Below are 57,671 nucleotides of genomic sequence, written 5' to 3' on the forward strand. Positions count from 1 at the left end.
CCGTCACCCGTACGACCGCCGGTCTTGCACCCAACCCCAGAATTCCTTTCGATTCGTTTTCGATAATCTCAATCTCTACCTGATCTATCGTTTCGTTCAACAGATTCAATGCCAGCTTCACGGCTTCTTTGACTGTCTTCCCCTTGGAAATGATACTTTTTCCCTGCGGTGCCATGAAAACTCACCTCCTGACTCATGGTCATGCAGTTAGACACCCCGTTGATCGCCATCCGCTTTCAGGATCACCATCGTAATGTCATCCTTTTGGGGTAAACCTTTCGTAAATTCATTCACTTTTTCGACCACCGCGTTTTGGATGGCCTCTGCCGTTTGACGGCTTTGTTCTACAAGAATTCCAGAAAGCCGGTCCAATTTGAACATCTCTCCCTGGGCATTTTGCGCTTCCACGATGCCGTCGGTATACAAGAACACGAGATCGTCCCTTTGAATGTGCGAGGTTTTTTCCTTGTAAATTTGTCCCGGCAATCCCCCGATCATGACACCCTTCAAAACCGGAAGCGTGACGGTGCCCACGTCGGAGCGGACCACAATCGGCATACTGTGGCCGGCGTTGGCATACACGAAAGTACCGGTCGCCGGCTCCCAATCCGCGCAAAAAATCGTCACGAAAGATCCCAGCTTTCGAAGATCCTTATAGATTGCGTCATTCATCATCGTGAGCGTTTGACCCGGACCTTGGGCCGCTCCCGCCGCGCTGCGGAATGCCCCCCTGGTCAGAATCATCAGCATCGCCGCCGGAATTCCTTTGCCCATGACATCCCCGATGAGGATGCGAATCCGGCCGTCCCCGAGCGGATAAAAATCGAAATAGTCTCCGCCGATCAGCCGGGCGGGGATGGAGATGCCCGATACTTCGCCGGTTGGCAGTTCGGGCTTTTCGCCGTTCAAGAGCTTCATTTGAATATTGCGTGCCAATTGAATCTCGCGCTGCAGCGCTTTATGCATGGGCGCAGACTGGGATTCGTCAAACGATTGGGATTTGGTTTCCGGCATGCATTTAGCGCCCCCTCTTGCGAAGGGACTCCAGAATTCGAAAAACGCCCACCGTGTCGAATAATTCTTTGATGTTATCGTCGAGACCTGTAAATTTAACGGCAGCATCTTGTTCATGAGCGCTGTGGATGATGAGCAAAATGGCTCCAATTCCGGTGGAGTCAATGAAATCCAGCGCCGAAAAATCAACCACAACTTCGCCGGTTTTCTCCGGTATACTGGGCTCGAATCCGTCAATGGTGGAATAATCCATGACACCGGCCAGCTTAAGAACCAAAGTGTGACCCTTCTGTTGTTCTTCGATATGCAAGGGCATCCGTTCATCCCTCCTGTCTATTTCTCTTTGTTTTACAGTTTGAATTTCGCAAGTTTCTCCAGCAGATCGCCCGATATGTCGGACAACTCAGTAGATTGGGCATGCAAGGACTTAAACAAGTCGGACAACGTAATCGTGATGTCTGTCGTGCTATTCGATCTCTCTTTCGCGATATCGCGTATCTGTTCTACCTTCTCCAGCAGTTCCCGAGATTTCGCGTGATCTTGTGCTTCGAGATGTTCCTTTATTTGATCCAGGAAATAATAAACTTCCTCGACGGATCCCCTCACTTTGGAGGTGTTTTCCATAGATAACGTAAAGGCCTTTTCCACCGATTGATTGGATTCCGTTTCAAGCATGAAGGCAAGCCTTTGGGCCCGGGTCGCTGTGTCATATGTATCCGTCAAAACATGGTTTAGGCTGTCGACCATCTTATTCGCACTTTCCGACAGGCTTCCCAATTCGCCTTTATCCTTCAGTTCACTCTTTGCGGTAATGTCCCCGGCCTCGAGACGAGCAATTTGTTTCATGATCTTCTGTATGTTCGAATAGATCCGGCTAAAAAAGCTGGCGGTCAACATGAAAAGCGCGATCAGCGAGACGAATCCGGAAATCGCAATGATGATGGCATGCCGGTAAATCGGCCAAGCCATTTTGTCATAGTCCAGCGCAATGTATAGCACACGATCTTCCTTGATCGGTGAAAAAACTTTATACGTCCCTTTATCACGATAAGCCTTCGCCGTCGGACTCTTCATCATGTCAACCAAAATTTGGGTGTCACGACTGTTTTCGAATGTATATTTGCCGTTCACCACTTTCGTTAGCGGCGGATACATGTTTTCGGCAAGAGACGGATCGGCAAAAACCCTTGGGTCCAAAACGGCAATTTCCATGGCATACGGATGACGTTCAAGCACTTGCTTAATCCAGGAGTCAGGTCCGACATCCTGCATAAACTTGTACACTTCGTCCGCTTCGATGTACGGATCAATCAAATAATCCAAATCCTCGGAACGATAATAGCCATATTTAAAAAATGCAGGCTCGACTCCATGGGATCCCGATTGAGAGATGTAGAGCGTTAGCATGTTATTGGACAAAAAACTGATCTTATTGGCCGCTTCGTCCGGCAGCTTTTGTCCGCTCATAAAGAGATCAAACATCTGATAGGCATATGGATTTAACCCTTTGATCGAAAAACCGATTTCTTTCGGATCGGTTGCCCTGGCACCCACAATATCCTCTTTTGTCCGGACAAACAGCGTAATGCCGGCCACACCGACTTCATCTCGGATGCTCGATAATTGGTCATTCGTGATTTGGTCGATCGATTTTCCCCGAAGCTTATCGGCAATGCGTTTGGCGTAGGACTCTAATTTCAAATCAATTTGATGTTCGATGGACAGAGAAGCCGTATCCGTCTCTTTGATGCCTTGCCGGATCGATTCCGAAATCATTGCCGCTTGTTGGTCGATGTCCTTCTGAACGTTGTTCGACATAACCCAAACCTGTATACCGCCCGTGATCGCAGCAATGGTCACCATGACGGCCAATATCCGTATAAAAAACTGACGCCGCAGCGTTGATTTTTTCCTCACTTGATCCCCTTCTTCATCGATGATCTTGTTCTGCGTAGAGTTGTCTTAACGCGACTTTATCTGTTTTTCCGGAAATGAGAGGCAGACTCTCTATGATTTCGATATGATCGGGCACTTTATATCTCGCAATTCTCGTCTTGCAATGCTCATAGAGTTCCGCGTGTTCGAACGGACTGTCCGCGACGACGAACGCCACCACCATCTCTCCAAATACCGGGTGGGGCACCCCGACGACAGCCGCTTGAACAATGCAGGGATGATCAGTCAGCACTTTTTCTACTTCACCTGGTACAACCTGAGCTCCGCCTTTTTTGATCAAATCCTTCTTTCGTCCGATGAGGACGATTTTGCCGCCTTCGCTTGGCTCCGCCAAATCTCCGGTTTTTAACCAACCGTCCTCCGTTACCGCGTCCCGGGTCATGCCCGGCTGATTGTAATAATTTTTGAATAATGTAGGGGTTTTCACCAATAGCTCACTCATTCCATTTTCTTTCAAAAACTTGACTTGTACCGAAGAATCGGGCTTCCATTCCAGTTTGCCTCGGAGATCTGCGGTCATGACTCCGCCGGCCTCGGATAAGGCGAGCACCCCGATAAATCGGGCATGCTTTAATAATGCAAACTCGTTAACTGCACCTTCAGACACCATTTCCCCGACCAGATAACATTCATCCAAATTTTGAAACACGCCCGGCTCCAGGTGCTGTGTCATCGTGTACAAAGCTTTCAAGATCGACGGGGTAGACAAAATTTTATTGCAGCCGGTTCGTTTCATCGTTTGGGCTATTTGCGGCAGATCGAATTTGCCGGGAACGACAAATCGGAACCCCGTGTGAATGGCGGATAATAATCCGCAAAACCCAGCAACCAGCGTTAACGGGGGAACGTTAAACAAACGGTCGGTAGATTTCATATTAAGCATCCGCGGATAAACTTCCAGATAAGGAATCAGATTTTCCTGACCGACCACAACCCCTTTGGGAATACCGGTACTGCCCGAAGTGAAAAAAATAAAATCCCGGTATAAATCGTCTTTTACCGCGGGTACGCCGGGAAAGTCCGTCCTTTGCCATTCATATTCGTTATTGGCTTCGTAAATCGTGCACTGAACTCCGCTTTGCCGCTGCCAATCCCGGATCAATCTCGAAAACGACACACCCGGGAGTTCGGAAATTGTGAATATGTAATGAGGTTTGACGGCATCCAAAACCGCGGATAAATCCCCCGCTCTATACTGCAACGACAACGGCACGAGGACCCCGCCCCGTTCATTCACGGCAAAAATGACGGAGGCATAATGAAACACGTCTGGAATGAGCAGCACGACTCGTTGTCCGCTCAAATCGACACCGGGACCCAGCATTTCCAGCACCCGGTTTTTGCCCTCGATGAAATCACGGGCCGTATAATCGCGGTCCGGAGTGCTGAGCACCGTGGTGTTCAAGTGTTGCGGATTCACACAAGCGTCCAATAAAGCTTTCATTTGTCCTCATCCCTTGTAAGTACTTGATATAATTTACCGACGGTCGCCATATCTTCCGAGCCCGCCAGGACATCCATCCCCAGCCGCATCTCCTGCGTGAGCCCGACGATCAAATTCACCATCTGCAAGGAATCGATGCCCAGGTCATCCCGAAAAGACGCGTTTTCTTTGATCTCTTGCAGAGGGGTGTGGGTATAGTCGGAAATAAACCGGCAAAAAGCTTCAAACGTCATTTTTCATCCTCCAAAAACCAATGCGCCGACAATTGACGGATTTCATGCAATTTAAAATTGCAGCAGTGGCCTTCATCTTCATACTCGACCAATCGTTTTCCCTGCGGGAGCTTGTCGTACAGCGCGTGAAGCTGCTCATCTTTAACCATCACATCCCGGTTGCCGTGAAACAAGAACACGGGGCTCGATTGTCCGACATCCCGCATATCGGGTAAAGGTCTCTTATACGGTTCCTCGAGAAGATAAGACAACCGTTCCGTGAAATAATCCGGCATTGGAACGTCGCTTTCCAATGCGGGACTGACCGACACCGCCTTGCTCACCTTCGGATGGCGGCTTCCCCATATCGCCCATGCCGCCCCCGAGCTGGTCCCGAATAAATATATCCCAAGCCCGGGAAATTCCGCGGCGGCAAACTCGATCACGCGGTTCACAAACCGTTCCCCTGTTTGACGCGACATCTTCAGTTGACTCTGCAGATAAGTCTCGCCCTGTCCCGGACCGTCAAAGCTGACCGCAGCGAATCCCAATCTCGCAAAATCCGTTTCATAGCTGAACAGCTCTTCTTTGGACGAATCCATCGGCGTCAGGATGACGACACAACCTCGGGGACGTTCAGGCTTCCGAATTCTGCCGATGCATAACTTGTCGTCTAAGCGGAAGACGACTTTGCGGATCGTATCTTCGGCCTTGCGATCGGCGTTGTCGAAAGCTTCCGTGCAGCTGGAAAACCAGTGTTTCTTTTGCACCCCGGCCTCTGGATAGATCCACTGTGCCAAGTTATAATGCAATCCCGCCATCCGAAAGGCATGCTCAGCATGCAGCTCGTCCTGCGCCGCTTCGGCCTGAGATTCATAAGACCGCGCCCGTTCGGCCAAGTATTCGACCCAATCTTCCACGCCTTTCACTTTCCGCCGAAGCCCGGCAACCGTCTCTTTTTCCATTCCGTGTGCGATCCAGCGATCCCAGAAACCTTCGAAAAGCAGACTCGTCATGAGCGTTTTTTGTATCGTCAGGTGAACCGCCGGATTAAACGGCAGATGATCTTTCATAGCTCAGTTCGCCTTCTTTCCGGTGAAATACGAGTATCAAGGTGGAGCCTTCGTCCGGAATCGTGGATAGCAGCACCTGCTCCGTCATTTTCATCATCAGGGTAAAGCCTTGTCCCAGCGACTTCTTGGTGGAATATCCCGCCAACAGCGTCGTTTTCGGAAGCAGCTTGAGTGGAAATCCAGGGCCTTTATCCTCAACCAGTACATGAATGCCGGATTCGGTTTCGACAACAAGCATGCGTCCTTCCCGGGCGTGTTTGAGAATATTCGTGATCGCTTCGGAGATGACGAGAAGATGGCTCATGACAGCCGTCGACGGCACACCGATGTCGAGCAGGCACTGTTTGGCCATGTCCCGGGCTTTCGGAATATCCGCGCGTTCGACAATGGGGGCCGAGCAGAGCAGTTTTCCTTCTTTAAATCGCTCTACTTCATCTTGCCGGATCAGCAAAAACTTTCGCTGCGTGACCGCATAAATGACATCACGGTACACCTGCCAAACTTCCTCGTCTGCGGAATGTTGTTGAACCGTCGAGGATTTCGAGAGGGAAGGAAGATACAGAACGACGTCGTGCTTAATTTCCTCGTATGTTTCCAATAGACACCGATGTACCTTATCGGAAAGCTGCAACTCTTTCGCTTTGAGGTATACATCTTCTTCCTGAGCTATCCAGGCCAACAAACAAGCAGCAAGATTCGTCGGATGCTCGGCATTCGTTACGTCCGTTCGTAGCTTGAACGCCAAATAATTCTCAATCCACGTGATCAAGGCGCGGTTCTGGTTTTCGTGGATGGTCTGGAAAGGTTTCACCGCCGGCTCAAGCGTTTGCGAAACCGGCGGCTTATCCTCTTTGTCGGCCGTGAATATTTTGTTGAAAATGGATTTCACAAGTGACACACGCCCCTTACAAAATACCTAATGGAGGCATAATCAAGATTTCATCGATGCTGGAGCCCTCTGGCTGGCATAAAATATATACAATGTGTCTGGCTAACGATTGAACGGGAATCATGTTCGACAGATCCGGCTTTTGTGTCATCCCGTCCCAGAATGGAGTGGCCACCGCTCCGGGCAATACAGCCGACACCTGAATTCCTTTGTGCCGCAATTCGGCTTGCATCACCCGTGTCAGCCCGAGTACCCCGAACTTGGAGGCGGAATAACCGGCGCAGCCGGCAAGAGCAGTCGTACCTGCCACGGAGACGACGTTGACGATGCGTCCCGCTTCCTGTTGCAGCATATGTTGTCCGAAATATTTGCAAGTGAGAAACGTGCCTCTCAGATTCACGGTGATCATTCGATCGAAATCTTCCGACGATAATTCCAGCGCAGCTTCGAAGACACCGGTTCCCGCGCAGTTGATTAACGCGTCTACTCGGCCGAACTTCGCCACGGACGCTTCCACAAAACGAACGACAGATGATTCACTGGTCACATCCAAATCAAGAGCCAGCGTGTTCGCCCCCAGTTCGGTGGCCACCTGATGCAATTCGTCGGTATTTCGGGCTCCGAGAACAAGGTTCGCTCCCAAACCCGCCAATAACGCCGCCGTTTCTTTGCCAATGCCCCGTGATGCGCCGGTAATGGCCACTGTTTTGCCCTTAAGCTGCTGGAAGTCAATCATGAAGCCTCACCTTGACCGGCGTATTCGAAGTAGTTTTTCTCGGTCTCCCATAGTCCGATCTTGTGCAGCTTAGGAAGATGCGGGCGCAGCATGTCATAAATGACCATCGCCACCACTTCCGATGTCGGATTCAATTCCTTGAACTCCGCCGTATCGAGGTTCAAATGCTTATGATCGAATTTGTCGAGCACGACCCTCTCCACGACTTCGTCCAATTGGGCGAGATTGATGATCATGCCTGTTACCGGATCAGGTTCTCCTGCAACCGTCACATCCAAATAATAGTTGTGGCCGTGGCCGTGCGGATTGTTGCATTTGCCGAACAGCTTCCGGTTTTCCTCCGGTGACAAATGATCGCTATGAAGGCGATGCGCGGCGCAAAAATGATATTGGCGAGTCAGACGAGTCAATGAACCTGCCTCCTTTTCCGCGGATAAGTAGTGATTTTCATGCAATCGAATGCGGTGCAGTTGACACCCTTCGAACCGACCTTCCAGTGATTCCCAAATATATTCCACCAAGTTTTCCGTTGTCGGAATATGTTGTTTGAAATGAGGGTGTTCCCGGTCCAAAAATTTACCGTCGAGCTCGTCCGACACGAACGATTGTACAAGATGCTTGATATCCGTTGTGTTCACGACAATGCCGGATAGTTCGTTCAATTCTCCTTTGACGACAACTTCCATCTTGTAGTCGTGGCCGTGCCCGCTTGGATTGCTGCAGCGTCCGAATTCCCGGACATTGTCCGCTTCGCTCCAACTTGGTACCCGATAGACGTGGGTGGCCGAAAAATCGATTCTTCTGGATAAATAAAGCATCTTTACCGGCCTCCTTCGACCTTATGCGTTTCTGGAGATGGAGCGGTCAAACTCCTCACACAAGGCGGTATCTTCAGCAAAAACTCCCTTTTTCAGCGTTGTCACCGTGGAAGTGCCCGGCTTTTTCACGCCTCGTGCACACATGCACAAATGAGTCCCATCGACCGTCACCATCACACCCTTGGGTTTCAATACATTCATCACGGCGGCTGCGATCTGATGGGTCATCCTCTCCTGCACTTGCGGCCGCCCGGCGACCAGTTCAACCAGCCTCGCAAATTTACTCAATCCGACAATTCTTCCGTCCGGTATATAGCCGATATGTACTTTTCCGTAAAAAGGGATCAGGTGGTGCTCGCAAAATGTGTAGTAGGCAATATCTTTCACGGTGATCATGCCGTCATAATCTTCTGCAAAGGTTGTGGTGAGCGCCGTCTCCGGATTCACTCCTACACCGGCAAAAACCTCGCGGTACATTTTCGCCACCCGCCTTGGCGTATCCAAAAGACCTTCCCGCCCGGGATCCTCGCCGATTTGTTCCAAAATCGTTCGGATGCTGTTCTCGAGAATGTCCTGTTTTGCAAATTTGTTTTGGACCAACTGGTGTTTCATATCCAAGATGCCTCCTGCCTCAAATAAAAATCCAGTCCGGGAATAGGACTGGATTTGGATGTTCGGATCCGTTCCTAATTCGGTGACCCGGCTGTCTGGCGTTTCCGCTTAAGACCCGTGGTTTTGCGTCCCCACCTTTCGATGGGTTTGCCTTTGTCGTTAGAGTTATGAATGGTGGTCAACGCTCCATGCATTGTCCCGTTTCAAGCTGGGGTAGCGGTATCGCACGACCTAAAAGATAACCTTGCACGATGTGGGCACCGAGAGATGCCGCAAGCATGAAGTCTCCGGTTTGTTCAATCCCTTCCAGGATAATCTCGGTATCGGTGTCCTTACAAAGGTCAACGAAAAGTTCCACGACTTTCTGTTTTTTCTCGGATGAAGCCAAATCCACCGAAAAATATCGATCCAGCTTTATAAATTCGGGTTCAATTTCAATGATATGCCGCAGAGAAGCCGCACCCTGTCCGACGTCGTCCAAAGCGATCCGAAATCCCAAATCGCGCAGCAAATCAATGGTATTTTGTAAAGACTTCAGTTCTGTGATGGGCTCGGATTCTACGATCTCGAATACAATTCTTTGACTCGAAAAGGAAGGGATCTCGGTCATCATGTTTTCTAAGAAGCCAGGAAATGAAGGATGTAACAGCGTGGATGGGAAAGTATTGATGAACAGTAACCTATTCAACGCGAAAGCCATGCCCTCTTCGGACCGAAAATAGGAAGAAACGGCATGAAAGATCGAGACAGTATCCAATTCAAAAAGTTTTTTGCAATTTTGGGCTAACCGGAACACCTCTTCCGGGTTTGAAGATAAATGAGAGCGAAAAAAAGCTTCATGCCCAAACCATGTGGAATTCTTCAGATGATACATGGCTTGATAGGAGTGATGAAACAGTTCTTTTTGAATCAATAAATCAATGGCGTATTTATTGAGCCTGCTCAATAATGTCAGACACCCCCATGCATTAGAACATGCCTTGACGGCTTTCGCCCATATTACAGTGCTTGTCACATATTAGATAATTCAAAGATAACGCTTACATATTCATTTATCTCCATATTTCTATGTTTATCTGTGCTTAGCTGCGGTTTATAAAGAACACTCTACATTCGTCGAATATCGACAAATTTCTCTGTAATTTTACATTTGACGAATTTTGATAAATGTAAAAAAATCCCGATCAACAGGGGGTTAGAGCACCAACACAAGCTAATTTTCCGTCTCGTTCCATATCTCGGTAGCATCGACATTGAGGGCATCGGCAACAGCGCGTGCGGTAAAACTATGAGGCTTTGCGATCTTGCCGTTTCTCAAATTCGAGATGGTGGCTCGGGATAATCCCGTTTGTTCCGCCAATTCCGATACGCCGATCCCCCTTTCCGCCATAATTAATCGTAAATTAACGCCGGGATCGCTTTTATCCCGGAACAGTGGTCTGCTTGTTTCTGTTACTTCACGGGCTTCTATCAAAATGAGCTTTTTTCCTTTCCACTCAAACGTTCGCTGGTTTCTTTCCGCGTGAATTACGTGTCCGGTTTTTGTTTTGTATTCCACGCGTGCCGAGAAATTGGGTTTTCCAGACGTGTAAACAGGACCTTTAAGAACAATGTCATTTACAGATTTTAAGCGAAACTCATCATTTGTATATCCTAATTTTTGCTGCGCTGCCTTGTTAGCTTCTATACAATGGATACTCCCATCCGATGTTTCTTCCATTAAAAACATCATATTCGCTGCATTATGGAAAGCTTGCTCAAATTTGAATCTGCTTTCTTTTAAGGAATGCTCAATCCTTTTACGGTCGGTAATGTCCCGATTGATCCCGATAATGCCGGCAATTTTGTGATCAACAAAATAGGAAATAGCCGTAGTATCAAGATACAACAGCTGTCCATGAACACTGCGGGACGCGATCTCACCGTTGAAAGGAATCCCTTTTAAACAGTCACTAAAAATATGTAATGTCTTTTCTTGATCTTCAGGATCAATAAATTGCAGAAACGATTTTCCTATGACCTCGCTTCGGGTAACGCCGTAAAGTTCTTCTGCTGCCTTATTAACCGACATGATTTTCCCATCGGTTCCGATAAAAAAAATAGCATCCGGCATTTGTTCATAAACTGACATGAAATTGAACTGATCCTGTTTCACTTTTTGCAACTCCTGATTTTGACTGAAATTTTTATCTGCCAGTATTCCGGTACCAAATGCAACCAAAAACGTGACAATAGCCAGTTCCACAATATGATAAAAATGCCAAACCGGGTGTCTGCTCCATATGATTTCCGCCGATTCCCACAGTGCATAAGTTCCGGTCAACCCCCCCCATACGACGATTCCTTTACGAACGCCGCCGTAATAAGAGGATAAGAACGAGGGAACAACATATATAATCCATATAAAATCTATAAAAAGGTAATGATGTAGAGCCGGAATTCCCGAGATAAATGGCAAAAGGTACGAGATGATCATGATCAGCCATATGTTCGGGGGAATTTTAGAGTGCATACCTTTTCTCCTCAAGTTGTTATGACTAATCATAAAAGCCCTAGTACATATGTAACCGATAAGGTTTGCATTAAACTGCTTGCTCGCTGTCGGCAAGCTCTCACAAAGATATGATATAATTTCAGGATCGAGCGTTAAGGAGTATCCGGCTAAAGCAAACGAAATCGGGTATACTTGGAAAATCTTATTGTCTTTGAAGGAGCAGGAGTACAACATGAGCAAACCACAACTTTGGACTGCGAATTTCATCAGCATTGCCATTGCAAATTTTCTCGCGTTTACATCGTTTTATTACTTACTGGTCACCTTGCCGGTATTCGCGATACAAGATATGCATGAAGACGAAGCGGCGGTCGGTCTCATTACGACCGTTTTTTTGATCTCCGCCATCGTCGTGCGGCCAATGGCCGGCAAATGGATTGAGCGGACGGGGAAAACGGTTGTCTTACTGATCGCTTTCGCAATCCTTTGCGGGGCTTCGGCGTTTTACTTTTTCGCTTATTCCATGCCGGCGTTGCTGGTGCTTCGTTTTTGTCATGGCATAGGTTTCGGAATGGCGACAACTGCTGCGGGCGCCATCGTGGCCGACCTCATCCCGGAAAGCCGCAAGGGCGAAGGCATGGGATATTACGGGCTTACGATGAACCTGGCGATGGTCGTCGGACCGTTCCTCGGGTTAACCGTCATGCAGCAAGGCGGCGCCACCTTGATGTTTATCGTGAACGCCGCTTTCTGCGTTCTCGCGTTTATCGGAGGTCTGCTGGTCAGGCTGCCGAAAAAGGAGGCGTCGCAAGTAGTTGGCGTGAAAGACGCGTCGTCCTCAGGGCTCCGCGGGTTCATTGAATATTCGGCGATTCCGGTGTCCTTGGTTGCGGCATTTTTCGCGCTCGCGTATTCGGCCATTATTTCCTTTGTCTCCGTGTATGCCAGGGAGATCGGGGTAACGGAAGCGGCGAGTTACTTCTTTGTCGTGTATGCAGTGGTTTTGTTCGTGTCACGACCTTTTACGGGCAGGTGGTTCGACGCATACGGAGCTCACGTCATCATCTATCCGGCGATCCTGTTGTTTGCCGTCGGAACGTATCTCCTAAGTGTATCCGCCAGCGCGCCCTTGTTCCTGTTGTCGGCCGCATTGATCGGTCTCGGTTGGGGAACCGTGTTTCCTAGCCTGCAAACGATCGCTATCCAAAGAGCCGGCCCCGAGAAAGGCGCAGCCGCCACCGCAACGTACTTATCCATATTCGATTTCGGCTTCGGTGTCGGCTCGATGTTGTTCCCCTTCATCGCGGTAAGTATCGGCTACGGAACGTTGTACTTCTATACATCGTTCCTTGTGCTGGTAGGGTTGGCAGTATACTACGCGCTTTACGGACGCTCCTCGGCTCGCGCAGATGAGACGCAGTAATCCTTTTGACGCTATCCCCTTTGCTCAGGAGAGCATAGCGTATGTGGATTTGCGCTGGCCTTTTGTTGTTATCCCCTTTGCTCAGGTCGTGAATTTGCCCCTATCTAGATTCTGAGCGAATGGGATAACGGTAAAAGGTAACAACGAGGAAGAACCTACATGACGCCGCCTGAGCGAATGGGATAACGGTAAAAGGTCGCGAGGTGAGATACTGATCCGCGAGCAGGCGATCTTCCGCAAAATTCTAAGATAGTCTGGCTGGCTTACAGTCGGCGTGGTGGCGAGAGTGCGCAATCCTTAGATAGTCTGGCTGGCTTACGGTTGGTGTGGTGGCGAGAGTGCGCAATCCTTAGATAGTCTGGCTGGCTTACAGTTGGCGTGGTGGCGAGAGTGCGCAATCCTTAGATAGTCTGGCTGGCTTACAGTTGGTGTGGTGGCGAGAGTGCGCGATCCTTAGATAGTCTGGCTGGCTTACAGTCGGCGTGGTGGCGAGAGTGCGCAATCCTTAGATAGTCTGGCTGGCTTACAGTTGGCGTGGTGGCGAGAGTGCGCAATCCTTAGATAGTCTGGCTGACTTACAGTCGGCGTGGTGGCGAGAGTGCGCAATCCTTAGATAGTCTGGCTGGCTTACAGTTGGCGTGGTGGCGAGAGTGCGCGATCCTTAGATAGTCTGGCTGACTTACAGTCGGCCTGTTGGCGAAAGTGCGCAATCCTTAGATAGTCTGGCGGGCTTACAGTCGGCGTGGTGGCGAGGATGATGCGGAATAAGGCGGGGTAAGGTGCGGCGTGGACGGAATTGAACCCCCGGCGATCTCACGATCACCGGGGGTTCTTGTTCCATCACTTAAACAAATTTTTGAGCACGAACCACACGTTCGCCGGGCGTTCGGCCAGACGGCGCATGAAGTAGCCGAACCAGTCGACGCCGTAGGGAACATAGATCCGCACCCGGTAACCTTCATTCACGAGCTGCCGCTGCAGGTCTTCCGAGATGCCAAACAGCATCTGGAATTCGTAGGCGTCTCGCGGGAGGCCCCGCTCTTGAATGAAAGCCTTAATGTCCGCGATAATCGCCGCGTCATGGCTGGCGATGGCGGTATAGTTCCCGTAGGTCAAATTCAGTTTAATGATTTTTTTGAAATTCTCGTCGACCTTCGACTTCTCAGGAAACGCGATTTGGGGAGATTCCTTGTAGGCGCCCTTCACGAGCCGAAGGTTCGGCTTTAGGCGGTTCAGGTCATGGATATCCTGCTCGCTGCGGTACAGGTAAGCCTGAATGACCGTCCCCACATTATCGTACTCTGCACGCAGCTGCTGCAAAATGTCCAGCGTCACCTGGCAATGCGCGAAATCTTCCATATCAATGCGCACGAAATTGCCGTACCGCCGCGCGGTGTCGAGAATGTTCCGCATGTTGCGCAGGCACAGTTCCTTGCTGATGTCGAGGCCGAGGGACGTCATTTTCAAGGAGAGGTTGGAATTGACACCCGAACTTGCGATGGCCTCCAAGGTACGAACGCACATGGCGGCGGATTCGACGGCTTCTTCTTCCGTGCCGACGAACTCTCCCAAATGGTCCAGCGTCGCCATCATGCCTTCTTCGTTCAATTTGCGTACCGTCCGAATCGCCTGCTCGATCGTTTCACCGGCAACGAACCGGCTTGCGCCGAACTTCAGCCCGTAACGTCTGGCCATCCTCTGCACTGTGCGGTTTTTGCCGAGAAACTGAAAGGTGTTGCGCAGAATCGTCTCCATGGCCCATCCATCTCTCCAGGTCTACAAAATTTTCTTCCCCAGCAAGGAGGCGATCAAGCCCGCGATCAGCTTGCTCGTCCGCCTCTTCTCATCCAGATACGGATTCACTTCCGTCACGTCCATCGAAGTAATCCGTCCCGACTCCGACAGAAGCTCGAAAGCGAAATGCGCTTCCCGGAAAAACAGTCCCCCGGGTACCGGCCAATCCACGCCCGGCGCCTCAAGCGGATCGAGCACGTCCGCATCCAGGCTGACGTGAATACCGTCCGTGCCGTTGCCGGCGACGCCGAGCGCGGCTTCGATCACCTTCTCCACGCCCAGCCGGTCGATCTCATGCATCGTGAAGCAGGTTAACCCTTCCGAGCGGATCCATTCTCTCTCGCCTGGCTGTACGTCCCGCAGCCCGACAAGCACCACGTTTTCCTTGCGGACATGTCCTTCGCTCAGAATCGACGATAGCGCCATCCCGTTCGCGAATCCCGTCGTGCTCGTCTCCGCTGTCAGCAGCGAAGGATGCGCATCGAACCAGATCAAGCCGGTGTTCCCGGCTCCCCGGGTCACGCCTGCAACCGCCCCGGCGGAGACGCTGCGGTCTCCGCCCAGCACGAGCGGAAACGCCCCCTCCACCACAGAGGAAGCGGCTCGATCGGCCAGCAGGCTGCTGACCTTCTCGACGTCCGACGCAACAGGAAAATTCTCTTCCGTCATTTCCAATCCTAAATTGCGGATCATCCGGCCAAGGCCGGCTTCGATCAAGCTGTCCGCTCCGTGCTCGGTTCCCGGACGGCTCGTTCCCGAGGCGAAAGGGACTTTGAACAGCTTGATCTTACGGGTTTGTGCCGTCATAGGTGAGCCCTCCTCAGCGTTTCAGATCTTCCGCGAAGTCGCTTTCGCTTGCGTGAACAGCAGCAAATAATCGTAACCGCCGGCCTTGGAGTCCGTGCCGGACATATTGAAACCGCCGAACGGATGCACGCCTACGAGCGCGCCGGTACATTTGCGGTTCACGTACAAGTTACCGCAGTGCATTTCTTCGAACGCATAAGCGATGTGGTCTTCGTCCCGGGAGAAGAACGAGCCGGTCAAGCCGAATTCGGTATCGTTATAAAGGGCAATCGCTTCTTTGTAATCCTTCGCTTTGCCGATCGCGAGCACCGGCCCGAAAATTTCTTCCTGCATGATGCGTGCCTTGCCGTCGACATCGGCGAACACCGTCGGCTGAATGTAGTAGCCGTTGCCTTCGGCATTCCCTCCGCCAACCACAAGCCGGCCTTCCTTCTTGCCGACTTCGATATACTCCAAAATTTTCTCATAAGCGCCTTTGTCCGACACCGGTCCGGCAGGATAGTTCTGCTCCGGCAGCCCAACCGTCCATTTCTCGGTCAATGCCCGGACGCGTTCCACAACTTCATCGTATACGGACTCGACAACGAACGCGCGGGAGCCTGCGGAGCACTTCTGGCCCTGGAAGCCGAAGGCGGATACCACGATCGCTTGTGCCGCCGCCTCAAGGTCGGCCGTTTCGTCGACCACGATACCGTCTTTTCCGCCCATTTCGGCAATCAACCGCTTGATCCAAATTTGCCCCGGCGCTGTACGGGCCGCCAATTCGCTGATGTGCAGACCGACTTCTTTGGAGCCGGTAAAGCTGACGAACCGCGTCTTCGGGTGCGACGTCAAATAATCGCCGATTTCCCCGCCGCTGCCCGGCACGAAGTTGATAACCCCTGCCGGCAGTCCGACTTCTTCCATCAGCTCGACGAATTTATGGGCGATGACCGGCGTAACCGATGCCGGCTTGAGCAGTACCGTGTTGCCGCTGACGATCGCCGCCGTCGTCATGCCGACACAGATCGCAAGAGGGAAGTTCCACGGCGGAATGACGATACCGACGCCAAGCGGAATATACGCAATTTTGTTGTCCTCGCTCGGGATTTTCGGCAGCGGACGATGGAGGTTCGTCTCGCTCAGGCGAATCATTTCGCGGCCGTAGAACTCCATGAAATCGATCGCTTCCGCCGTGTCGGCATCCGCTTCGACCCAGTTTTTGCCCGCTTCGAACACCATCCACGCGGAGAACTCGTGCTTGCGCTCCCGCATGAGCTGCGCCGCCTTGAACAAATATTCGGCACGCTTCTCGGCGGGAACCTTTTTCCACGTTTCGAAGGTGGCCAGCGCGGCGTTCATTGCCTTTTCGGCATGTTCCTTCGTCGCCTTGCTCACGCGCCCGACCACTTGGTCCACGTCGCCGGGGTTGATCGAAACGGTTTTGCCGTCGGTCATGACCTTGTCCGCGCCGATCCAAAGCGGATAATCCCGGCCCAGCTCCGATTTCACTTTGCGAAGGGCGGCTTCCATATCGGCCTTGTTCGCCGGTACGGAAAAATCGGTAAACGGTTCGTTCTTGAACGGAGTCAGTTCGGTCGTTTTCATGGCCATGATTCGGTCCTCTCCCTTACCCTTGAAATATGGATTTAATGCGGTTAACCGCCCAGTCCAGCTGCTCTTTCTCAATGACGAGCGGAGGCGCGAAACGGATCGTCGTCTCGTGCGTTTCCTTGCACAGCACACCCATATCCATCAACTTCTCGCAGTACGGTCTGGCCGGTTCGTGCAGCTCCATGCCGATGAACAAGCCGCGTCCGCGGATTTCCTTGATGGCCGGATGGCGGATTTCTTTCAGCCGCTCTTGAAAATAATCGCCAAGCTCCGCAGATCTGGCGACAAGCTTCTCTTCCTGCAGCACGTCCATCGCGGCGATCGCCACGGCACAGCCGAGCGGATTGCCTCCGAAGGTGGAGCCGTGCGAGCCCGGTTCGAATACCCCGAGAATTTCCTCATCCGCCGCCACCGCCGAAATCGGGAAAACGCCTCCGCCTAATGCTTTACCCAAAATATACAAGTCCGGCTTCACGCCTTCCCAGTCGCAAGCGAACAGCTTGCCGGTGCGGCCGAATCCGGTCTGGATTTCGTCCGCCGCAAACAACACGCGATTCTCGCGGCACAGTTCGTACGCCGCCTTCAGGAAACCTTCGGGCGGAACCAATATGCCCGCTTCCCCTTGAATCGGCTCGACCAGAAACGCGGCTGTGTTTGGCGTAATCGCCCGGCGCAGAGCTTCCAGATCGCCGTAAGGGATGATGCGGAACCCCGGCGTGAACGGACCGAAGTCTTCCCGATATTCCTCCGATGAGGAGAAGGACGTGACGGTGATCGTCCGACCATGGAAGTTGCCTTCGCAGACGATGATTTCCGCCTGATTGGCCGGCACCTTCTTGACCCGGTACGCCCATCGGCGGATCGCTTTCACCGCCGTCTCGACCGCTTCCGCGCCCGTATTCATCGGGAGGATGCGGTTTTTGCCCGTCAAAGCCGCCGCTTTCTCATAAAACGTGCCCAGGTTGTCGCTGTGGAAAGCGCGTGAGGTGAGCGTTACTTTGTCCGCCTGGTCTTTCAGCGCCTGAATGATTTTCGGATGCCGGTGACCATGGTTCAATGCCGAATAAGCGCTCAGCATATCCAAATACCGCTTGCCGTCCGGATCCTCTACCCACACGCCTTCCGCTCTCTCGATCACGATCGGCAGCGGATGATAGTTTCGGGCGCCGAATCTTTCGGTTTGTTCGATAATGCCCATCGTTGCGTTCACAGCGTACCGTCCCCCTTCAACGTCTTTTTACAAAATCCGTTCCCCGAATACCGAGCCTACCAATTCCACAGCGGCTTTTGCCGTCATGTTGTTCTGGTCCAGAATCGGATTCACTTCCACCACTTCCGCCGATACGAGCATGCCGCTCTCATGAAGCATCTCCATTGCAAAATGGCTCTCCCGGTACGACATGCCGCCCCTCACAGGCGTGCCGACGCCCGGCGCTTCCATTGGATCCATGCCGTCCAAGTCCAAACTAAGATGCACGCCGTCCGTGCCGGCCGTAACCCGCTCCATTGCTTCTTCCATTACGGCTTTCATACCGTACTTGTCGATGTCGTACATCGTAAACACGCGAATGCCTTGTTCCTTCAAAAAGATCCGCTCACCCGGATCCACCGATCTTGCGCCGATTATGACGACATTGCGGGGGTTCACTCTCGTATGCTCCCCGGCGATCGACACGAGGCTCGGATGCCCGTAGCCGAGCAGCACCGCGAGCGACATGCCGTGAATGTTCCCCGAACCGGTCGTCTCTGCGGTATTCACGTCGGTGTGCGCATCGAACCAGATAACCCCGAGCCGGCTTTTATGCTGGAGCACGCCCTTGATCGTGCCGATCGCGATGCTGTGATCCCCGCCGATGACAAGGGGCAGTTGTCCGTTGCCCATCTCCTGCGAGACGACTTGCGCCAGCTCCTCGTTTACCCGGGCGATCTCGGCCAAATATTTGAGCTTGGCGACCGGACCGTAGCCGTCCTGTACCCGGTTCACGTGAATGTCGCCGAGATCGTTGACGCGATACCCCAAAGCTTCCAATCTCGTCTGTATATTCGAACTGCGGATCGCGGTCGGCCCCATCTCCACGCCGGCACGGTCCGCGCCGAATTGCATCGGCACACCGATCAAGGAAATGTTGCTGTTTTTCGTCGCCAGCATTTTCAAAACGCCTCCTCAGCCCATGTTCGCCCATATCCGTTGCACAATGTCGGAAAATATCCGGATGTTCTTCTCTTCAGCCCTGCTCTTCAGCACGACCATCGAGGTTTCGATCTGCTCGGGGAACCGGTGCAATTCGACCAGCGTTCCCTTGTTCAGCTCTTCTTCCACCAGTGCGGAGCCGAGCAAGGCGACGCCGGTATGATGGAGTACCGTCCGCTTGATCGTCTCGTCGCTGATGCATTCGATGAAGCTGCTCGGCTGAAACCCGAACGAACCGAGACACTCGTTCACCATGAGCTGCAAATTCGAGCCCGATTTATAAGTGATGAAAGGATATTTGGTAATCAGTTCTTCCAGCGTGTGGCCCTCGAACAATTCCTTGGTTGTAACGAGCACGAAATCTTCTTTGCCCAGCGGCTGCGATTCCATCAGCGGCGATAAGCACGGCCCCGCAATGATCGCCAGATCCGCCTCGTTGGCCGCCACTCTCTTCATCGCTTCATTGCTGTCGCAAGAGAACAACTGAAGCTTGACCTGCGGGTTCTCCGCGATGAACGAATGAATGCCCATCGATAGAAACTGGTTGCAATAAAGCTCAGGAGCGGCGATCGTGAGCAGGCCGTACGGCTCCTTCATTTTGTTGATTTCCCGCTCCATCTCGTCCAGAATCCCGAAGGCTTGATCGATATAGCTTTTGACGACCTTGCCGGAATTGGTCAAATACGTTTTTTTGCCGACCCGCGTAATCAGGGAGACCCCCAGCTCGCTTTCCAGCGACTGAAGCTGGAGTGTGATGGTTGGCTGCGTATAGCCCAAATGTTCGGCCGCTTTCGTCAGGTTGAGCGTATCGGCGACCACTTGGAACGTTTTCAACTTGCGAAAGTCCATTCGGATCTCCCCTTCTGCTTACCTCAAAGTCAGCCGTAAATTCTGTGGATCTGGAGGAGAGCCTCGTAAAAGAGATCCACGCAGCGCCAAGCGTAATCCGCCGCCACCTCTTCCATTCCTTGCGCATGAAATCCGGAGCGGGTAATATAGGCAATCATGTCATGGAACGCTGAGATTTGGATAAAGCCGGCTTTCAGTTCAACCGCATCTACTTGTGAAAGAGTAGGCTCGAGCCGCGCCATGCACATTTTGAACGTAGACGCCGTTTTATCGTAAACGGTTTCAAAATGTTCGGTCGACGATCCTCCGGGCTGCAAGGGGAATCCAGTTACCTCCGCGAGTTTCTTCACGAACTTGGCGTCGAAATGTTCGCCGTTCATGACGCTTAACCGGTCTTTCAACGCGACCAGCAGCGGCATCACGCCTTGTGCGCGGGAAGTCACTTCGAACCGTGCGTTCTGCAAGTTTTGCATGATCGCCTGCACATAACCTAATACCGCAAGCTGGAACGCGGCGGTATAGAACCGGTTCGGATGCAGCGGAAGTTCGGGATGCCAATCCGGATGCAAAATTTCGTAATTGCCGCGGTCTTCTCCGCACAGCTCAATCGCCCGGTTGGCCAGCACCTCGTTCATGTTGCGGGTTAGTCTTTCCCCGCTGCCGCAGCGTCCCGGTTCGAATACAAACTGTTCATGCCATCTGCCCGCGATGATCTCTTCCGCCGCCCGCACGAGCTGCGTGCCCAACCTGCCGTTCAGCCGCCCGGATTCCATTTCCCGGATGGCCGCTGTTTTCTTCAATGCCGCCATGGCGGAGAGTAAATCGTCTTTAAAAGATTTTCCAGTTCGGATGACACGTTCCAGCGCCTGCTGGGTCCGAACACTATAATAGGCGTTAAATGGCACTGCTTCTTCGACATTTTCGAGCCGTTCCATACGAATCTTCTGCATGTGGTCAGCCCCTTTCGTCTCTACCTTGAATGTACCATAGAAGACGGCGTGCCTAAAAATTGAATTAGTTAATCATAACTATTGAGATTCCTTATGGATGACCAAAAACCTCCTGCGCTTTGCGGCAGGAGGTTGTGTTGGGTACGTCCGGTATTAAAATGACTGCTGCGCCAACCATCTGGCGGCTTCTTCGACTTCGGTACGAGAAAGCTGATGCACGTTCCGTTCCCAATGAAGATGAACCTGTGCATGGGCATTTATTAATAGTTCAGCGAGCTCTTCGAAGTCGTTAGTGCTCAATGTGGACGGTCTAAGCTGAATATTTCCCCAAGCGTTCCATAGTTCGTGCCCGCCAATCGACTCACGGGTTGAAGCTTGCGGGCATCGATGCGTCCTTCACTGTATAATTCATCGTCAATATGAAACATAACGATTCTACCGATTAATAGATCACATGCCGGTTCTCCAATCGTCCCGCCCAATGGGATGGAGGACTCGAGCAAGCATTCCATGCGAATTTTGGCTTCAGCAATACCGGGTACTTTCACGACCTGGCTAGACGTAATATGCAATCGTGCGAATTCAATTTCGCTTTCTTCCGGTCCAAGATTAGCAGCAGTTTGATTCATCTGGGCCACATTGGCTTGGTCAACGATATGAACCACGAATTCCCCTTTTAACTCCGCGTTTCTCGCGGTATCCTTCTTCGCCCCGTTTTTGCGTTGTACCGAAACGGACAGCATAGGAGGATTAGAGGTCACGATATTAAAAAAACTAAAAGGGGCGGCGTTTACCGTACCGGATTCCGTTTGTGTCGTGACCCAGGCAATCGGCCGGGGAATAATGCTTCCGATCATGAATTTGTAATTGTCCCGCTCGCTCAGGCTGGCAGGATCAATTGAAATCATCCGGACACCCCCTTTTTATTTGAATGCTTCTTCGTACCAAGCTGCGGCAGCTTTTACTTCGGTATGAGAAAGCTGATGCCCGTTCCTCTCCCAGTGCAGATCAACCTGTGCATGGGCATTCTTTAATAGTTCAGCCAGCTCTTCGGACTCTCGCCGAGGGCAGATCGGATCGTTCTCGCCGGCGCCTATGAACACCGGAATGCCGGTCAAATCCGGCAGCTCGATGCCTCTTCGGGGCACCATCGGGTGGAAGAGCACCGCTCCTCTTAAGACATTAGGATAGTGGAAAAGAAGGCTGCCCGCGATATTCGCCCCGTTGGAGTAACCGACGGCCACCACGTTGCTGCGGTCGAACCCGTGCTGTTCGGCGGCTTCGTCGAGAAATTCGTGCAGTTCCCGTGTGCGGAAAATAAGATCTTCTTCGTCGAACACCCCTTCGGCCAGCCGACGGAAAAACCTCGGCATTCCATTTTCCGATACGTTACCTCTGACGCCCAAGAGCGAGGAGCCGCCGGAGAGCATGCGGCCGATACCCATCAAATCCCGCTCCGTTCCTCCAGTGCCATGCAAAAGCAGAAGTGTAGGCGCGTTCGGATCTTGTCCTTTTTCATAGATATGAATCATCCGGATTCCTCCTTAATTCGGTTTCGTATTCAGCGGTTTGAGCCGCGCTTCGATCCGTTCGCGCTGAGACTCCAGGAACGGCGGCAGTGCCAGCGACTCACCCAAATTTTGAAGATCCTCGTCCGTATCGAAGCCGGGTCCGTCCGTGGCCAGTTCAAACAAAATCCCGTTAGGCTCCCGGAAGTAGAGGGAACGGAAATAGAACCGGTCGACGAAGCCGGAGTTCGCCAATTTAGCTTCGCGAATGCGCCGGATCCACTGATGCAGCTCCTCGTCGTTGTCCACCCGGAACGCCACGTGATGCACGCCTCCACGGCCCAATTGCTCACGAGGCAGATCGTGCCTCTCTTCCACATGCACTTCCGCGCCGGAACCTCCTTCACCCGTCTCCAAAACCACCACATCCGGCTGGCCTTTCACAAACGACGGATAATATCCCTTCAGGCGGAAGCCCATTAATTGCGTCAATACGGCGACGGTGAATTCGGCTTGCCCGACTGTCAGTTGCACCGGTCCCAAGCCGCGGATGCCGTACTCTGCGGGCACCGGGCTTTTGTCCCAGGGCGTGCCGGACGCCACGCCGGTGTTATGTTCATCCGACACGAGCACAAGCCTTTGTCCTTCCGGATCACGGAACGCAAGCGTCATTCTGCCGGCGCGATCGACAATCTCATCGTGATCGACTCCATGTTCCGCGAATCTGCGTTTCCAGTACGCCAACGCTTCGTCGCCGGCCACCCGCAGGGAAATCGAAGAAATGCTGCTGATCCCTTCGCGGTTGCGCGCAAGCATCGGGAATTCGAAAAACGTCAGCTCGGTGCCGGGGTTGCCTTTCTCGTCTCCATAGAAGAGGTGATAAACGGAAGTGTCGTCCTGATTGACCGTTTTCTTCACCAGACGCAGGCCTAACACTTTGGTGTAAAAATCAAAGTTGCGAGGCGCCTCTGCAGTCATGGCAGATACGTGGTGAATGCCTTTGAGCTGCATGAAAAAAACCTCCTTTTGTCTTTCTGGGTGGTCAGTTTTTGTCCGCGTCCAACACCCTGACCTGAATGGGCATCAGCCCTTGCTCGATCTGCTCGCGGACGGGTTCGTACCAAGGCGGAAGCTGCAATTTTTGCCCAAGCTCCTCGAAGGGCTCATCTTTCATAAACCCAGGCGGATCCGTCGCAATTTCGAACAGGATGCCGCCTTCCTCCCGGAAGTACACGGCGTTAAAATATTGCCGATCCACGATCTCCGTCGGCCGGAATCCATGCTTCAGCACGCGCTGACGCCACTTCACATGGTCCTCGTCGTCTTTCGCCCTCCAGGCAATGTGATGGACGGTTCCGGCTCCTCCTGCCCCCCATCCCATGGGCGCGGCATTGATATCGATCACGTTGCCGAGGTCGCCCGCAGCCTGGAAACGTACGAGGCCGTTTTCCTCGCCGACCTTCGTAAATCCCAACACATGCTGGAGCACGCTTTGCGTCCGGTCGGGCGCCACGCTGTAGAGGACAGCGCCGCCGAAGCCTTTAATAGCTTTGTCCATCGGCACGCCGCCGAATGACCACTTGCTGTCTTGCCCTTCTTCACGCGCCACGATTTCCAGCTGCAAGCCGTCGTAATCTCGAAAGCGCAGGTACGTTTCGTCAAAACGCGCCTCCTTCGTGAACGGTACGTTCAGTTTGGCCAAGCGCGCTTCCCAGAACGCCAAGGCGTCAGCCGGCACGACAAACGTCGTCCAGCCGACCTGCCCGCCTCCGACGCGTCCCTTCCGGGCGCCTTCGGACGGAAAAAACGTGACGGCCGTGCCCGGGCTTCCGATTTCGTTGCCGAAATACAGATGGTACACTTCCGGCGCGTCGAAGTTGATCGTTTTCTTCACCAGCCGAAGTCCCAGCACCCCTGCGTAAAAATCGACATTCGCCTGCGGATTGCCGACGAACGATGTGATATGGTGAATGCCTGCCGTGCGCTGTTCTGTCATATCAAGAACCTCCATTCTGCGCGCTCAAGCCCAATTGTTTCAAAAGCTCGATCGCCAATTTTTTATTTCCGACGGTCAACCCCTGCATAGCGGCTTCAATCGCCTCGGCGTGGCCGGGGAAGATCGTCCCAAACCAGTTTTCCCCATCCGGTGTAATTTCCGCATAGGTGACCCTGCGGTCATTCGGACAAGGCACCCTTTTCAGATAACCTTTGGCCTCCAGCTTATCGATGTTGTACGTGATGCTTCCGCTCGTCATCAGCACTTTGCCGCCGATCTGCTGAAGAGGAAACCGGCCTTTGTGATACAGCAATTCCATGATCATGAACTCGCTGGCGGACAAGCCGTATTTCTTCATGTCTTTGATGGCCCGATCCATCACGACCTTGTATGCCTTGGAGAGCACGACAAATAACTTTAAAGACAGCTCCCGGTTGGATGAAAGGTTTTGCTCGGATTTGCCCTCCATGGGCATCCCTCCTCATTTATCTCAAAATTAATTATCTTAAATTTAAGATAAATATAACGCCGAACTTTGTGCATGTCAAGCTGCCTGCCGACGTCTCCTTAGCAGCTCTCCGCTACTTATTCGTGCGTCGCCCCACCGACCACCGTTTCCTTAGCAGCTCTCCGCGTCCGTGATGGGAGTTGGCCTGCTCAAAATGCGTACACCCGCTTCAGTGCCCAAGACCACCGTATCGGCCATGCCCACGAACAAACCGGTTTCCACCACGCCGGTGATCCGTTTCAACGAGTGGTGCAGACCGGCGGGGTCCGCAATCGTGCCGAAATCGCAGTCTAATATCCAGTTCCCATTGTCCGTCTCGTACGGATTTGTCCCCTCTATCCGCAATTCCGCGCGGCAGCCTGTCGCTTCCACTGCCCGGACGGTCCGACGCCAACCGAAGGGGACGACCTCTACCGGCAGGCGGAAAGCGCCGAGCTTGCCGACCCATTTGCCGTCATCCGCGACGATGACCAGCCGCCGGGAAGCCAAAGCCACCACTTTTTCCCGGAAGAGAGCCCCTCCGCCGCCTTTGATCAGATGAAAATTATCATCGATTTCATCCGCTCCGTCGATCGTCAAATCTAATTGAGGGAAGTCATCCAGTGAAACAACCGGGATGCCAAGCTCTAGCGCCAGTTCTCTCGTCCGTTCGGATGTCGGCACTCCTTGAACCCGGAGACCATCCCGCACCCGTTCGCCGATCCTTCGCACCGCCCAATAGGCTGTCGAGCCGGTACCCAACCCGACGATCATCCCGTCTTCCACAAACTCCGCAGCTTTTTCCCCCGCGATCCGCTTTTTGTCCATGCGATCCGCCCCTCCAAAGACGACAAAGGGAGCGCAGCTTTGCGCACCCCCGTTTTTATCGATATTTCGGCGATTTCGGCAGGTGTATGGTAAGCCATGGCAAGCCCCTCGTCAGGGTTACTTTACCCATACCCGCTCCTGCCGATTCCGTATTTAAGATTTATAACTTCCGTATTCGCCAAATTGCTGCATGATGCGATCCGTCGCCGGAATGCCCAAATGATCCATCGCAAGCAGGACGGAGCCATACACTGGAGCCATCGTCGGAATAATGAATTCGAAGCTCTCGTTCTCTTCGGCGATTTTATCTCTCAGCGCGCCAAGCAGATGCGGATTCCGGCCTTCCTGCACGACGCTGCCGACCATCACAATCGGAATCTTCTCTCCCGGGAACCCTCCCAAGCGTCGGATGACGGAATTGGCTGCACGTCCGAGCTCATCTCCGGAGCGGCGCAGCAGTTGAATAGCCAGCTCGTCCCCTTCGTCTGCCGCTTCATGCAGCAATATGGTCAAGTCGCGCGGGACTTCATAGATGTCATTGTCCAGAAAATGATCGTACACTTGATCCATGTCGGCAAAACCGAAAAATTTCGCGACTTTGTGTTGTAAAATCGAGGGGATCTCTCTCAGATCCCACGAGCGGACCGCATGGCTGAACGTTTCCCGGGCCAAATCGCCGCCTCCTGTCCGGTCTCCGAACAAATAGCCGAAGCCGCCGGTCTGCACCGTCTCGCCTTTCCGGTTACGGCCCGCCGAGTTGGTGCCGCTGCCGCATACGAGGACGACGCCGATATTGTCCGGGCTGCCCGCTCTCAATCCTTCATAAGTGTCGCAAACGACGTCCCAATTGTCGAAAGGCAGAGTGGCCAAGCCGGGGCGCAAAATATCGAAATCCCGCTGCCGGTCGGCTCCGGCCAAACCGTACTGCACGAAAGCGATGTCTTCATAGCGCAATCCTGCCTGCTCAAGTGCCATGTCGGCCGATTTCATAATATTGGACAACGCCGTCTCAATGCCCGGTCCCTGATGATTGCCGATCCCCGCCAGCCCCCGGCCGAGCAGGCGTCCTTCTTCGTCAGTAATGACCGTAAAGGTTTTGCTGTTACCGCCGTCCACTCCCATGATATACCGCATATGTAGTCTCCTTTGTTGCCCTATAATTTTACGTTTTTTACGGTTATGGCCCATTCCCCGGCAGTGAATCATGCTTGGTCGGAAAGATTATAGCATGCTTGTTTCGCGATTGAATACGATCCATGTACACAAACAGAACGGAAGCCGTCGCCGACAGACCGAACAAGACAACGTATAGAAACGGCGTCCCCATTCCGTCCGCAATCACTCCGCCCGCCGCGTTGCCGAATATTCCGCCCAGCCCCCAAGTAACGGCAGCATAAATCGTTTGGAACGTCGCCTTCGTTCTCACAGAGGCAAACCGTCCCACGACTTCCACCGCGGTTCCCGCCGCGAATGCGAACGATATTCCGTCGAGCAGCTGCACACCCAGCGTCAAGTACACATCATGCAGGGCATACAGAAGAAAGCACTTTAGAGCGTAAATCGCGGCTGATAAGCTGAGCACATTAAAGCTTCCGATTTTGCGGCAAAGAATCGTGGCGACCCAGAACATGGGCACTTCAATGAGAGCCGCTACCGCATAGGCGGTGCCGAGCAAGCTTTTGTCGAAACCCATCTCCTTAAAATAGATCGGGAGAAAGGAAAAGTTTGTGGCGGACGATATCGCCGTGATCATGCTGATTCCGAGAAAAAACAGGAACGGCTTGTTCCGGACGACCTCTTTGGCTTGCTCGAAAAAGGTCGTGTCCTGGTGGGCCGGCTTCGTGTTCGGAAACCAGAACAGCAGCACGAATACGAGCGTACTGACCGCCAAAAAAAAGATGAAAATGTGATCATATCCGTATTTCCCGTAGATGAAACCGGTGAAAAACGTGCCCAGCGCGTAGCTAAGCGCTCCCCAAAGACGGACACTGCCGAAAGAGAATCCTTCCCGGCTGCCGATTTCGACCGCGATGGCGTCGGCAAGAGGGGCGGAGGAAGACTGAAACCATGTGAAAATCACGTTTAAAGCGATGACGACGGCCAACAGGCTGCTGAACGAAAATCCGAGACCGATGAGCGGGGCCAGCAGCACTGTCGACATCAAGACGATGCGCGGGTTCCGCATACGGTCGTTGATCATGCCCATCGTGGGTTGGGCGATGACGCTGACGAAAGCCCCCAGAGACAGGATGAATCCGACTTCCGTATAACTGAAGCCTTTGTCGCTGAAGAAAATGCTCATATACGGCTGCAAGACGGATATCGACAAGTAAAATAAAAAATAGTAAGCCGCTAACTTCCTCACGCTGACAGTCTCCTCTGTCCATATGCCGTCTCCCGGAGCTTTACCAAGCCGCAACCGCGCCGTCCGCCCGAGGTTCCGTGCCTCCCGCCAAAACTCCGCTTCTGTCTCTCCAAATGATCTGCCCGCGGCCGAACATCGTCCAATCCAAGGCGCGCTGCACGACATGTCCTTTGCGGGCCAGCGCCTGCGCCAAATGATCGGGGAATTGCGGCTCCACCTCGATGATTTGGTCTTTCACCCATCTCCATCTCGGCGCATCCAGCGCCGCCTGCGGATTGAGGCCGAAATCTACGGTGTTCATGACGACTTGCACGTGCGCCTGCGGTTGAATCGATCCGCACATGACGCCGAAAGGCCCGACCGGTACGCCTCCGCGAGTGAGGAATCCGGGGATGATCGTGTGAAAGGTTTTCTTCCCCGGTTCCAGCACGTTCGCATGCTCCGGATCCAAGGAAAACCCGGTTCCCCTGTTTTGCATGCAGATCCCGGTCCCCGGAATGACGACGCCCGCTCCGAAATCGCCGGCGTGACTTTGGATGAACGACACCATATTTCCATCTCCGTCCGCCGCAGCCAAATAGAACGTCCCGCCTCTCGGCGGTTCTCCGGCCATCGGCAGCAGCGCCCGCTCTCCGATGAGCGATCTTCTCGCGGCCGCATAAGCCGGCGAAAGGAGTTCGTCCACCGTCACGTTCATCTTGGCAGGGTCGGTAATATACTTCAAGCCGTCCGCGAACGCCAGCTTCACCGCCTCAATTTGTTTGTGGTAGGTATCGACAAGATCCTTCGAGGGAAACTCGAAGCCGTTCAAAATATTCAGCGCGAGCAGCGCAATCAAGCCTTGGCCGTTCGGCGGAATTTCCCAAACTTCGTATCCCCGGTAGGACACATGAATCGGATCCACCCACTCCGGATGAAAAGCCGCCAAATCTTCCTTGCGGAGGAAGCCGCCGTTGGCCCAAAAGTGGGCGTCAATCTTCTCGGCCAACTCGCCTCGGTAGAACGATTCCGCCTTCGTCTCCGCGATGGAACGAAGCGTGCGGGCGTGGTCCTTGGAGTTCCACATTTCCCCAGCGTGCGGAGCGCGACCGTTCGGAGCGAACGTGTCCAGCCAAGGCCGGAACAGTTCGCTCCCCTGTCGGCGAATATTCTCGAAGCCATCCTGCCAATATCGCGCGATTGTCGGAGAAACAGGGAATCCGTTCTCCGCATAATCGATCGCCGGCTGAAGAACTTCCGTCAGCGGCAGGCGGCCGAACCGTTCCGATAAAGCGGCCCATGCTCCCGGCGTTCCCGGCACAGTGACCGGGAGCACACCGTAAGTCGGAATCCAGTCGTGGCCCAATGCCTTGACCTTGTCCGGCGTTATGGCAGCCGGGGCGGCACCGCTTGCGTTCAACCCGTGCAGCTTTCCTTCCGACCATACTAAGGCAAAACTGTCCCCGCCAAGGCTATTCGAGTTAGGCTCCACCACAGTTAAGCAGGCAGCCGCGGCGATGGCGGCGTCGATCGCGTTGCCGCCTCTCCTTAGGATCTCTAATCCGGCCTGGGCCGCAAGCGGCTGAGCGGTTGCCACCATCCCTTTACGGCCGTATGTGGTCATTCGTTGGGACGGGTACGGATTAAACAATGAGTCGAAGTTCATCCGATCAGTTCCCCTTCACGGCCGTACTCACAGAATGCTCCCGCACTTCCTCAGCCGTCACTTCCCGATCAAGACGGTCGGACAAATAAATCCCTTCGCTGATCAGCATCGTGCTGAGCGCAATTTCGGCGGTTGGCAGGAGAGGGACCTGGCCTTGCAGCACGGAGATCCAATGGGCTTGGGACGAATCGTAGGCATCCTCGTTGTCCCGCAGGCTGTGCCAGCGGAAGTTCATTGCGTTCATGTCCACCGTGCTGTCCAAGTCCATATCGGACACCGTGGTGTGAAACGTGAAGGGCATCTTGCCCTGATAATCCGCGAAGGCAGGAAGCCGCAGGCCGCCCTCCGTTCCGATGATGCTGGGACCTTCGAACCCGCCGAGATGCACGGACCAGGCTTCGATAATGTCCAGGGTGGCGCCGCCTTCGAACCGGACAAATCCGAGTCCCAGCTCCTCCACGTCAAAGCCGCTTTCCTCCCTGCGCCCCGCGTCCATATCCATTTCCTGATAGGTCTTGCCTGTAATCCGCGTCACCTTGGGCATGCCGAGCAAATAGAGCATTTGGGCGATGTGATAGACGCCCATGTCGTACAAGGCGCCGCCGGAAGCGAACTCCTTCCGGGTAAAAAATTTCGTACCGTATCCGTCGACGAAAGGACGTCCGCGCCTGCGGAACCCGGTCGATCTGGCGTGATACAGCTTCCCCAGCTTGCCGTCGTCAATGAGTGCTTTGGCTGCCTTCGTCTCGTTGCGGTACAGCGTGCCCAGCTGGATATGCAGCATTTTGCCGGTCCGCTTGGCCGCCTCCACCATCGCTTCGCCGTCGCGGTACGAGCCTGCGATCGGTTTCTCGCAATAGACGTGCTTGCCAGCTTCGAAAGCCGCGATCGTCGCCCCGGCGTGATAGTTATTGTGCAAACAAACATCAACGGCCACGAGATCGTCGCGCTTCAGCATTTCTCTGTAGTCGGTATACACATTCGGAATCTGATACTGCTCCGCTGCCCGGCGAGCTTCCGCCTCGTTGATGTCGCATACCGCCACGACTTCCGCGCCCGGAATCGCAGCGTATTGCTGCAAATGCATTTTGCCGATCTGACCGACTCCGATAATGCCGATTCTTACCTTTTCCATGGACGGCTCCTTTCAGGCTTTCGCCGTGCTGCCGAGTAATTTTTTGACCGTGGCCAGCAGCCATTCGATCTCCGTATACTGGTTCACCGCCGCGTTGTACTCGACCGCCCAGTAACCGTCGAAACCGGATTTCCGCAATGCTTCGATCGAAGAATGTACTTCTTCGGACACCGCGGTTTTCGCATCCACATGCGTATGTACGACCCACGGAGCCACCACGGCGTCCCCGTCCGGATATTCCGGTTTCCATCGTTTCAAGTGCAGCAAAATGCCGTAATTCGGATGGTCCACCGCCTCGGCGATTCGTCTGTGAAGGTGGGGATTCAGCGCTGCGCCCATATGGTTCTCCGGCCCGATCTTATAGCCGTGCTGGGCTGCCCTTTCGCAGAATTCCCGGTAACGATGCACGATGTAATCGAAATCTTGTTCGCCTATCTCTTCAGTATCGCTTGAGCAAAAGTCGATACGAACCGTTTTAGCCCCTAATATCTCGGACGCCCGCAAATTCGCCAATGCGTTGTGATATAACTTCTCGCGCCTCACCGGATCTTTGTCGATCAAATGCGCCCCGTCGATAGCGATATTCGCCACGTTCAACTGCCGTTCATCGAGCGCATCCCGGATTTTGCGAATGCGGTCTTCGTCCCAGATCCGCAGCAGCCCGTCTTGGTCGTCCGCCGTCCCGTACAAGCCGTTCCACAAATCTACGGCGTCCAGGCGGTAACGATATTTCACCGTCTCCAAATAGCCGAAAATGTCCATTTTTCCTTCCAGCAGCGTGTTGAAAAATGAAAATCCCCCAATGGAAAGCTTCATCCTCATCGTCCTCCGATCGATAGGGTTCATCAATTTGTTATAACCATTGCCCGGAAGCAGCCTAGATTGATCGTAATGATTGCGCTTGCATTTTGTCTTGTATTGCTTTATGTTTCACTTATTGTACAATAGAACTACTAAAATAACGTGTTTACTATACTCTATTACTTCGGGAGTTGCTGACATGTCGGAAGAAAAAAACGCATCCCTATACAAGCAAGTGAAACGAAAGCTGCTGGACGACATTCGATCGGGCGTCTATAAAGTCGGAGACAAGCTGCCCACCGAGCTTGAATTTTGCGAGATTTATAACGTCAGTCGCACCACGATCCGCCTGGCTCTCCAGCAGCTGGATTTGGAAGGAAGAATCAAGAAGATTCAGGGGAAGGGCACGTTCGTGGTGAAAGGCAAAATTCCCCACCATACGTGGGCCCCGATCAGCAGCTTTCCCGAACATATGCACGATCTGGGACGCCGCGCGGAAAGCCGGGTGCTGGAAACGGCCGTCATTCCGGCCGCTTCCCCGTTCGATGAGCTGCTGAATATTCCGGCCCAGTCGCCCGTCACCAAGGTTGCCCGTCTGCGGATAGCGGACGACGAGCCCGTGTCCTATGAGGTCTCTTATATTCCATGGCAGACAGCGCCCGGACTCGCATCCGACGACCTGACAGGCTCGTTGTTCAAGCTGCTGCGGGAAAAATACGGCGTTCACATTAACCGCTCCGTCGAGACGCTGGAGCCTGTCGTTGTGGAGCCCGAGGTCGCCGAACTGCTCAAAATCGAACCCGGCACCCCCGTTTTTCTGATCAAAACGATCTCTTATGTCGAACCGGATACACCGGTCGAATACAGCACGGGATATTTTCGCAGCGACACTTCCAACTTCATCATTGAACGGCAGTATCGCCCGGAAGAATAATGTCCAGCTCCGAAGCCGCTTCGCGGTCGAGAAAGACATGGCTGTTCCGGTGTTTCTGCAAATAACTCCCCGGTACTTTCTCCGACACCGGTCCTTCCAGCGCCTGCCGGACGATTCCGGCTTTTTTGCTGCCGCTCACGGCCAGGAGGGCGGTTTCGGCCTCCATCAAATGCCGCATGCCGAGCGTGATGCCTTGCTCCAGCTTGATCTCCCGGCTGAAATATTTTTGCCCGACCGTCCGGGTGACAGAATCGAGCTCGACGACGTGCGAATAGGAGTCGATGTTCGTTCCGGGCTCATTCAAGCCGATGTGACCGTTCATGCCGATCCCGACAAACATCAAATCGATCCCGCCCAGCCGCGATACGGTCTCATCCATCCTCACGCATTCCCGTGCCAGATCCGGCGCGCAAGCGTCGAAAAAAAAGATATTCTCCTCCAAAATGGCAAGCGGCGTAAAAAGATTGTCGTACATAAATCCTTGGCAGCTGCCGTCGTCCAACCTGCCCATTCCTGCCCACTCGTCCAACCCGACCCACTTGCTGCGGCTAAAGTCCACCTGTCTCTCGCGGCTCAGCTCGATCAGCCGCCGAAACGTGCCGACCGGCGTATCCCCGGCGGGAAAACAAAGCACGGCGTCCGGCTTGCGCCGCACGTATGCCGCGATGAACTCCGCCGTTTGGCGCGACATGTCCTCATAGTCCTCACCCAGTTGAATGTTCATGACGGGTATCGCCTCCTTCCCGCTTCCTTTACCAATGCAGTGGCGGCAAAATTTCTTTTTGAATCTCGCACATTTCGTTGATGAGCGCTACCGCGTTGTTATAGGTGGAAATCGTCGGATCCAGCAAAAGCGCCTGAAGGAGCTTGTTGCGGGACTGCTCCACGTACGCCTCGATCACCAGCTTGTGAATGGCTCCCTGCACCCGAATCATTTCCGTGATCGCGGTCGGGAGAGCTTCCATTTGCAACGGATGGATGCCTTCTCCGTCCGCATAAGCCGGCACTTCCACGACCATGTCGTGCGGCAAATCCGGGATTTTGCCCCGGTTCGGCGTATTGACGGTCAGGTTCTCATTCGTGACTCCGAACGCAATCGACTCGATGATCGGCACCGCTTGTTCGTGCGAAGCCTGCAGCTCGCCGTCGGTGAGACGGAAGCTGTTCTCCATCGGATTGGCGGCTTTCTCTTCACCGAACAGCGGTTTGGGCTCCATATGGCCGATAGAATACACGAAATCCGGAATGCTGCCGCTTTTCCACGGATTTTCGGTTGCCGGATCGTAGAAATACTGCATCCGGGTAGAGGCGAGATATTCTTCGCTCCAGCGTACGTACTCGCCGATATGATTGGTCCCGGGGTACGGATACAACCCATAGGTGCGCAGCATAATGCGGGAAATGCCGATTTCGTCCCACAGCGCCAGCCACGGAATTTCCCGCTCTTTGCGCTTCAGCAGCGGGTAGAGATCCTCGCCGGTTTTTTTGTGCTTGATGCTCTGAAACCAGGCGAAATGGTTTAGCCCGCAAGCGACCGTCTCCAGCTCTTCCTCGGGAATTTCAAGCATTTGCGATAGCTGTTCCAAGCCCATGCCGATGCCGTGGCACAAGCCGACACATTTGATCTTGGTGAGCTTGGAGATCGCTTCGATAATTTTCGCTTCCGGGTTCGTGAAGTTGATCAGCCAGGCGTCCGGACAAATCCGCTCCATCGCATGGGCGATCTCCAGCATCGGTGGCAGGTTGCGCAGTGTGTGGAACATGCCGCCCGGACCGCCATTCTCGCCGTAGATTTGCTTGAATCCGTATTTGCGCGGCACGTGAAAATCCTGCGACCAATAGTAATAACGGTTTTTCTCGATGGCCGTGATTACGAAATCCGCACCTTCGAGAGAGGCGGCCAGATCGGTGGTCGAGCGGATCGACGGGCTTCTGCCCAGCTTGTCGGCGACCGCTTTCGCATATCCCTCACTCGCCTTCAGCGCGGTTTCGGACAGGTCCATCAGGCACAGATTCAGCTGCACGCTGTTAATGCGGTCGTTCAGGAAAATGTCGCGGATCATCGTCGGCGCGAAGGAGACGCTCCCCGCTCCGATCAGCACGATTTTCAGAGATTTCGGATTCGACACTTTGATCTCTCCTTGTGTGAATGCGGTGTCCGGGATCAATCCCGGATTTCCACGATGAGTTCGATTTCAACGGGCGTATGGAACGGGAGTTCGTTCGCGGAGATGGCGGACCTCGCGTGCTTGCCGCTCTCTCCGAACACCTGAATCAGCAAATCGGACGCACCGTTCATGACATACGGCTGGTCGGCGAAGCCGGGCGCACTGTTCACGAAACCGAGCATTTTGACGATTTTCACGACACGGTCCAAATCTTTCAAGTACCACTTCATCACGGCCAAGCAGTTGATGATGACTTGCCTTGCCGCTTCTTGTCCTTGTTCGATCGTGAGCTCGCGGCCGAGCTTTCCTTCGTACATCAATTTTCCGTCAATCCGGCAATCCTGCCCCGACAAGTAGAGCAAATTTCCGGTCCGGTTACAAGGAATGTACGAAAATTTCGGTTCTCCCACCTCCGGCAGCGTAATGCCCAGCTCTTGCAGGCGTGCTTCCACTTTGGACAAAATGAACCCCTCCCGACGCTATTCCAGCCTGCCTCTGGCCGAAACGGGCACTTGCTCGATCCGTTCCCCATCGGCGAGATAGACATAGTTGTGCAAGTTTACGGTGCTGCAGATGTGATTCGGAATGATGTGAAGCCGATCGCCGACCTTTGCCGGACATTCCGGATCCAGGCGGATGATGCCGTGCTCCTCGGACATGCGCTCCAAAACAGCGCCGGGGAATTCGACGATATGGCCGAAGCCCTGAAGCTGCAAGGGCTCGGTACCCGGCTGCACATCCGTCGCGAACGTTTTGCTCCCCCCGTCCACGACGCAATAATCCGGCGATGGCCGGCTCACGACCGTCGTGACGACGACGGCTGCGCAATCGGCGAGCGTGCAGACGCCGAGCTTGGCCTGCATCCGGTCCTGGTACACATACGTGCCCGGCCGTATTTCCGTGACGCCTGGAACCCTCGCCGCGAATGCGCCGGTCGGCGTCGAACCGACACTGACGTCGACGATCGGGAGGCCTTCGGCTCTCAGCCGCTCCGCGAGCTTCACCATCAGCTCTCCTTCTTCGAGGCCCGCCCGCTCGAGATCCAAGGTCGGTTTGCCGCCGATCGACGCTCCGCGGAACGTATAGATGCCGGTTAAGTTCAAATGGGGCAGCGCATGAATGCGTTGGGCCAACGCAACCGCGTCTTCGTAAGGAACGCCTGTCCGCTTGAAGCCGGTGTCGATTTCCAGTCTCACCTGGAGAGTTTGCCCCGCACGGCCGGCGGCTTCCGAAAGGATGAGAGAGCCTTCATAACTGTCCGCTCCGACGATCAGCCGGATCGTGCCGCTCAGCTTCGCCGCTCTTTCCGCTTTGCTCGCCGTCACGATCGGATAAGCGATGAAGATATCGTCGATTCCCGCTGCGGCCATCACTTCCGCTTCCGAGAGCTTCGCCACGGTGATGCCCGATGCGCCCGCTTCCAGCTGCCGCTTGGCCATGGAAGGCAGCTTGTGCGTCTTCGCATGAGGACGCAGCTTCACGCCGCAGGCTTTGGCTGTTTGCGCCATCGCCTCGATATTCGCGCCGGTTTTGTGCAAATCAATGAGAAGATAAGGAGTGTCCGGCATGATGTCGCCCCTTTCTCTTAGAAATGATCGACAGGCCAGAATACGTAAGGCCGCGCAGGGAAAAGCGCCCGCAGCCATTCCGCGCCCGCCCTTCCTTGCAAGTCCCCCGCCAGGTCTCCTTTCAGCAGCAGAACGAGCCACTCCTGCACCGTCAACTCGACAGCCGCCTGGTAGGTGACGCTTTCTCCAACCGGCGTCACGTCGACCGTACCGTTTCGAATGGTGATCAGCGCTTCTTCGCCCTCGACCGAGAGCAGGATCGATCCGTCCGGGAGACCGTCCGCTTGCCGGATTCTGTGCTCCAGCTCGGGGGTCATCTTCCGCAAGGTGACGGCCAAATCGAACGGGCGCCACATTTTATACGAATCGTCTTCGATACCGGCGCCGTGCCGCTGAAGCCAGCTTTGCAGCGCGTGACCGGCAGGCAGTGTCGCTTTGAGTACTTCGGCCTCCCGCTCCACAGTCACCGCGTGACGGAGCAGACCGACCGCCGCCTGATCCTGCCCGGGCATGTAGGCACAATCCATCAGGTGGAATTGCCGGTCTTTCGTTACCCGGTAACGCAAATAGGCCACGACGCCTCCATCGGATTCCGCCACAAGAAAGTGTTCCGGGCGGACGGCTTTCCACCGCGTCTGGCCTTTCCAATACGCCTTCGACCGAATGCGGGGAGCGACGGTTTCGGGATCCTGCTCCTCATACATCCGGCTCACTTGCTCAAGATCCGATTCCGTGTAACGGCGGATCCGGAAGGAGGACGCGGCATCCGGATTTCTGAGCGCTGCGATGTCCGCCGTCCACTGCCGGTCCGTGACCGTCCTCCAGCCGAGCTGCTCGTAGAACGGGTTGATGCCCGTCATGAGCAGCGAAAGATCGTAACCTCTTGTTCTCATATAGCCGCATTGCCCGCCCAGCAGCCTTTGTGCCAACCCGCGCCGACGAAACTCGGGCAAAGTCGCCACGTTGCCGATACCGCCGACCTTGAGCTGCACCGATCCCCAGCGCATCCGGTAAGGGAAAATTTGCGTAGCGGCCGCAAGCTGGCCGTTCACAAACGCCAGCCAAGTCGTATCGAGCTCATAGTCCGCGTCAAAGTCCAGCCGTTCCTGAAAAAAAGTGCGGTCTTCCGGGAATACCGAACCCCAAATATCGTAGGCTTGTTCGACTTCCTCCCGGGATACCGCAGGCCGAATCGTAATCGTCTCCATAAATCGCAGGCTCCTTTCGGCGAAAGCCTCTTATCAAAGCCACTGCTCCAAAGTTTGAGCCAGTCCGTCCTCCGCATTCGTGCCGGTGACAAAGCGGGCATGCCGCTTGACCTCGTCCGAAGCGTTGCCCATGGCCACGGAAATCCCCGCGTACGCGAACATGGGAACATCGTTCATCCCGTCGCCAATGGCTGCCACTTCCTCCGCGGCAACTCCATATGCTTCCGCGATCCGGGCCAGTCCGGCCCCCTTGTCTGCGGTCACATGGTTAATTTCCAACGTCGTATGGTGAGAAGTGAATACGTTAAGACCCGGAACTTTTTTCAACTCGTCGTACATCGCTTCAAGCCGTTCCGGCCGGTGCTCCATCACGAAAAACTTCTCGATGGCCGCAGGCTCACCGCTGTCCATCCAAGCGGAGATATCATGCGTCTCGAACATGTAAGGCGCCTCGATCTCTTGCTCCAGCAGCGCCTCGTATTCGTTATCTATATTTTTAATTGCGCGGTAATAGTCGATCAAGCGCTGCAGATGCTTAGGTTTGCTCTCGATCAGAATCCGGTCGTTCCAATAAATATCGAACAAGGCCTCGTGCTTCACCAAAATCCTGTAAGCTTCCTTCGCAAGCTCGATCGGGATCGAGCGGCGTTCGAGCACTTCGCCGTTCACCCCGCGGACTTCCCCGCCGTTGCAAATCGCGATCGGCAGCGTGATCGCCATAGACTGTGCGAACTCCCGAACGAGAGGAAGATTTCGGCCGGTGCAGAGGGTGAACTCCACGCCGGCCCGTCTCAACCCGGCGACCGCACGCAAAGTGCGGCCGCTGATTTGCCCGTTTCGGTTCAACAAGGTGCCATCAATATCAAGTGCAACCAGCTTCACCATGTTTTCCCTTCCCCCCGTACCTCTGCGAGTATAACAGCTTACTTAAATTGGGGCAGGTACTCTTTATTGGCCGAAATGATTTCGTCCAGCAGTTTTTTGGCCAACTCCGCGGTGCCGACAAGCGGATGGATGGTCAGCGCCTGCAGCCCTGCCAAGTAATCGCCTTCCGCCGCGGCTTTCACCGCGAGCTCTTCATAAGCTTTTACCACTTGCAGCAGGCCGCGAATTTGCGGGGAAATCGGCGACGCGATTTGCACCGGATGCGCGCCTTGAGAATCGATGACGCAGTTCACCTCAACCGAGACATCGTCCGGAAGGAACGGGATGATGCCGTTGTTGCGCACATTGACGGTTTGGATGTCCCGGGTGTTGTTGTAAATCGACTTGATCAGGTTCACGGCGGCTTCGGAGTAATACGCGCCGCCCCGCTGTTCCAATTGCGGCGGTTTGATCGCGAGATTCGGGTCTTTATACAGCTCGAACAGCTCGGCCTCCACTTTCTTCACATCGTCCGCACGGGTGGTGCCTTTTTCGAGGAACTTTTTGTTCATATCTTCGAAAGCTTTGTCTTTCATATAGTAGTAACGATGATAGCCGCAAGGGAGAGCGCCGACGGATTGCAAAAACTCCGCGTCCCAGCCGAAGTCGGGGATATTTTTCATGGTGAGTCCGCTCGCCCCGGCCGCCTTGTTCAGCACGTTGCTCGTAATATCCACACCGTCGACCACGATGCGCGTCGTCCAGTTGAGATGGTTGATGCCGAACATTTCGATATCGACTTTGGATACATCCACTTCGCACAGCTTGGCGATTTGCATGCGGGTGCCGATGGGCAGGTTGCAAAGTCCCATGGTGCGGATGCCGGAATATTTAAGGACCGCTTCGGTGACGATGCCGGCCGGATTCGTAAAGTTGATCATGAAGGCGTCCGGCGCGAGCTCCTTTATATCCTTCGCGATATCCAGAACGACCGGAACCGTTCGAAGCGCTTTGGCAAAACCTCCCGCGCCCGTCGTTTCCTGACCGATCAAGCCGTACTTGAGCGGAATTTTCTCGTCGCGCGAACGGGCGTCCAGCATGCCGATCCGCATCTGGGTCGTGATGAAATCCGCCCCTTCGATCGCTTCACGGCGGTCGAACGTCAGATGCAGGTTGATCGGTACGCCGGCTTTTTCGATCATGCGCTTCGCGAGGTTCCCGACCGTCTCCAGCTTCTGCCTGCCCGGTTCAATATCGACCAGATACAAATCACGAACGGGAAACACGCTGTGGTTCTTGATAAATCCCTCCACCAGTTCCGGCGTATAAGAAGAACCGCCGCCCATTACCGCTACTTTCAAGTTGTCCTTTTTCATATTCGCACCCTCCGTCGTCGATAAGATTGCAGGTCGTCACATTTGATAACGTTTTCACCCCAAATCGTACAAAAGTTATGATGAATTGTCAATGAAATCATATTTGTTATAACGATTGTTCCGTTTGTTTTACTTTCAAATCGACCACTCGTTGGACGGCGGGATTTACCAAGTACAGCGGATAGTAACCGGTCAACACGTCCGATGCATTTTGGGCCACCTTGCGCTTCAATTCCCGCTCGGACTGTTCGGAATACCACGCCGTATGAGGAGTGAGGATCACTTGCTCCATCTCCCGGAACGGATGGTCCGGGGCCATCGGCTCCTGTTCCAGCACAACAACCCGAAACTTGGCCATCTGCACCCTCCCTTTTCCCTTCGAACGGCTTGAATGCTCTCAGTTTAACACCACTTTTGGTTATTGTTAATAAACAGCAAACCGCCAGAGCTATACTCCGGCGGCTTCCTCAATAGGACGGTATTTAAATATTAAATTTCGAGCTGGAACCGCAGTCGTCCGACCTCGTCATGATAGTTTTCATTTTACTGCTCCGGCCGCAATCCCTTTAATAATGTATTTCTGCGAGAACAGATAGAAAATGACAACCGGGATAATCGTCAGCGTCAGGCCGGCCATCGCCAGGTTCCACACAATGGTGAATTGCCCGAAGAAGTAGAAGGTCGACAACGGAATCGTGCGCAGCCCTTTGTCAGCCAGCGTCAGCGACGGCAGCAGGTAGTCGTTCCACATCGCGATGACGTCCAGAATCGCAATGGTAATCGTAATCGTGGTAAGCATCGGGAACACAATTCTCCAGAACACGCCGAACTTCGAGCAGCCGTCGAGCGTTGCAGCCTCCTCGAGCGCGATCGGAATCGACTTCATGAAACCGTGATACAAGAATACCGCCATGCTCGCATGGAATCCTACATTCATGTAAATAAGGCCGCCATGCGTATTGAGCATCGGGATGTGCAGGTTGTGACGGATCCAATCCATGACCTGCATCAACGGCATCATCAACGTTTGGAAAGGAATCAGCATCGTTGCGACCAGCGTCAAAAAGATAAATTTGCTGAGCTTATTGTCCGTCCGGACCAGCATCCATGCCGTCATGGAGGCGAGCAGGACGACGATCACCACAGAAGTGATGGTTACGAACAAAGAGTTGCCGAACGCGGTGAGAAAATTCATTTTGTCCATCGCCTGGGAATAGTACTTGAAGCTGAACGACGACGGAAGCGCCAACGCGTTCTCATACAATTCCGCGCGGTTTTTGAAGGAGTTGACGAGCATAATATAGACGGGAGAAAGGAACGCAAGCGCAACGATGACCAGCAGGATTTCGAATAAAATTTTGCCTGATCTCTTCATTACATTTGCACCTCTCTTTTCTTCGTGATGATGACCTGCGTCAGCGTAATCGCCGCCACGACAAGGAAGAACACGATCGCTTTCGCCTGACCGAGTCCGTAATGGCTGTAGCCGAAAATTTCGTTATAAATGTTCATCGCGAACATTTCAGTCGCATTATTCGGTCCGCCCTTGGTCAAGGACAGGTTGACGTCGAAAATTTTGAACGCGCCCGACAGGGTCAGGAACAAGCAGATGGTGAACGAAGGCATGAGGAGCGGGAAAACGATTTTGGTCAGCCTGTGCCACAGATTCGCACCGTCTACTTTGGCCGCTTCCATCATTTCGTCCGGAATGCCCTGGATCCCGGCGATATAAATAATCATCGTGTAACCGGCCATTTGCCAGGTGAACACGATTACCATGGCCATCAACGCGGCTTGCGGGTTAAGCAGCCAGTTGAAGAAAATACTGTGGAGTCCGGTTTTGTCTCCGATATAGCTAAGCGCATCCGTGAAGATAAATTGCCAAATGTAACCGAGAATCAAGCCCCCGATCAGGTTCGGCATGAAAAACATCGTTCTCGCCGCATTGCTTACTTTCAGCTTGGACGTCACGAACAGCGACAAAATGAGTCCGAGCAGGTTGACGGCGATCAGCGCGATCACGGTAAATTCCACCGTGTTCCATGCGGAAGCCAGAAAACGGTCGTCTTGGAACAGCTGTACATAATTGTTGAAGCCGACAAATACTTTCGGGTTTGCCGGAATGCCGTCCCACTTGACGAAAGAATATACGATCCCGATGATGAACGGGATGATGACTACGGTCGTAAAGACAAAGAGCAGCGGCACGGTAAATAGCGCGAACCAGGCTTTGTCCTTTTTCTTACTCATAAAACTACCTTCTTTCCGGTAAAGTCATTTTAAATCGAATCAAGCCTCGATTTGGGATTGTCGGCCATGGTGTCTGCAAAGGGAATCAAGTCTTGATTACATTTAAAAGTAGCCGGCCGGCAAATAAAGACGAAAAGCCTAACGCTCGGATGCGTCTGAGGTTAGGCTTTCGTTTTATCTTATTCCGTTAGATTACTTCGCAGCTTTAGCCCAGGCAGCGTCCAGCTTTTGCAGGAATTGCGCGCCCGTCATGTCTTTCTTGAGGAAAAACTCTTGTGCCGCAGGCGCCAGGTCGTTGACGATGATGCCTTGCGGGAAGTAAATGAATGCCCACGGAACCGTTTGACCGCTCTTCGTGGCTTCGAATACGTCTTTGGACAGCGGATCCAGGTCAGCAGCTTCGATGTTCGTCATAGCCGGAATGAACTTCCATTCGTTGACGATGGTGTTTTTACCGGTTTCGCTCGTGAGGAGCCAGTTCAGGAACGCACTTGCGGCTTTCTGTTCGTCAGCGTCCGCTTTGCTGTTAATTACCCAGTAGCTCGCTACGCCTACAGCCAATTTATCGTTGCCGCCAAGCGGGAACGGTGCCATGCCGACATCGTTGCTCATATCGCCGAAATCTTTCAGCATGCCGTAGCTCCAGTTGCCTTGGTTCACGATCGCCGTTTTACCCGTTCCGAAGTCGCCCATCTGGGTGTCGTATTTCACTTCCATCGGGTTTTTGGAGGTTGCCTTGATGGCTTCCATCATTTTGGCCCACTCTTGGAACTCTTTCGTGTCGGCCATCTTCACTTCGCCTTTGTTCAACTTCTCGATAAAGGCTTGCGGATCCGGCTGCGCCGCGAACGGAGCGTTAATGATATGCCCGATCAGGAAGTAAGCTTCTTGCGACAGGCTGAACGGATTTACGCCTTTGCCTTTCAGATCTTGCAGCGTCTTGATGAAAGAGTCCGCATCTTTCATATTCGCCTGATCAACCAGCTTCTTGTTGTAGACCATGCCAAATCCTTCTACACCGTAAGGAACGCCGACGGTTTTGCCGTCTTCTTTCAGTTCCATGTTCGGAGCGATGTTCGCTGCATAAGGTTCGTTGCTCATGTCGGCCAGGTAGGATTTGAACTTGTCCGCTTCCGGACCGGCACCTACGCTGAACAGGGACGGACCTTGGTTGCTTGTCAGCTTCGCTTGCAGCTGCGTCATATAGGCGTCGCCTGCGGCGCCCCATACTTCTACTTCGTTTCCGGTTTCTTCCGTGTATTTCTTCGCGGCTGCTTCGAGTGAATCGGCAATTTCGACTTTCGATTGGAAAATCGTGATTTTCTTCAGCTTCTCAGCCGGAGCCGAAGCGGAAGCCGATGCCGGAGCGGAACCGGATGCCGATGGAGAATTCGAGCTGTCACTGTTGTTGGAGCTTCCGCAGCCTACGACCGCCGCGAACAGCGCCGCCGCCGTCACCAAACCGAATACCTTTTTTACTTTCTTCAAAGTGTTGGGCCTCCCCGAAAAATCTATTTAGTAAAACGTTTACATAGCTATCATATTGATTTTTAGTAGAATTGTCAATCGAATTTGAATCCAGATCCAGGTCGAAATAGATAAAAGTTTGATAAATTTTACTTACATTTTACTAACATTTACTTCAGTTTTGAATTATTTTACGGTTCTTCTCCACTTGATCGTCGCGCCGATTTTGAACGGTTCTTTGTTGGCCGTGCCCTTGATCATTTCGAGCAGCTCCTTGGCGGCCAAATAACCGCTTTCATAACGCGGAATCGAAATCGTCGTCAGCCCGGCCATCGCCGCGGCGTCGGAATCGTCGAAGCCGGTGACCGAAATATCCTCCGGCACGCGGATATTGCTCTCTTCCAGCGCCTTGATCGCTCCTATCGCCATATTATCGTTGGCGCAAACGAGCACTTCGGGCAGCACGTTATTCAAGGCGAGAATTTTTGCCGCCTGATAACCGCTGTTTTCCCGGTAGTTGCCGTGAAAATAATACCGTCGGTCGAATGCAATGTCGTTCTTCTCCAGCGTGTCGACAAAGGCGGCAAAGCGTTCTTTGTTGTCCAGGGTAAAGTCCAGCCCCCCGATAAAGCCAAATCGCTTGAACCCTTTATCCACCAAGGACTGTACCATTTCGCACATGACGGGATAGTTATCGACGATGACGCTTTTTGTGTTGGCCGATTTGTTCTCGATCACCCGGTCCATGAGCACGATCGGGAAGGAACGATTGGCGACCGAAACCAAAAATTCGTCCGTCATTTTTCCGTCCAGGCTGATGGTACCGCTTGCAAAACTACCCCGCATAAAATTCGCGCTGGACTTATTCGTGCAGACAATCAAATCATACCCATTTTCCGTTAAACAATCACTGATGCCTTTAATGATTTTGAGATAGAAATCCCGATCGAAGTCGCTAAAAATAAAGACGACCGTGTTGGCGTGCCCCGACTTGGCGTTTTTACCCGTGCCAGTCGGGTAGTATCCGAGTTCGGAGCAAATGCGAAGCACCTTTTCCCTGGTGGCCGGCCCGACGTTTTTCCGCCCGTTGAGCACATTCGACACTGTGGAAACGGAGACTTCCGCAAGCTTTGCCACCTCTTTGAGCCCAGCCATTCATCCACCTCCTCCAACTTCACTTCCTCTACTATACCATGTAAAAAATTTTTTTGTAAAATTTACTTTAGTAGTTTACCCAAAACGTTTGCTAATAGAATAAGGAAAAGCCCCGATTTTTTCATAATATCGGGGCTTTTTAGCACTCGAGTCTCGCCATTCGGTCGAGGGGGGAAAGTAGCAGCGTGCTACTATGTGCCGGTTGTTCGCCACCTGGTCGACGGAATAAGTAGCAGCGTGCTACTTTGTGCCGGTTGTTCGCCACCAAGTCGGTCGAATAAGTAGCAGCGTGCTACTATGTGCCGGTTGTTCGCCACCAAGTCGGCCGAATAAGTAGCAGCGTGCTACTATGTGCCGGTTGTTCGCCACCAAGTCGGCCGAATAAGTAGCAGCGTGCTACTACGTGCCGGTTGTTCGCCACCAAGTCGGCCGAATAAGTAGCAGCGTGCTACTATGTGCCGGTTGTTCGCCGCATCCCTAAGTCAGTCACAGTATCCTACAGCGGCACCCAACCCGATCCCGCGCACCCCTAAGCCAGGCACACTATCTTACAGCGGAACCCAGCCCAACCACTCACATCCCTAAGTCAGTCACACTTTCTTACAGCGGAACCCGACCCGATCACGCACATCCGTAAGTCAGTCACACTATCTTACAGCGACACCCGACCCACCCACGTACATCCCTAAGCCACTCACACTATCTTACAGCGGCACCCGACCCGATCACGCACATCCGTAAGTAAGTCACACTATCTTACAGCGACACCCGACCCACCCACGCACATCCGTAAGTCAGTCACACTATCTTACAGCGACACCCGACCCACCCACGTATATCCCTAAGCCACTCACACTATCTTACAGCGGAACCTTTGTCACTATGGCTTCCTCCCGCCAAAATAAAAAAGCTTCCCGGTTGAACGGGAAGCTACACTGTCAAGCCGGATCCGCACCGGCAAAATGGCAGGCGGCGAAATGGCCCGGTCGGTGCTCGGCTAAAGGCGGCATCTCTTCCGCGCAAATCTGCTGGGCCAGCGGACAACGCGTACGGAACGGACAACCGCTGGGCGGGTTGATCGCACTCGGGAGATCGCCCTTGATGATCACCTTGTCTTTGTGCGCCTCGACATCCGGATCCGGAATCGGAACGGAGGAGAGAAGCGCGCGCGTGTAGGGGTGCAGCGGATCCCGGTACAGCGTCTCGCTGTCCGCGAGTTCCACCAGCTTGCCGAGGTACATGACAGCCACGCGATCGCTGATATATTTGACCACTGACAAATCATGGGCAATGAACAAGTAGGTCAATCCCATTTTGCGCTGCAGGTCTTTGAGCAAGTTTATGACCTGAGCCTGAATGGAGACGTCAAGCGCCGAAATCGGTTCGTCGCAAATGATAAATTTCGGGTTCACCGCCAGCGCCCGGGCGATGCCGATCCGCTGCCGCTGGCCTCCGGAAAATTCGTGCGGATAACGGTTGGCATAATCGGCACGCAGCCGGACTAGCTCGAGCAGCTCCCCGATCCGGGCTTTGCGCTCCTTCTGGCTTCGGACCAGCTGATGAACGTCCAACGCTTCTCCGATGCTGTCCCCAATCGTGAGACGCGGATTGAGTGAGGCATAGGGGTCTTGGAAAATCATTTGCATATCCCGGCGCATCGCTTTCATTTCCGCGCGGGACAGCGAATAGACGTTTTGTCCCTCGAACAGGAATTCACCGGCAGTCGGCTCGTAAAGTCGGAGCAGCGTTCGTCCGACCGTCGATTTGCCGCAGCCGGATTCCCCGACAAGACCGAGTGTTTCCCCTTTGCGGATGGAAAAGCCGACATCGCGGACCGCCTTGAGCGTTCTTCCTCTGCCCAAATGAAAATCTTTATGCAAATGGTTCACTTCGATCAGCGGTACACTCATGCTTTCGCCTCCTGCACCTTCGGGTGGTTCAGCCAGCAGCGGGCTGCTTGTGTGCCGCCGCAATCGATGAGTCCGGGATCCAGCCGCTGACAAATCTTCATGGCATAAGGGCATCTGGGCGTAAACGCGCATCCCGTCGGCGGATTGACCAAATCAGGCGGCGCTCCGTGAATCGGGATCAAAGGCTCGTCCTTGCTCGTGTCCAGGCGCGGGAGTGATTTCAGCAGCCCTTCCGTGTACGGGTGCTTCGGATGGTTGAAAATTTCTTTGACCGTCCCCGTCTCGGCGACCTGCCCCCCGTACATGACGACGACCCGATCGCAAATGCCGGCCACAATGCCGAGATTATGCGTAATGAGAATGATGGAAGTATTCAGCCGGCCGCGAAGATCGTTCAACACTTCCAATATTTGCGCCTGAATGGTGACATCGAGCGCGGTGGTCGGTTCGTCCGCAATGAGCAGAGCGGGATCGCAGGAAAGCGCGATGGCAATCATGACCCGCTGCCGCATCCCGCCGGAAAATTCGTGCGGGTATTGATGGATCCGGGTTTCCGCTCCGGGGATGCCGACGAGCTTCAACATTTCGACGGCTCTTTTTTGGGCCGCTGCCGAGCTCATCTTCAAGTGCTTCTTGAGATTTTCGGTAATTTGCCTGCCGACGGTCATCGTGGGATTCAGTGACGTCATCGGGTCCTGAAAAATCATCCCCATTTTGCTTCCGCGCAGCTGCTGCATCTCTTTTTCCGATTTGAGCAACACTTCTTCGCCGAGAAAACGGACCGATCCGCTCTTGATCCGGCTGGGCGGCGACGGGATGAGGCGCATCAAGGTCTGGGCGGTTACGCTTTTGCCGCAACCGGACTCGCCGACGATGCCCAATACTTCCCCCGGGTTCACATGGAAGTCCACTCCTCTCACGGCCTGGACTTCCCCTTCGCGAACATGGAACGAAACCCTTAAATCACGAACCTCCAAGACAGGCTTATATGCCAGCACTTCACTCATCGTTTTTCACCTATTTTCTCATCTTGGGATCGAACGCGTCCCGCAGTCCGTCACCGAACAAATTGAACGCGAGCATTGTCAAACTGATGAAGGCCGCCGGGAAGAAAAGGCGCCAAGGGAATACGGTCATCGCACTGCGCGCATCCGAAATCATCGTCCCCCAGGAAGCGGCGGGCGACTGAACGCCAAGTCCGAGGAAGCTGAGGAACGCCTCGGCGAAAATCGCGGACGGAACCGTAAGCATCAACGTGACCAAGATCGGCCCGAGCGTATTCGGAATGAGATGACGGAAAATGATCCTCGCGGAACTGGCGCCCAAGGAGCGGGATGCCATGACATAATCCATGTTTTTCAACTGCATGATTTGCCCCCTGACGATCCAGGCCATGTTGACCCAGCCGGTAAGACCGAGAGCCAGTACGATCGTGAACAGACTAGGCGTCATGATCACGACGAGAAGAATGATGATGAGAATGTGCGGAATGGAGTACAAAATTTCAGCGGCTCGATTCATGATCTCATCTACGCGCCCGCCGAAGTACCCCATGATGCCGCCGTATATGACGCCGATAAAGAGGTCGATCAGCGCCGCAAACAATCCGACACGCAAGGAGATCGTCGCACCCATCCAAACCCGTTCGAACATATCCCTTCCGAGATCGTCCGTTCCGAACCAGTGCTCGGCCGACGGTGGCTTATTCGTGTTCATTAGATCATTGGTGTAGTAATCGTAGGGTGTAAGAAGCGGTCCGACGATGGACATGATCACGATGATCAGCAATATGGTGAGCCAGAACATAGCCATCCGGTTGCTCTTCAGCCGCAGCCAAGCGTCTCTCCATGCCGAAATACTTTCACGTTGCAAATCCGGACCGGGCGAACGGTACACATCGATATCCTCAAAGTCATCGGGCCGGAAAATATCGTCCCTCCACTCCAGAGAAGAAGAATGCGCTTGCAAAGAATCCCGCGTGTTTGAAGCCATCAGGCATTCCCCTCTCTTCCGGACAATTTGATTCTGGGATCGACGAATACGTAAGCGACATCGGTACAGAAGCGCATAATCATCAAAATCGCCGCATAGAAGAGCGTCACACCCATAATTAGCGTGTAATCACGGTTCGTAACGCTGTCAATGAAGTATTTACCGAGACCCGCGATTCCGAAGATCGCTTCTACGACGACGGATCCGGTAATGATGTTGGCCGTCATCGGCCCCAGATACGTGACGACCGGTAAAATCGCGTTGCGCAACGCATGATGATAGATGATGAACGACTTCGCCAAGCCTTTGGATTTGGCGGTTTTGATAAATTCGGCGTTCATGACCTCAATCATATTGGACCTCGTAAGCCGGGCAATGAACGCAATCGGCAGCGCGGACAGCGTGATCGTAGGCATGATATAGTCGAGCGGCCCCTTCAACCCCGCCACGTGAAACCATCCCAGCTTGACGCCCAAAAAATACTGCAGCAGCGGTCCAATGACGAAGCTGGGAATCGAGACGCCGATGACCGCCAAAATGGAAGTAAAATGGTCGATGACTTTCCCGTGATACAACGCGGATATAATGCCCAGACCGATGCCCGCGATGATCGACACGATGATGGCCGCGATTCCGAGCTTGGCCGAGTTGCTGAACGAGGAGTGAATGATTTTATTAACCGTCAGATGCGTGCTTTTCATCGAGGTGCCCAAATCAAAATGGATCAGATTGTTCATATACTTGAGATACTGCTTGTACAAAGGCTGATCGAATCCGTACTTTTCCATGATGTTGTTATAAATTTGAGTGGGAAGCTTCTTCTCGCCGAGAAACGGATTCCCAGGAATGACTTTCATCAGGAAGAAGGTAGCGGTAGCCAAAATGAACAGCGTAAATAGCATATAGAGGAGCTTCACGGTTATGTAACGTACCATTCAGATCATCTCCGGGCGCTCAAAGTAAGGGCTGGCATGCCATTAAAAAGCCGGGGTATATATGGTTTCCCATACATACCCCGCTCTCCGCAAACAGCTGAATCTTAATGGGCCTCAATATATCCTTTGTTGAAGTGAATCTCGCCGGAGTAATCGATAAATACATTTTTTACGTAAGGCTTTTGCATCCAAATTCCGGTGTAGTAATAAAGCGGCAGAATGGCCATATCATCGATGAGCATTTTTTCTGCGTTCGCCAGCGCTTGCATCCGCACTTTCTGGTCGATCGTCGATCCGGCCTCTTTGATGAGCTTGTCGTATTCCGGATTCGCGTAGCCGGCGTCATTGTTGCCGCCGCCCGTCATGAACATATCAAGGAACGTATTCGGATCATTATAGTCCGCGCCCCATCCTGCACGGGCGATCTGGTAATTTTTGTTGGTCCGATTCGTCAGGAATACGCCCCATTCCTGGGATTGAACGGTGACATCGACGCCGAGGTTCTTTTTCCACATATCGGCGATTGCAGTGGCAATTTTCTTGTGGCCTTCATTTTCGTTATGAATCAATTCGAATTTAGGCAGTTTGGTGAGCTTCGCTTCCGCCATTCCTTCGGCGAGAAGCTGTTTCGCCTTTTCCAGGTCTTCCGTAAAATAATTATCTTGGACTTCTTCACGGAATTGCTTGTCGGCGCCGTTGATGCCGTAGGGCACGAATCCGAAAGCGGGCTTCTGTTCGCCGTGCGTCACGTTGTCGATAAGAGCCTGGCGATTGACGGCCATTGCGAACGCTTGACGTATTTTTTTGTTGTTGAACGGCGGTTTTGTCAAATTGAACAAGTAGTAGTAGGTCGAAGCAATGCCTTTGATCTGCAGGTTGGCTTCCGGATTGGCCTTAAGCGAAGGAATCATGTCGGTCGGGATGGTTCCCACCGGGCGGCCGGCCCAATCCAGCTCATTCGTATCGTACATACTGATCTCGGTGTTCGCGTCATTGACCATGGATAGACGCACTTCGTTTAACTTTACTTCATTGGCCCCGTAGTAATCCGGGTTTCTCTTCAACGTGATCGATTCGTTATGCTTCCATTCGGCCAACAGGAACGGCCCGTTGGTCGTCATTGTGCTTGCTTCTTTATCGAAATCCGGGTTCTTCTCCACGACGGCTTTATTAACAGGGTAGTAGGTGTAGAAGGAACATAAAGTCAGGAAGTATGCCGTCGGCTGTGCCAACGTGACGACAAGGGTTTTGTCGTCTTGGGCTTTTACGCCCACTTGATTGACATCGGTAATTTTCTTGGTGTTATATCCCTCGGCGTTCTTCAAATAGTACAGCTGATACGCGTAAGGCGCCGGCGTTTGCTTCGCGGGATCCAGGACACGTTTCCACGAAAATTCGAAATCGTGCGCCGTCACCGGCTCGCCGGTGTTCCATTTAATGTCGTCGCGGAGCGTAAAGGTGTAGGTCAGGCTGTCGTCGGATATTTTCCATTCCTTTGCCATCCCCGAACCGACTTTCCCGTTTTCATCCACTGTTGTAAGCCCTTCCATGATGGCGTTCAAAACGGTGCCGGATACGTTATCCTGCGCCATCCCCGGGTCCAGCGTCGGAGGTTCGGAATGTAGATTCAACCGGAAAACTTGATCGGCTGCCAGGTTGTTATCAGAAGTTGCGGATGCGCTGGGTGAACTGGATGAAGTAGGTGAATTGGATGGTTCAGAGGTGGGCGAGGAGTTCGAGTCGTTGTTTTTGCTGCTTGTGCATGCAGATAAAATTAAGACGAAGACCAACAGAGAGGCGAGAAGCGTCAAGCTCAACTTCTTTGGGCTCACCATGAAAATCCCCCTATTTTCCGAATGTTTGCGTTGCTTTCCTGGTGACTGAATCTTCAGCATCGACGATCTAAGCTGCAGGATCAGTTGGTGCAGGAACCGGCGTCCCCCCTTTTCCTTAAAATTATATTACAAATGTTAAATCAGTAATACTCATGCAGATTTTACGACAATTGGAATTGGTTATCAAGTCTATTTGCACCGAAAATATGGACTTATGGATCGAAAATCCAGTTACCTTTTACCCAGCAAGCGAGCATTTGAAACACCTATTCCAGCCGAAATTCCGTTAAAAATATAAAAGCAGTCCGCCCGTCGGAGGGGACTGCTTCTTTGTTTCGAAGAAATTATTTGCTTAATGACTCCTTCATCCGGAACAGAGACTGCACCCCGGTGAAGACCGGCAAAACGGCTAAAATGAAGCTCGCTTGACCAGTAAAATCATGTAAAAATGAAGAAAATGGCGGTGTAAGGGGGGTATCCCTGCACCGCCATCTTTTTATGTAAGAATGGATTTGCTGATAGCCGAAAAATCCTGATCCCCGTACTCTTTTTCGGTCATTTTGTAGAGCTGCAATGCGAGTGAGGCAAGCGGCAAAGAAAGATCTGATCCTTCTCCTACCGCGATTTGAACGTCTTTTTTCATCAGTCTATGTTTAAACCCCGGGGTGAAATCGCGCTTTGACATGCTGTTCAGTTTATTCAGCAGCATCCAGGAGGCACCGGAACTGTTGCCGATGACTTGCTCCATCATTTCCAAATCAATATCCAACTTCTCCGCCAAAGCCACCGCTTCCGCGGCTGCAATCATATGAACGCCGGCAAGCATCTGGTTAATGGCTTTGATCGCTTTGCCTGTACCGACCGGCCCTACCCGATATATTTTTTCCGCCATCGCTTCGAGAACCGGACGACAACTTTCCAGCACTTCCGGTGCCCCGCCGGCCATCACCGTCAAGGTGCCCTTCTCAGCTCCCATCGTACCACCGCTGACCGGCGCATCCAGCACGGAGATTCCATTTTTCTGGTAGGCGGCATGAATTTTCTTCATCATTCCGGGGGACCCGGAGGTCATTTCGATCAACAGGCATCCGGGCCGCAGACCTTCCAACACTTCTGGGGAAAGAAGCACCTTTTCCATTTCGGCATCCTGAGGCAGCACCGTAATTAAGATGTCACAGCCTGCGACCACTCCGGAAAGTGTGGAATGTGAATGAGCGCCACTCTGTTTAAGTTCTTCAATAGGACCCGGGTTGCTGTGTACCGCCACATGCAGCTCGAAACCTTTCCGAAGCAAATTTTTGGCCATCGGCAGCCCCATAGCCCCGAGCCCGATAAAACCGATTGCTTTCTTTCCCATTGCCATCTTGGCCCCCCACCGGCTTTCACTTTATTCCGGAAGTAGCGATCCCTTCCACGATGAAACGCTGAAAGAAAAGGAACATTAAAAATACCGGTACGATGGACAGGAACGACATGGCGAACAAAGAACCAAGCGCGGAATCGCCCATGGCATCCAGGAACATCCGGAGCGCAAGTGTGACCGTAAGCTTCTCCTGTCCGGTCAAGTAGAGCAACTGGCTGAAGAAATCATTCCATGTCCATATGAAAGTAAAGATCGTCGTCGTGACAATGGCCGGCACGATTAACGGCAGAATGACTTTCGTATAGATGCGGATCGGACCGCATCCGTCGACGGTCGCCGCCTGATCCAGCTCACGCGGCAGCGAACGAATAAACTGAATGGTGAGAAAGACGAAGAATCCTTCAGTCGCGAAAAACTTAGGCACCACAATCGGCAAAATCGTGTTCATCCAATCGAGCTTATTGAACATGATGTACTGCGGAATGACCAGCACATGCAGGGGAATCATCATCGTAATCAGCATCAGGCTGAACATGAGTTTCTTGCCTTTGAATTCCAGTCTTCCGAATGCGTAAGCCGCAAGCGAACAAGATACGATATTCCCGATAATCGCAGTGAATACCAGAACGAGAGAATTCATGTAAAAGGTCGTAAAGGTGATTCGCGAGATTCCCTTCCACCCGTTGATGTAGTGATCGAACGTAATTTTTTTCGGCCAAAGACTGTAATCGGTAAACATCATATCCGACGGTTTCAACGAGGTGCTGAGCATCCACAATACAGGGTATAGCATCGTGACGACCCCGGCGATGATCAACGCATGTAAAACCAGCTTTTTATAGCGGATAGCCAATGCCATATCGTCACCTTCTAATTATCGTAGTGAACCCATTTGTTCGATGATTTGAACGCGAGCCAAGTGAAAATACCGATGATGATAAACAGAACCCACGCCATCGAAGATGCGTAGCCCATCTGGAAGTTGCCGAAGCCGTTCTGATAAAGATAGAGCGTATAAAAGAGAGTGGAGTTTACCGGTCCTCCAGTGCCGTCGCTTATCACATACGCCGGGGTAAACGCCTGAAACGCGCTGATCATCTGCATAATGGCATTAAAGAGTATGATCGGCGTCAGCATCGGGACGGTGATGTGCGTGAATTGCTTCCAACGTCCCGCTCCGTCCAAAGATGAAGCTTCGTAAAAATCGTTCGGAATCTGTTTAAGTCCTGCCAGAAAGATGATCATGGGTGAGCCGAACTGCCATACTTTGAGCAGGATCAACGCCCACACAGCATGGGAAGGAGTTCCGATCCAACTGGGCATATCAATGCCGAATATCCCCAACGTTTTATTCACAATACCTTCTGCGCCGAATACTTGCCGCCACAATATGGCGATGGCAACACTGCCCCCTATTAATGAAGGGATATAATATAGGGATCGGTAAATGCCCAGTCCGCCGATTCCCCTGTTCAAGAGCAGCGCCAAACCCAGGGCAAAAGCCAGCTCTAACGGAACTGCGACGAACACATACATGAGTGTTACTTTTAACGATTGAAGGTATTGCGGATCATCGGTAAACATGGTGATATAGTTGCGTAATCCGATCCAGTCAGGAGTCCCAATAAAATTGTAATTTGTAAAGGATAAATAAAGAGAGGTGAAGATAGGAACGGCGCTGAAAGCCAAAACGCCTATCAGCCAAGGAGCTAAAAACAGATAGGGGATCAGGCTTTCCCTTCGTCTTCGTGCTGCTTCTGTTCGCATGATTTGAACCCCTTTCAAGTAAAGAATAGCCTGCCTCGGCTAGCACAGGCTATTCTTCTGAGTCAGCCTATCTCTTTAAAATCTGTTGCGCTTGGGCGATGAAGTCGTCCGCCGCTTGTTCAATCGTTTTCTTACCGAACGCGACCGCTTGATTCTCCGTCAATACAAGCTTTTGAACGGACGTGCTTCCCGCCGGCATGGCAGGATATGGCTTCGTGCTCGGCAGCATTTCATCGACAAATGCATACTCGATTTTTTCCGGTTCGCCCAGACTGCCCATAATTACGTCCTGCATTTTTTTCGAGGCTTGCGGACCGTGTTCACCGCGGAAAATGGTAGCTGCATCGCCTTCATTTACAATAAAGTTAAGCAGCTTGGCCGCTTCCTTCGGATGTTTGGAATTAGGCGAGATACCCGCGCCTGCAATGATGAGCGGAAATACTTGGTCCCCGCTCGGACTGAGCGGATAGCTGACGATGCCTAGGTTGTCTTTCGTGCTCTTCTGAAAAATTTTCAGCTGGTTGGAGCTTTTGCTGACCATGGCCACTTTGCCTCGGGCCAGCATGGACTGCTCCTGGGGCTTGTCGCCTTGTTCCGCTTGGATCGCGGCAGGCGGAACGACACCGGCTTTGCGCATTTTATCCCAGAATGCAAGCCAGTCCACCAAGTCTTGCTTCTCAAAGCCAAGGTCATTACCGTTGAACATAGACTTTCCGCGCTGCATCAAGAACATATCGAATCCTCTATAAGTACCGCCTTCGTCTTCCGAAGCCCATGCATCTTTGCCTAAGTATTTTTGCAGCTCTTGCGCAGTTTGGAAGTATTCGTCCCAGGTCCAGTTATTTTTCGGAAGCGCAACGCCTGCTTTTTCGAAAATGGCCGTGTTGTAAATGACGCCTGTGATATTGTGACCGAAGCTGATCATATACAATTTGCCGTCGACTTTACCGCCGTTCAAATCCGCATCGCTGAAGTTGCTTATATACAGATCGCCCGATGCGACGAGCGGGTCCAAATCCATATGAATTTTCCGTGCCACGAAATCGTGCAGGAAAAAGCTGCTTGTTTGAACGACATCCGGCGTGTTGCCGCCGGCGGCCTGTGTATTTATTTTCTCGACGAATTGGTTCTCGGTTCCGAATTCGCGTTCAACTTTGATATTCGGATATTTTTCTTCAAACTTATCCAGCAAAGCATTCATCATATCATGCCGTGCTTGGCCGCCCCACCACGCCATACGAATCGTGACGTTCTCCTTCGAAGCGGTATCAGAGGATACTCCGGCACTGCCGGATTGTTCACTTTTTCCATTGCTGCAAGCTGCAAGCAGCAGTAACACACCAATCAGCAAGCCAGACACCCATTTTTGCTTTTTCAAGGTACTTCCTCCTCCATGAATGGTAACGGTACAATTTTTACGTCAGGTAAAGTCAGGCGAAATTATCTTTTGGAAGATCTTTGATGATCCGCCCCTTGCTTGTCTTACAACAAGCATCACCTCCCCAAGTGCACGCTGCCTGTATCCGTCAACTGCCTGACCCAGGACTCAGCGGAGCAAATTCTCGTTCCATGGCATGCAGCTTCTCGACTCGTCTGCGAAACTCTTCATCCGTGCTGAATTCAGCTTTCAAATAACTTTCAATTAAATCGACCACGAGCCACGGGCCTACGATCTGTGCCCCGACACACATCACATTGACGTCGTCATGTTCCACGCTTTGGTGGGCGGAGTAAACATCATGGCATACTGCAGCGCGTATTCCGGGAATTTTGTTTGCTGCAATACTCGCACCGACGCCCGTGCCGCATACCAAGATGGCGCGGTCCGCATTGCCGGAGAGCACGGCGTTGCACACCGTTCTCGTTATATCCGGAAAATCGATGGGGTTCGTGTCATGCGTCCCATAATCGGTTACTTCGTGACCCAAAGATATTAAAACGTTTACAACAGTGCCCTTTAAAGGGAATCCTGCGTGGTCTCCGCCAACTGCGATTTTCATGCGGTTTCTCTCCTCCGATTTTGGTCCCGCTTTTGTTTAATCGTTTAACTAAACTTGTTTATCGTGCTTGCTTTGCGGCGGCCTCCCTAGGTTACGATACAGCCGGGCATCCGCACGATTGTCTCACGATTAGCGCGGGATCCATGTACATAATGTCGTGTTTTGTCTTCCTGTCCTTGATGCTCGCCATCATCAGTTTGGCGGCTTGCATCCCTAACTCGTAAGAAGGCTGGCGTACGGCGGTTACGGGGGGATCCACCAATTCCGCCCATTCGGGATCGTCAAATACGATGACCGCCAGCTGTTCAGGAATACGGATTCCCTTTTCCCGCAAATATTTGTACCCGCCCAGCGTCATTGAGTTATTGGAGATAAATAACGCATCCGGCTTATTCTCCTGTTCCATCAACTCCTTCATTTTCTCGTATCCGCTTTCAATATCGAAACGGCCTTCCTTAACCAAATCCTCCTGCTCAGTAACGCCATAGTCCTCCAACGCTCTGCGGTAACCCGTCAGCCGGTCTTTACCGGTACTGAGTGAAGTCGGCCCCGTAATGATTCCGATTCGTTGATAACCGTGACGGATCAGATGTTCCGTCGCGTTATAGGCTCCCCTCATATTGTTGGTCAAGATGACGTCGCAGTTCATGAATTGCGGACAACGGTTCAAAAACACGATCGGCACGCCGGTTTCTTCCAATGAACGAAAATAATCGCCTGTATTGCCTGCGGACGATACGATGAGACCGTCGATCCGTTTGCCGATCAATCCCTCCAAATTTTCGCGCTCCCGCTCTACGCTGGAATCGGTGTTGCACAGCAGCACATTGTAGTCATTGTCCGCCAGCTCTTTCTCAATTCCCTTCGCAACGGATGCAAAGAAAGGGTTTGCAATATCGGAGATGAGGAGGCCGACGATACGGGATTCCTGTTTGCGCAGGCTTTTGGCAATGGTGTTCGGTTGATAGTTCAAGGTTTGCATAGCCGAAAAGACCTGCTGCTTCACTTCGCTGCTGACGTACTTTTTGCTGTTAATCACGTTAGATACGGTGGCAGTGGATACCCCGGCTAATTGGGCCACTTCTTTCAGCGTGGCTCGCTTCATTCATGTATCCACCTTTCTTAAATCGATTAACTGTAGTATAAAAGCAGATGTCGGTTTGTGTCAATTATTAAATATCGAGGAAAAATCATGATTTTGGATATAGGCTTCAACCGTTTCCCGGTCCGGTATCGAACTCTGGGCACCTTCTCTGCTT

General features: G+C 52.9%; 57 protein-coding genes and 1 riboswitch (2 of these 58 running past the window's edge). Of the genes, 2 read left to right on the forward strand and 55 right to left on the reverse strand.

What is annotated here, in order from left to right:
* The 13 genes from E5161_RS08400 to E5161_RS08460 all read right to left on the reverse strand — a co-directional run.
* A protein-coding gene (locus tag E5161_RS08400) for a FapA family protein (RefSeq protein ID WP_136777267.1) crosses the window boundary here: on the reverse strand, positions 1-175 show its beginning. Its footprint begins 1,886 nt before the window's first position; the window shows 175 of its 2,061 coding nt (coding positions 1-175); its start codon is at positions 173-175; its stop codon lies beyond the left edge, outside the window.
* Between the two features lie 32 nt (positions 176-207).
* Positions 208-1,014, reverse strand: coding sequence for a PP2C family protein-serine/threonine phosphatase (locus E5161_RS08405; RefSeq protein WP_136777268.1), 807 nt, complete (start codon positions 1,012-1,014; stop codon positions 208-210).
* A gap of 4 nt (positions 1,015-1,018) precedes the next feature.
* Positions 1,019-1,330, reverse strand: coding sequence for an STAS domain-containing protein (locus tag E5161_RS08410; RefSeq protein WP_136777269.1), 312 nt, complete (start codon positions 1,328-1,330; stop codon positions 1,019-1,021).
* A gap of 32 nt (positions 1,331-1,362) precedes the next feature.
* Positions 1,363-2,931, reverse strand: coding sequence for a methyl-accepting chemotaxis protein (locus E5161_RS08415; protein WP_136777270.1), 1,569 nt, complete (start codon positions 2,929-2,931; stop codon positions 1,363-1,365).
* A 13-nt stretch (positions 2,932-2,944) separates the two neighbouring features.
* The gene (locus tag E5161_RS08420; protein WP_136777271.1) at positions 2,945-4,414 is read right to left on the reverse strand and encodes a class I adenylate-forming enzyme family protein; all 1,470 of its coding nucleotides are present in this window, start codon (positions 4,412-4,414) and stop codon (positions 2,945-2,947) included.
* On the reverse strand, positions 4,411-4,647 hold the full coding sequence (locus E5161_RS08425) for an acyl carrier protein (RefSeq protein ID WP_136777272.1): 237 nt from the start codon (positions 4,645-4,647) through the stop codon (positions 4,411-4,413). The genes E5161_RS08420 and E5161_RS08425 overlap by 4 nt, the downstream gene beginning before the upstream one ends.
* Positions 4,644-5,699, reverse strand: a complete 1,056-nt coding sequence (locus E5161_RS08430; protein WP_136777273.1) for an alpha/beta hydrolase — start codon at positions 5,697-5,699, stop codon at positions 4,644-4,646. The genes E5161_RS08425 and E5161_RS08430 overlap by 4 nt, the downstream gene beginning before the upstream one ends.
* Positions 5,677-6,588 (reverse strand): ATP-binding protein, encoded by a 912-nt coding sequence (locus E5161_RS08435; protein WP_136777274.1) that lies wholly within the window; start codon positions 6,586-6,588, stop codon positions 5,677-5,679. Before E5161_RS08435 ends, E5161_RS08430 begins: the two co-directional genes overlap by 23 nt.
* 16 nt (positions 6,589-6,604) lie before the next feature.
* Positions 6,605-7,324, reverse strand: a complete 720-nt coding sequence (locus E5161_RS08440; RefSeq protein WP_136777275.1) for an SDR family oxidoreductase — start codon at positions 7,322-7,324, stop codon at positions 6,605-6,607.
* Entirely contained in the window at positions 7,321-8,142 is an 822-nt protein-coding gene (locus tag E5161_RS08445; protein ID WP_136777276.1) for a 6-carboxytetrahydropterin synthase, read from the reverse strand. The genes E5161_RS08440 and E5161_RS08445 overlap by 4 nt, the downstream gene beginning before the upstream one ends.
* A gap of 21 nt (positions 8,143-8,163) precedes the next feature.
* A complete protein-coding gene (gene folE / locus E5161_RS08450; RefSeq protein ID WP_136777277.1) occupies positions 8,164-8,754 on the reverse strand; it encodes a GTP cyclohydrolase I FolE in 591 nt (196 codons plus the stop codon).
* A gap of 78 nt (positions 8,755-8,832) precedes the next feature.
* Positions 8,833-8,916, reverse strand: a riboswitch (cyclic di-GMP riboswitch).
* A gap of 16 nt (positions 8,917-8,932) precedes the next feature.
* The gene (locus E5161_RS08455; RefSeq protein WP_136777278.1) at positions 8,933-9,700 is read right to left on the reverse strand and encodes an EAL domain-containing protein; all 768 of its coding nucleotides are present in this window, start codon (positions 9,698-9,700) and stop codon (positions 8,933-8,935) included.
* 267 nt (positions 9,701-9,967) lie between these two features.
* The gene (locus E5161_RS08460) at positions 9,968-11,266 is read right to left on the reverse strand and encodes a PAS domain S-box protein (RefSeq protein WP_169306636.1); all 1,299 of its coding nucleotides are present in this window, start codon (positions 11,264-11,266) and stop codon (positions 9,968-9,970) included.
* Between the two features lie 214 nt (positions 11,267-11,480).
* Here E5161_RS08460 and E5161_RS08465 point away from each other — a divergent pair, with 214 nt between their 5' ends.
* Positions 11,481-12,671: an MFS transporter gene (locus tag E5161_RS08465; protein ID WP_136777280.1), complete on the forward strand. Its 1,191-nt coding sequence runs from the start codon at positions 11,481-11,483 to the stop codon at positions 12,669-12,671.
* Positions 12,672-13,511: 840 nt separating this feature from the next.
* On the opposite strand, the gene E5161_RS08470 is transcribed toward E5161_RS08465, so the two are convergent.
* The 18 genes from E5161_RS08470 to E5161_RS08555 form a co-directional block, all read right to left on the reverse strand.
* Positions 13,512-14,426, reverse strand: a complete 915-nt coding sequence (locus E5161_RS08470) for a proline dehydrogenase family protein (RefSeq protein ID WP_136777281.1) — start codon at positions 14,424-14,426, stop codon at positions 13,512-13,514.
* A 21-nt stretch (positions 14,427-14,447) separates the two neighbouring features.
* Positions 14,448-15,272, reverse strand: a complete 825-nt coding sequence (locus E5161_RS08475; RefSeq protein ID WP_136777282.1) for an arginase — start codon at positions 15,270-15,272, stop codon at positions 14,448-14,450.
* A 21-nt stretch (positions 15,273-15,293) separates the two neighbouring features.
* Complete coding sequence (gene pruA / locus E5161_RS08480) at positions 15,294-16,865, reverse strand: L-glutamate gamma-semialdehyde dehydrogenase (RefSeq protein ID WP_425456474.1); 1,572 nt, start codon at positions 16,863-16,865, stop codon at positions 15,294-15,296.
* A 16-nt stretch (positions 16,866-16,881) separates the two neighbouring features.
* Positions 16,882-18,063, reverse strand: coding sequence for an ornithine--oxo-acid transaminase (locus tag E5161_RS08485; RefSeq protein WP_136777371.1), 1,182 nt, complete (start codon positions 18,061-18,063; stop codon positions 16,882-16,884).
* A gap of 39 nt (positions 18,064-18,102) precedes the next feature.
* Positions 18,103-19,014 carry an arginase gene (gene rocF / locus E5161_RS08490; protein WP_136777283.1) on the reverse strand — a complete coding sequence of 304 codons (912 nt, stop codon included), beginning with the start codon at positions 19,012-19,014 and terminating at the stop codon, positions 18,103-18,105.
* 15 nt (positions 19,015-19,029) lie between these two features.
* A complete protein-coding gene (locus E5161_RS08495) occupies positions 19,030-19,905 on the reverse strand; it encodes a LysR family transcriptional regulator (protein ID WP_136777284.1) in 876 nt (291 codons plus the stop codon).
* A 29-nt stretch (positions 19,906-19,934) separates the two neighbouring features.
* Positions 19,935-20,855 (reverse strand): lyase family protein, encoded by a 921-nt coding sequence (locus E5161_RS08500; RefSeq protein ID WP_136777285.1) that lies wholly within the window; start codon positions 20,853-20,855, stop codon positions 19,935-19,937.
* 296 nt (positions 20,856-21,151) lie between these two features.
* Positions 21,152-21,763, reverse strand: coding sequence for a flavin reductase family protein (locus E5161_RS08505; RefSeq protein ID WP_136777286.1), 612 nt, complete (start codon positions 21,761-21,763; stop codon positions 21,152-21,154).
* Between the two features lie 15 nt (positions 21,764-21,778).
* Entirely contained in the window at positions 21,779-22,387 is a 609-nt protein-coding gene (locus E5161_RS08510; protein WP_211246713.1) for an alpha/beta hydrolase, read from the reverse strand.
* A 12-nt stretch (positions 22,388-22,399) separates the two neighbouring features.
* Positions 22,400-23,374, reverse strand: coding sequence for a ring-cleaving dioxygenase (locus tag E5161_RS08515; protein WP_136777288.1), 975 nt, complete (start codon positions 23,372-23,374; stop codon positions 22,400-22,402).
* Between the two features lie 31 nt (positions 23,375-23,405).
* A complete protein-coding gene (locus E5161_RS08520) occupies positions 23,406-24,359 on the reverse strand; it encodes a ring-cleaving dioxygenase (protein ID WP_136777289.1) in 954 nt (317 codons plus the stop codon).
* Between the two features lies 1 nt (position 24,360).
* Positions 24,361-24,828 carry a MarR family winged helix-turn-helix transcriptional regulator gene (locus E5161_RS08525; RefSeq protein WP_425456476.1) on the reverse strand — a complete coding sequence of 156 codons (468 nt, stop codon included), beginning with the start codon at positions 24,826-24,828 and terminating at the stop codon, positions 24,361-24,363.
* Positions 24,829-24,978: 150 nt separating this feature from the next.
* Entirely contained in the window at positions 24,979-25,674 is a 696-nt protein-coding gene (gene rpiA, locus E5161_RS08530; RefSeq protein ID WP_136777291.1) for a ribose-5-phosphate isomerase RpiA, read from the reverse strand.
* Between the two features lie 153 nt (positions 25,675-25,827).
* Positions 25,828-26,808, reverse strand: a complete 981-nt coding sequence (locus E5161_RS08535) for an N-acetylglucosamine kinase (protein WP_136777292.1) — start codon at positions 26,806-26,808, stop codon at positions 25,828-25,830.
* 43 nt (positions 26,809-26,851) lie between these two features.
* Positions 26,852-28,039, reverse strand: a complete 1,188-nt coding sequence (locus tag E5161_RS08540; protein ID WP_169306637.1) for an MFS transporter — start codon at positions 28,037-28,039, stop codon at positions 26,852-26,854.
* A gap of 40 nt (positions 28,040-28,079) precedes the next feature.
* Positions 28,080-29,684, reverse strand: a complete 1,605-nt coding sequence (locus E5161_RS08545; RefSeq protein ID WP_136777294.1) for a gamma-glutamyltransferase family protein — start codon at positions 29,682-29,684, stop codon at positions 28,080-28,082.
* Positions 29,685-29,688: 4 nt separating this feature from the next.
* The gene (locus E5161_RS08550; RefSeq protein WP_136777295.1) at positions 29,689-30,819 is read right to left on the reverse strand and encodes a Gfo/Idh/MocA family protein; all 1,131 of its coding nucleotides are present in this window, start codon (positions 30,817-30,819) and stop codon (positions 29,689-29,691) included.
* 12 nt (positions 30,820-30,831) lie between these two features.
* On the reverse strand, positions 30,832-31,635 hold the full coding sequence (locus tag E5161_RS08555; RefSeq protein WP_136777296.1) for a sugar phosphate isomerase/epimerase family protein: 804 nt from the start codon (positions 31,633-31,635) through the stop codon (positions 30,832-30,834).
* Between the two features lie 184 nt (positions 31,636-31,819).
* On the opposite strand from E5161_RS08555, the gene E5161_RS08560 reads away from it, so the two are divergent.
* Complete coding sequence (locus E5161_RS08560) at positions 31,820-32,554, forward strand: GntR family transcriptional regulator (protein WP_136777297.1); 735 nt, start codon at positions 31,820-31,822, stop codon at positions 32,552-32,554.
* Here E5161_RS08560 and E5161_RS08565 read toward each other — a convergent pair.
* From E5161_RS08565 to rbsK, 24 genes are all read right to left on the reverse strand, one after another.
* Complete coding sequence (locus tag E5161_RS08565) at positions 32,523-33,278, reverse strand: glucosamine-6-phosphate deaminase (protein ID WP_136777298.1); 756 nt, start codon at positions 33,276-33,278, stop codon at positions 32,523-32,525. The two genes, E5161_RS08560 and E5161_RS08565, sit on opposite strands and share 32 nt — an antisense overlap.
* 28 nt (positions 33,279-33,306) lie before the next feature.
* Positions 33,307-34,683 (reverse strand): family 4 glycosyl hydrolase, encoded by a 1,377-nt coding sequence (locus E5161_RS08570; RefSeq protein ID WP_246042148.1) that lies wholly within the window; start codon positions 34,681-34,683, stop codon positions 33,307-33,309.
* Between the two features lie 35 nt (positions 34,684-34,718).
* The gene (locus E5161_RS08575) at positions 34,719-35,183 is read right to left on the reverse strand and encodes a RidA family protein (protein WP_136777299.1); all 465 of its coding nucleotides are present in this window, start codon (positions 35,181-35,183) and stop codon (positions 34,719-34,721) included.
* Between the two features lie 18 nt (positions 35,184-35,201).
* Positions 35,202-36,290 carry an alanine racemase gene (locus E5161_RS08580; protein WP_136777300.1) on the reverse strand — a complete coding sequence of 363 codons (1,089 nt, stop codon included), beginning with the start codon at positions 36,288-36,290 and terminating at the stop codon, positions 35,202-35,204.
* A 17-nt stretch (positions 36,291-36,307) separates the two neighbouring features.
* Complete coding sequence (locus E5161_RS08585) at positions 36,308-37,498, reverse strand: GNAT family N-acetyltransferase (protein WP_136777301.1); 1,191 nt, start codon at positions 37,496-37,498, stop codon at positions 36,308-36,310.
* A 33-nt stretch (positions 37,499-37,531) separates the two neighbouring features.
* Positions 37,532-38,383 carry a Cof-type HAD-IIB family hydrolase gene (locus tag E5161_RS08590; protein WP_136777302.1) on the reverse strand — a complete coding sequence of 284 codons (852 nt, stop codon included), beginning with the start codon at positions 38,381-38,383 and terminating at the stop codon, positions 37,532-37,534.
* Between the two features lie 38 nt (positions 38,384-38,421).
* The gene (locus tag E5161_RS08595) at positions 38,422-39,738 is read right to left on the reverse strand and encodes a 6-phospho-beta-glucosidase (RefSeq protein WP_136777303.1); all 1,317 of its coding nucleotides are present in this window, start codon (positions 39,736-39,738) and stop codon (positions 38,422-38,424) included.
* A 106-nt stretch (positions 39,739-39,844) separates the two neighbouring features.
* On the reverse strand, positions 39,845-40,096 hold the full coding sequence (locus tag E5161_RS08600) for a hypothetical protein (protein WP_136777304.1): 252 nt from the start codon (positions 40,094-40,096) through the stop codon (positions 39,845-39,847).
* A gap of 180 nt (positions 40,097-40,276) precedes the next feature.
* Complete coding sequence (locus E5161_RS08605) at positions 40,277-41,113, reverse strand: carbohydrate ABC transporter permease (protein WP_136777305.1); 837 nt, start codon at positions 41,111-41,113, stop codon at positions 40,277-40,279.
* Positions 41,113-41,988, reverse strand: coding sequence for a carbohydrate ABC transporter permease (locus tag E5161_RS08610; RefSeq protein ID WP_136777306.1), 876 nt, complete (start codon positions 41,986-41,988; stop codon positions 41,113-41,115). The genes E5161_RS08605 and E5161_RS08610 overlap by 1 nt, the downstream gene beginning before the upstream one ends.
* Before the next feature lie 192 nt (positions 41,989-42,180).
* A complete protein-coding gene (locus E5161_RS08615) occupies positions 42,181-43,476 on the reverse strand; it encodes an ABC transporter substrate-binding protein (RefSeq protein ID WP_136777307.1) in 1,296 nt (431 codons plus the stop codon).
* A gap of 165 nt (positions 43,477-43,641) precedes the next feature.
* Positions 43,642-44,610, reverse strand: coding sequence for a LacI family DNA-binding transcriptional regulator (locus E5161_RS08620; RefSeq protein WP_136777308.1), 969 nt, complete (start codon positions 44,608-44,610; stop codon positions 43,642-43,644).
* 938 nt (positions 44,611-45,548) lie between these two features.
* Positions 45,549-46,520, reverse strand: a complete 972-nt coding sequence (locus E5161_RS08625) for an ABC transporter ATP-binding protein (RefSeq protein WP_136777309.1) — start codon at positions 46,518-46,520, stop codon at positions 45,549-45,551.
* A complete protein-coding gene (locus tag E5161_RS08630) occupies positions 46,517-47,527 on the reverse strand; it encodes an ABC transporter ATP-binding protein (protein ID WP_136777310.1) in 1,011 nt (336 codons plus the stop codon). Before E5161_RS08630 ends, E5161_RS08625 begins: the two co-directional genes overlap by 4 nt.
* Before the next feature lie 10 nt (positions 47,528-47,537).
* Positions 47,538-48,512, reverse strand: coding sequence for an ABC transporter permease (locus tag E5161_RS08635; protein ID WP_136777311.1), 975 nt, complete (start codon positions 48,510-48,512; stop codon positions 47,538-47,540).
* The gene (locus tag E5161_RS08640) at positions 48,512-49,447 is read right to left on the reverse strand and encodes an ABC transporter permease (protein WP_136777312.1); all 936 of its coding nucleotides are present in this window, start codon (positions 49,445-49,447) and stop codon (positions 48,512-48,514) included. Before E5161_RS08640 ends, E5161_RS08635 begins: the two co-directional genes overlap by 1 nt.
* 104 nt (positions 49,448-49,551) lie before the next feature.
* A complete protein-coding gene (locus E5161_RS08645; RefSeq protein WP_136777313.1) occupies positions 49,552-51,282 on the reverse strand; it encodes a peptide ABC transporter substrate-binding protein in 1,731 nt (576 codons plus the stop codon).
* Between the two features lie 496 nt (positions 51,283-51,778).
* Entirely contained in the window at positions 51,779-52,639 is an 861-nt protein-coding gene (locus E5161_RS08650) for an NAD(P)-dependent oxidoreductase (RefSeq protein WP_136777314.1), read from the reverse strand.
* Between the two features lie 25 nt (positions 52,640-52,664).
* The gene (locus E5161_RS08655; RefSeq protein ID WP_136777315.1) at positions 52,665-53,504 is read right to left on the reverse strand and encodes a carbohydrate ABC transporter permease; all 840 of its coding nucleotides are present in this window, start codon (positions 53,502-53,504) and stop codon (positions 52,665-52,667) included.
* 11 nt (positions 53,505-53,515) lie between these two features.
* Positions 53,516-54,412: a carbohydrate ABC transporter permease gene (locus E5161_RS08660; protein ID WP_136777373.1), complete on the reverse strand. Its 897-nt coding sequence runs from the start codon at positions 54,410-54,412 to the stop codon at positions 53,516-53,518.
* Positions 54,413-54,479: 67 nt separating this feature from the next.
* Positions 54,480-55,790, reverse strand: coding sequence for an ABC transporter substrate-binding protein (locus E5161_RS08665; RefSeq protein WP_136777316.1), 1,311 nt, complete (start codon positions 55,788-55,790; stop codon positions 54,480-54,482).
* Positions 55,791-55,938: 148 nt separating this feature from the next.
* Complete coding sequence (gene rpiB / locus E5161_RS08670) at positions 55,939-56,412, reverse strand: ribose 5-phosphate isomerase B (protein WP_136777317.1); 474 nt, start codon at positions 56,410-56,412, stop codon at positions 55,939-55,941.
* 91 nt (positions 56,413-56,503) lie between these two features.
* Positions 56,504-57,517, reverse strand: a complete 1,014-nt coding sequence (locus tag E5161_RS08675; protein WP_136777318.1) for a LacI family DNA-binding transcriptional regulator — start codon at positions 57,515-57,517, stop codon at positions 56,504-56,506.
* A gap of 60 nt (positions 57,518-57,577) precedes the next feature.
* Positions 57,578-57,671, reverse strand: the 3' portion of a protein-coding gene (rbsK, locus tag E5161_RS08680; RefSeq protein WP_136777319.1) for a ribokinase. It continues 836 nt past the right edge of the window; only the last 94 of its 930 coding nucleotides appear in the window; its start codon lies beyond the right edge, outside the window; its stop codon occupies positions 57,578-57,580.

The sequence above is a fragment of the Cohnella pontilimi genome, assembly GCF_005049045.1.
GTDB lineage: Bacteria > Bacillota > Bacilli > Paenibacillales > Paenibacillaceae > Cohnella > Cohnella pontilimi.

Excerpts from the sequence above, each read along its gene's own strand:
- E5161_RS08405 (WP_136777268.1), bottom strand. The coding sequence starts at position 1,014 with ATGCCGGAAACCAAATCCCAATCGTTTGACGAATCCCAGTCTGCGCCC.
- E5161_RS08410 (WP_136777269.1), bottom strand. The coding sequence starts at position 1,330 with ATGCCCTTGCATATCGAAGAACAACAGAAGGGTCACACTTTGGTTCTT.
- E5161_RS08420 (WP_136777271.1), bottom strand. The coding sequence starts at position 4,414 with ATGAAAGCTTTATTGGACGCTTGTGTGAATCCGCAACACTTGAACACC.
- E5161_RS08425 (WP_136777272.1), bottom strand. The coding sequence starts at position 4,647 with ATGACGTTTGAAGCTTTTTGCCGGTTTATTTCCGACTATACCCACACC.
- E5161_RS08430 (WP_136777273.1), bottom strand. The coding sequence starts at position 5,699 with ATGAAAGATCATCTGCCGTTTAATCCGGCGGTTCACCTGACGATACAA.
- E5161_RS08440 (WP_136777275.1), bottom strand. The coding sequence starts at position 7,324 with ATGATTGACTTCCAGCAGCTTAAGGGCAAAACAGTGGCCATTACCGGC.
- E5161_RS08445 (WP_136777276.1), bottom strand. The coding sequence starts at position 8,142 with ATGCTTTATTTATCCAGAAGAATCGATTTTTCGGCCACCCACGTCTAT.
- folE (WP_136777277.1), bottom strand. The coding sequence starts at position 8,754 with ATGAAACACCAGTTGGTCCAAAACAAATTTGCAAAACAGGACATTCTC.
- E5161_RS08460 (WP_169306636.1), bottom strand. The coding sequence starts at position 11,266 with ATGCACTCTAAAATTCCCCCGAACATATGGCTGATCATGATCATCTCG.
- E5161_RS08465 (WP_136777280.1), top strand. The coding sequence starts at position 11,481 with ATGAGCAAACCACAACTTTGGACTGCGAATTTCATCAGCATTGCCATT.
- E5161_RS08470 (WP_136777281.1), bottom strand. The coding sequence starts at position 14,426 with ATGGAGACGATTCTGCGCAACACCTTTCAGTTTCTCGGCAAAAACCGC.
- E5161_RS08475 (WP_136777282.1), bottom strand. The coding sequence starts at position 15,272 with ATGACGGCACAAACCCGTAAGATCAAGCTGTTCAAAGTCCCTTTCGCC.
- pruA (WP_425456474.1), bottom strand. The coding sequence starts at position 16,865 with ATGGCCATGAAAACGACCGAACTGACTCCGTTCAAGAACGAACCGTTT.
- E5161_RS08485 (WP_136777371.1), bottom strand. The coding sequence starts at position 18,063 with ATGGGCATTATCGAACAAACCGAAAGATTCGGCGCCCGAAACTATCAT.
- rocF (WP_136777283.1), bottom strand. The coding sequence starts at position 19,014 with ATGCTGGCGACGAAAAACAGCAACATTTCCTTGATCGGTGTGCCGATG.
- E5161_RS08495 (WP_136777284.1), bottom strand. The coding sequence starts at position 19,905 with ATGGACTTTCGCAAGTTGAAAACGTTCCAAGTGGTCGCCGATACGCTC.
- E5161_RS08500 (WP_136777285.1), bottom strand. The coding sequence starts at position 20,855 with ATGCAGAAGATTCGTATGGAACGGCTCGAAAATGTCGAAGAAGCAGTG.
- E5161_RS08505 (WP_136777286.1), bottom strand. The coding sequence starts at position 21,763 with ATGATTTCAATTGATCCTGCCAGCCTGAGCGAGCGGGACAATTACAAA.
- E5161_RS08510 (WP_211246713.1), bottom strand. The coding sequence starts at position 22,387 with ATGATTCATATCTATGAAAAAGGACAAGATCCGAACGCGCCTACACTT.
- E5161_RS08515 (WP_136777288.1), bottom strand. The coding sequence starts at position 23,374 with ATGCAGCTCAAAGGCATTCACCACGTATCTGCCATGACTGCAGAGGCG.
- E5161_RS08520 (WP_136777289.1), bottom strand. The coding sequence starts at position 24,359 with ATGACAGAACAGCGCACGGCAGGCATTCACCATATCACATCGTTCGTC.
- E5161_RS08525 (WP_425456476.1), bottom strand. The coding sequence starts at position 24,828 with ATGGAGGGCAAATCCGAGCAAAACCTTTCATCCAACCGGGAGCTGTCT.
- rpiA (WP_136777291.1), bottom strand. The coding sequence starts at position 25,674 with ATGGACAAAAAGCGGATCGCGGGGGAAAAAGCTGCGGAGTTTGTGGAA.
- E5161_RS08535 (WP_136777292.1), bottom strand. The coding sequence starts at position 26,808 with ATGCGGTATATCATGGGAGTGGACGGCGGTAACAGCAAAACCTTTACG.
- E5161_RS08545 (WP_136777294.1), bottom strand. The coding sequence starts at position 29,684 with ATGAACTTCGACTCATTGTTTAATCCGTACCCGTCCCAACGAATGACC.
- E5161_RS08550 (WP_136777295.1), bottom strand. The coding sequence starts at position 30,819 with ATGGAAAAGGTAAGAATCGGCATTATCGGAGTCGGTCAGATCGGCAAA.
- E5161_RS08555 (WP_136777296.1), bottom strand. The coding sequence starts at position 31,635 with ATGAAGCTTTCCATTGGGGGATTTTCATTTTTCAACACGCTGCTGGAA.
- E5161_RS08560 (WP_136777297.1), top strand. The coding sequence starts at position 31,820 with ATGTCGGAAGAAAAAAACGCATCCCTATACAAGCAAGTGAAACGAAAG.
- E5161_RS08565 (WP_136777298.1), bottom strand. The coding sequence starts at position 33,278 with ATGAACATTCAACTGGGTGAGGACTATGAGGACATGTCGCGCCAAACG.
- E5161_RS08580 (WP_136777300.1), bottom strand. The coding sequence starts at position 36,290 with ATGCCGGACACTCCTTATCTTCTCATTGATTTGCACAAAACCGGCGCG.
- E5161_RS08585 (WP_136777301.1), bottom strand. The coding sequence starts at position 37,498 with ATGGAGACGATTACGATTCGGCCTGCGGTATCCCGGGAGGAAGTCGAA.
- E5161_RS08590 (WP_136777302.1), bottom strand. The coding sequence starts at position 38,383 with ATGGTGAAGCTGGTTGCACTTGATATTGATGGCACCTTGTTGAACCGA.
- E5161_RS08595 (WP_136777303.1), bottom strand. The coding sequence starts at position 39,738 with ATGAAAAAGGACAACTTGAAAGTAGCGGTAATGGGCGGCGGTTCTTCT.
- E5161_RS08600 (WP_136777304.1), bottom strand. The coding sequence starts at position 40,096 with ATGGCCAAGTTTCGGGTTGTTGTGCTGGAACAGGAGCCGATGGCCCCG.
- E5161_RS08605 (WP_136777305.1), bottom strand. The coding sequence starts at position 41,113 with ATGAAGAGATCAGGCAAAATTTTATTCGAAATCCTGCTGGTCATCGTT.
- E5161_RS08610 (WP_136777306.1), bottom strand. The coding sequence starts at position 41,988 with ATGAGTAAGAAAAAGGACAAAGCCTGGTTCGCGCTATTTACCGTGCCG.
- E5161_RS08620 (WP_136777308.1), bottom strand. The coding sequence starts at position 44,610 with ATGGCTGGGCTCAAAGAGGTGGCAAAGCTTGCGGAAGTCTCCGTTTCC.
- E5161_RS08625 (WP_136777309.1), bottom strand. The coding sequence starts at position 46,520 with ATGAGTGTACCGCTGATCGAAGTGAACCATTTGCATAAAGATTTTCAT.
- E5161_RS08630 (WP_136777310.1), bottom strand. The coding sequence starts at position 47,527 with ATGAGTGAAGTGCTGGCATATAAGCCTGTCTTGGAGGTTCGTGATTTA.
- E5161_RS08635 (WP_136777311.1), bottom strand. The coding sequence starts at position 48,512 with ATGGCTTCAAACACGCGGGATTCTTTGCAAGCGCATTCTTCTTCTCTG.
- E5161_RS08640 (WP_136777312.1), bottom strand. The coding sequence starts at position 49,447 with ATGGTACGTTACATAACCGTGAAGCTCCTCTATATGCTATTTACGCTG.
- E5161_RS08645 (WP_136777313.1), bottom strand. The coding sequence starts at position 51,282 with ATGGTGAGCCCAAAGAAGTTGAGCTTGACGCTTCTCGCCTCTCTGTTG.
- E5161_RS08650 (WP_136777314.1), bottom strand. The coding sequence starts at position 52,639 with ATGGGAAAGAAAGCAATCGGTTTTATCGGGCTCGGGGCTATGGGGCTG.
- E5161_RS08655 (WP_136777315.1), bottom strand. The coding sequence starts at position 53,504 with ATGGCATTGGCTATCCGCTATAAAAAGCTGGTTTTACATGCGTTGATC.
- E5161_RS08660 (WP_136777373.1), bottom strand. The coding sequence starts at position 54,412 with ATGCGAACAGAAGCAGCACGAAGACGAAGGGAAAGCCTGATCCCCTAT.
- rpiB (WP_136777317.1), bottom strand. The coding sequence starts at position 56,412 with ATGAAAATCGCAGTTGGCGGAGACCACGCAGGATTCCCTTTAAAGGGC.
- E5161_RS08675 (WP_136777318.1), bottom strand. The coding sequence starts at position 57,517 with ATGAAGCGAGCCACGCTGAAAGAAGTGGCCCAATTAGCCGGGGTATCC.